The following is a 56,999-nucleotide window of genomic DNA, read 5'->3' on the forward strand; positions in this document are numbered from 1 at the left end:
CCACCGGGCTGGGTCACGATCAGCACACCGGCAAAGCCGATCAGCACGGCGCCCCAGCGATGCCAGCCGGTCGGCTCTTTGAGGATCAGCGCGCCCAGGACCGTGGCGAAGATCGGCACGGTGTAGCCCAGCGTCGTCGCCTCCGCGAGCGGGAGGATCACCACCGCGCCGAGGTTGAACACCATGCCCGTGAGGCCGACCAATGTGCGCGTCAGGTGCAGGCCGAACCGCTCGGTGCGGATCGAGGCGAGACCGGGACCCAGCCCGATCCATGCGACGATGAAGGGAATGGCGAACAACTGCCGGAACAGCAGGATTTCGGCGAGGTTCGCGCCCCCGGCCGCCGCGAGTTTGATGACCGCGCTCATCGTCGAAAGCATCAGGATCGCAAGCAGACGCAGGCCAAGGCCGAGCATGATGCGATCGTTGGGCATGCGGCGGGACTAGGTGGGGGAAGCGCGGGGGGCAAGCGCGTTGCGTAGTGACGGGCCGGGTTTCTCCCGCTAATCGCGCTGGCATGATCAAACGCGCACTCAACGTCACCCGCGAAGCGGACTTCGCCGCCTGGTATCAGGCCGTCATCACCGAAGCCGATCTGGCCGAGGAAAGCGGCGTGCGCGGGTGCATGGTGATCCGGCCGTGGGGTTACGGCATCTGGGAGCGTATCCAGCGGCTGCTCGACGATCGCATCAAGGCGACGGGGCATGAGAATTGCTATTTTCCGCTGTTCATTCCACTCTCGTATTTCGAGAAGGAGGCTGAGCATGTCGACGGCTTCGCCAAGGAAATGGCAGTAGTCACGCACCATCGGCTGAAGCAAGTGGACGGCAAGCTGGTCGTCGATCCCGAGGCGAAGCTGGAGGAGCCGTTGGTCGTTCGCCCGACGTCGGAGACGGTGATCGGCGCAGCGTTCAGCCGGTGGATTCAGTCGTGGCGCGATCTGCCCGTGCTCATCAACCAATGGGCGAATGTGGTGCGGTGGGAAATGCGGACCCGCATGTTCCTGCGGACGTCGGAGTTCCTGTGGCAGGAGGGGCATACTGCACACGCCACGGTGGACGAGGCGCGCGAAGAGACGATGAAGATGCTGGAGGTCTATCGGTCGTTCGCCGAGGATTGTCTGGCGATGCCGGTCGTCGCGGGCGAGAAGCCCGAGAATGAGCGGTTTCCGGGTGCGGTCTCAACCTACAGCATCGAGGCGATGATGCAGGATGGGAAGGCGTTGCAGGCGGGGACGTCGCACTTCCTGGGTACGACTTTTTCATCCGCGCAGGGAATCAAATTCCAGAATGCTGAGGGGCAGCAGGAACTGGCGCAGACGACCAGCTGGGGCGTCTCCACGCGCATGATCGGCGGCGTCATCATGGTGCATGGCGACGATGACGGGGTGCGCGTGCCGCCGCGGGTCGCGCCGTGGCAGATCGTGATCGTGCCGATGCTGCGCGACAATGACGAGGACGCGGCGGTGCTGGATTATTGCAAGGGATTGCAGGCCGATCTGGCGAAGCTATCGGCGCTGGGCGAGCCGGTGCGGGCGTTGCTCGATGCGCGGCCGGCCAAGGCGGCAACCAAGCGCTGGGGCTGGGTCAAGAAGGGCGCACCGATCGTGATCGAGGTCGGTGGACGTGATGTCGCGGGCGGCAATGTGTCGGTGATCCGGCGCGACCGCCTGTACCGCGAGGACGGGAAGATCGACAGTGCGATCATGGCGAAGGGCGATTTCGTCGGGGGTGCGACGGCGACGCTGGAAGATATTCAGGCTGGGTTGCACGCGGACGCGCGGGCGCGGATGGATGCGAATATCGTGCGCGGGGTGGACAGCTTCGAGGCGCTCAAGGCGCATTTCACGGGCTCGGGCAAATATCCCGGCTGGGTCGAAGTCCAATGGTCCAAGCCGACCGGTGCGGCGCTGGACGCGGTGGTCGAGCGGATCAAGGGGTTGAAGCTGACCTTCCGCAACGTGCCGAACGATGCGACGGCGGCGGACGGCGTATGCGTATTCACCGGCGAACCTGCGGTCGAGCGAATTTTAGTCGCTCGTTCCTACTAAAGAAAACGGCCCCCGCTTTTGACGGGGGCCGGTTGGCGGTTATTCGGGCTTTTCGGTGCCGGGTTCGGTCGTTTTCGGCGGCTTGCCGTCCTCGATCCGTCCTTCGTTGCGCAGGTCGCGGCCGTCCTGGGCCTTTTGCTGCGCTTCGGGCGATTTGCCGTGCTCGAACGCTTCTTCCTTCACAAAGCCAGCGGCTTCCTTGATTTTGCCTTCGACGCTCATGCGAATTCTCCTGATTGCCGTTCTGGAGGATTAAGCGCTTGAAATCGCTAAAGGCTCCGCAGCTCGTCGGATCAAATCATCGTTCAGGCGTGGCTACGAGAAATGCGTCGATCGCGGCGGCGTCGGATGAAGGGTGCAGGCCGAGCCTGCTGCGCCGCCACAACACGTCATCGGCGGTGCGTGCCCATTCACGCGCGTGCATCCAGTGCAGTTCGACTTCGGTGAGGCCAGCGCCAAGCTCGCGGCCCATGCCGGTTTCGTCGCTGACCTCCGACAGCATCTCGGTCAGCCGTGTGCCATAGGCATGGGCCATACGCGCCGAGCGTGCGTCGCCGAGAAATGGCCAGCGGTCGCAGATTTGCGCGAGGAAGGCGTCGAAATCGGCAATGCCGCCGCCGGGCAGGATGCGCGCCGGGGTGACGGCATAGGGTTCGATGCCGAGCGATGGTCCCAGCATCTTCAAGGCTTCTTCGGCCAACGCGCGGGCGGTTGTGATCTTGCCGCCGAACACGGACAGGAGCGGCGGGCCGGATGTGTCGAGTTCGAGGTGATAGTCGCGCGTGACGGTCTGTGCCGATGCCTTGCCGTCGTCGTAGAGCGCGCGGATGCCGGACCAGGTGCTGATGATGTCCGCCTGCGCGATTTGTTCCGTGAAGAAGCGGTTCGCGGCGGCGACCAGATATGCGGTTTCGTGCTCGTCGATCCCTGCATCTTCAGGCTTCTCAACGGGCACGTCCGTGGTGCCGATCGCGGTTGCGCCATTATAGGGCACCGCGAACACGACGCGGCGGTCGGGTTGCTGGAGGATATAGGCATGGTCGCCGTCATAAAGCCGGGGGACCACGATATGGCTGCCCTTGACCAGCCGCACCCCGGCGCGGGCGTTGACGCCGAGATGGCCAAGCAGGTCGCGCACCCATGGCCCGGCGGCGTTGACCAGCGCGCGGGCGGTGACGGTGCGGCCATCGGACAGGGTGGCGTGCCACAAGTCGCCTTCGCGGTGCGCGCTGACGAGCGCTGTGCGAGTGGCGATTTCGGCACCGTTGAACGCGGCGTCCTGTGCGTTGGCAAGGGTCAGGCGGGCGTCATCAACTGAGGCATCGTAATAGACGAAGCCCGAATCGCTGGCAGAGAGCGGGGCGGTATAGACGGTGTCCTCGGGCTTCAGGCCACGTGAACGCGGCAGCGAAGTCTTGCCGCCGAGCAGATCGTAGAGCCACAACCCGGCGCGGACCATCCACCATGGCCGCACGCTGTTGGTTTGTGGCAGCACGAACGCCATCGGGCGGATCAAATGCGGCGCGGCGGCGAGCATGCGTTCGCGTTCGTGCAGTGCCTCCCGCACCAGCCGGAACTCATAGGTTTCGAGGTAGCGCAGGCCGCCATGGATCAGCTTGCTGGAGGCGGAGGAGGTATGACTGGCGAGATCGTCCCGCTCGACCAGCAGGACGGACAGCCCCAGCAGCGATGCTTCGCGGGCGATAGCGCAGCCGTTGATGCCGCCGCCCGCGATGAGGAGGTCATAAATCACCAAACCCGAATAGCCGTTGCCGACCTGTCGAGTCGAGCGGCTAGGGTCAGCACCCCTAGGTTCGGGCGGGACGCTGTTTCGCGGCGGGCAACGGCTTCAGGATCGTAGTCACCGCCATCGTGCCGACCTTGCGCCCGATTTCTTCGCCGGCATCGTTGGAGAAACGATAATGGACGCCACCGAGTATTCGCGAGAACGACACTTCGCGCACCCAGTCATCGAGTGTCGGCAGCCATTGCACCGCGCTGTTGGGCACCGAAAGCGAGGCGACACGGACGCCGCCGGGCGGCACATTGCCGGTCTCGCTCTTGAGCACCGTGGCGATGGTTGAGGCATAGGTGCAGTGCCCGCACGGATATTCGGGATGGTTGGGCGTGTTGATCAGCGGGATCCAGTTGGTGTCGGGCGCGGTCGCTGGGTTGCCATCGTCCTCCGCGTTGCGGATCGCGGTGATCGGGCGCCAGAAATTATAGTGGATCTTGGCGGCCGCCATCGCCCGCCCGGCATCTTCCGACGCCATTTCGACGAGTGCGAACATCCGCGCATTCTGGACCAGCGAGCGGCCGGCAGCGTCGGCGACCGCGCGATAGCTGGGCATCATGTTGGGCGTGATGCGGTAACGTGCCATCAGCGTCTGGTGTGCGGTGCGATCCTTGCTGCCGCGGGCGCCAAGCCGCTTCACTTCCTCGAAATCGCGAGTCCAGGTTTCGCTGCCCAAGGCCGGTGGCGGACCCGGGCGGACTGCATCGAGGCTGGGCAGGAACCAGGTGCGAAAGGCGAAGGTATAGGGCTCGAACACCGGTAATTGCGCGCCGATCCACACGCCCGGCGCGGTGCGTGGCCGATAGGGCGACAGCGTGACGGCGGGGTCGATGCCGCCGGCGGTCAACGCCGCCTTTGCCGCGCGCTCACCGATTTCCTTGCCCAGGCGGCGGGCATTCGCGTCGGTGACCGCCTCCATCGCGATGGCATAGCTGTCCTCCAAGCCCATCTTCTGGCCCGGAAAGTGCGCGATCAGGACTTGGTAGGCGGCGGTGGCGGCGGCGGCATTCTGCGACGCGCGCGCATCGCCGAGCGGGAGCTTGAGATAGCTTTCATAGCGCCGGTCGATGGCGTTGGTCGCCTCGAACATCGCCAGCGCCACTTGCGTCACTGCCTGTTCGTGATCGGGCAGGCGCGGTACGCTGGGCGGTGGGGCGGCGGCATCATTGATCCGTTGCGAATACTCCATCCATTCGCAGATCGTGTCGGCGGATGCGGGCATGGCCACGGTGAGCGCGGCGGTCGCGGCGAGAAAGCGGAACGCGTTCATCGATGATCTCCCCCTTGTCGGTGAGAGACTAGGCGAAACGAATTTCGCGGCAATCGTGAATCGTAACGAACGGGGTGGCTTGGCCGCGCTTTCACCTTATCTTGGCGGCAATGACAAAAGCAAAAACAACGTCCGGGCTGCCGTCACGGCAGCAGATCATGGATTTCATCACCTCTTCGGACACGCCCGCTGGAAAGCGGGAGATTGCGCGCGCCTTCGGGTTGCATGCGCAGGACAAGATCGCGCTCAAGGCGCTGCTCAAGGACATGGCGGACGAGGGGCTGATCGACAGCGCACCCGGCCGCGCGTTCCACAAGATGGGCGGGGTACCCAAGGTGACGGTGCTGCGCATCGTCGATGCCGATGGCGACACGGTGTGGGCGGTGCCCGAACGCTGGGAGGCCGAGGGCGTGCCGGTGCCGCGACTGCGCGTGCGCGAGCGCGGCAAGGGCGCGCTGGGGATTGGCGACCGGATTTTGGCGCGGACCGAGGAGGTCGGAAACGGCTGGATTGCGCATCCGATGAAGAAGCTGGCCAAAGGCGAGGAGACGATGCTGGGCGTCGTCCGTGAGGAAGGCGGGCGGCTGTACCTGCACAGCGTCGACAAGCGCGAGCGCAACAATTTCCCGATTTCCGAGCGCAACGGCGCTGAGCCGGGCGATCTGGTGGTGGCCGAGAAATCGGGCAAGCCGCCGCGCATCTTCGCGCATGTGAAGGAAATTCTGGGCGACCCGTTCGCGCCGCGCAGCTTCTCGCTGATCGCGATCCACAAGCATGGCATCCCGAATGTGTTTTCGGAGGAGCTGCTTGTCGAGGCCGAGCGGGTAGCGAAACACGATTTGGGGAAGGGACGCGAAGACCTCCGCCACTTGCCGATCGTGGCGATCGATCCGTCGGACGCGCGCGACCATGACGATGCGATCTGGGCAACGCCGGACGACGATCCCAAGAATGAGGGCGGGTGGAAGGCGATCGTCGCGATTGCGGATGTGAGCTTCTATGTGCGGCCCAATTCGCTGCTGGACAAGGAAGCGCGGAAGCGGGGGAACTCGGTTTACTTCCCGGATCGGGTGGTGCCGATGTTGCCGGAAGTGCTGTCGGCGGATGTGTGTTCGCTGAAGGAAGGCGTCGATCGCGCGGCGCTGGCGTGTCATTTGCAAGTGTCGGCCAAGGGCGAGCTCAAGAGCTGGCGGTTTAGCCGGGCCGTCGTGCGGCTGGCGGCGAACATTGCGTATGAAGATGCGCAAGCGGCGATGGATGCCCACACGTCACCCCAGCGAAAGCTGGGGTCTCCGGCTGCGAGCGATGCGCCTGAGGCGGAAGGTCCCGGCTTTCGCTGGGATGACGGGTTGGTGGAAACGGCGCTAGTCCCTCTCTGGGATTGCTGGAAGGCGCTGTACGCGGCGCGGGCGAAGCGGGAACCGCTGGACCTAGACTTGCCCGAGCGGCGGATCGTGCTTGACGAGAAAGGCCGTATCCTGTCGGTCGCGCCGCGTGAGCGGCTGGACGCGCACAAATTGGTCGAGGATTACATGATCGCGGCGAACGTCGCGGCGGCGAAGGCGCTGGAGGCGAAGAAGGCGCCGGTGATGTATCGCGTGCACGAGCCGCCGAGCCGCGAGAAGTTGGTCGCGCTGAAGGATTATTTGAAAACCTTCGATCTCGAGTTCGCGCTGGGGCAGGTCATCAAGCCGGGGACGTTCAACCACATCCTGAAGAAGCTGGAGGAATCGGACATCCGCGAGGAGGTGATGATCCAGGTGCTGCGGACGCAGACACAGGCTTATTACGGGCCGGGGAATGCCGGGCATTTCGGGCTGTCGCTGGGGTCGTACGCGCATTTCACGTCGCCAATCCGGCGTTATGCCGATCTGGTGGTGCACCGCGCGCTGGTCGAAGCGTATCGTGAGGGGCCGGGCGGGTTGTTGCCCGAGCAGGGCGAGATGGAGCTGGTGGGGACGAGCATCAGCCAGCTGGAGCGTCGTGCGATGGAGGCCGAGCGCGAGACGGTGGATCGCTATGTCGCGGCCTATCTGTCGGCGCATGTCGGTGAGGTGATGGATGCGCGGATTACCGGGGTTCAGTCGTTCGGCTTCTTTGCGACGATCGACGGGATCGGCGGCGACGGGCTGGTCCCCGCACGCGATCTGGGCCGCGAGTATTTCCGCTATGACGAGGCGAGCCAGCGGCTGATCGGCGACGATACCGGCGAGGCCTATGCGCTGGGGCAGCGGTTGAAGCTGAAGCTGGTGGAGGCGAACCCGGTGTCGGGTGCGCTGCGGTTCGAGTTGCCGGATGGCAAAGGCAGCGGGTCGGGTGAGGACCGGCGGCGCGGGGGGCCACCGAAGCGCGATCTCAAGCGGCGCGGACGACCGGCCAATATCAAGCATCAGGGCAAGAAGAAGCGGTAGGCATGGCGGTCGAGGCAGCGGCGATTACGGGGAGCGCGCGGGCACGGCGCAGGGTGGTCAATCATTTCTGTGCCGCGCATGCGATCACGCCGTACGACACGATCCTGTATGTGCCGCCGCCGGAATTGAAGTCCGCATTCGATGGGCTGCTCGCGCGGCAGCTGATCCGCAAGGAGGGGCAGGCCTATTACTGGCTGGATTTGCGGGCTTATGAGGCCGACATCGACGTGCGGCGGCGGAAATTGGTGCCGGTGGTGATTGCGGTGTCGGTTGTGCTGGCTGTGGTGGTGATGCTGTTTTATCGGGGCTGAAATCCTCATCCGTCACCCCGGCCTTATGCCGGAGCCTACGGTGCCAAGTCGGATGCGGTCGAGCCTCTTGTCTGTCTCGTGCCGCGCGGTGGGCCCCGGCACGAGGCCGGGGTGACGGTCAGGGCTTGATCGCGAACTTCACACCCGCATTGGCCTCCAGTCGTACCTTCAACGGCTCGGCCATCAGCGCGCCGGGGGTCCAGACGCCGCCTTCTCCCTTTACGTCGCGGACCAGCGCAATCGCCGCCTCGGCGATCATCTTGCTGGTCGAACCATAGCCGGGGTCGCGGTCGCCGGTGACGGTACAGGTGACGCGTTCCCCCGTCGGCATTTCGGCGATGAAGTCGATTTCGTAGAAACCGGCCTCGCGCTCAGCCTTACCGGGTCCTTCGCCGGGGGCAGGGCCTTTTTCGGCATTCATCGGGTTCATCTTGGCGATGGCGTCGGCGGCAGCCTTGCCGAGGTCGCCGAGGCCGGGCGCGACCATCATTTCGTCATAGCGGAAGTCGGTGCCGTAAGGGTGGCCTGCCAGGAAATTGGTGCGGTGAACATTCTTGGTGTTGATCACCGCCATCATGAACGGCGCGACCCAGCCGCCGACGGCTTCGTCATATTCGGGCATCAGGCCCTTGGGCTGATCCGGGCCGGTGAAGCCGGGGGTGAGGGCAAAGGGGTCGAGCAGCACCTTGAACACGGAAGGGTTCCTGGCCGCTGCGGCCGCGGTCGCCTTGCCGCTGGCAAAGGTGCCGCCAGAGAAGGTGCCCTGCATTTTCCGGACGCGCCCTTTGACGCGGGGGGCGGGGTGGCCGAATTTTTCCGTCGCGGCCTTCTGCGCGAACCACACGCCAAGGTCGAAGGGGATCGAGTCGAAGCCGCACGACAGCACGATACGGGCGCCGCTGGCTTTGGCCGCTGCATCGTGGCGGGCGATGACATCGTGCATCCAGTTGGGCTCGCCGCACAGATCGACATAGGCGGTGCCGGTCTCCACGCACGCGGCAATCAGGTCGTTGCCGTAGAGCTGGTACGGGCCGACGGTGGAGATGACGACTTGCGCCTGAGCGGTCATCGCCCGCAGCGCGGCGGGGTCATCGGCGTTTGCGGTGAGGAGCGGCGTGTTGGCGGGTGCGCCGATCTCGTCGCGGACGGCCTCAAGCTTGGTCAGCGAGCGGCCTGCCATCGCCCAGCTCAGCTCGCTATAGTTGGCGGCGAGATATTCGGCGACGAGGCGGCCGGTGAAGCCGGTGGCCCCGTAAACGACGATATCGAATTCACGGTCCACCTACGCTCTCCCGATGCATTGTTTGCGGAGAGGTTACACGATGGCGGGGCGATGGCGACCCCCTTGAAACCCTTTTGCGGGTCCACGATTTTCATGCGATGCGGAACGGGGCCAGATAAGAATGTCGATCGGATCAATCACGGATTTGTCGCAGCATCGTGTGCAGCGGCATTTCGCCGATCATCGCGCATTGGCGCCGGGTGATGCGATCGAATATGTCCCGTCCGGCCCCGCCGAGCGCAAGGCGTTCGACACGATGATCGAGCGGGGCGTAATCCGTCAGACCAGTCCGGCGACCTACTGGTTCGACCTGGACCGGATGGGACGGACGCGTCGTCAGCCGCGCGACTGGCGTTGGCCCGTCGCGATCGCATTCATCGCCCTGGTCGCCGGGGTCGCGATGTATATCGGTCGTTTCTAGACGCTGACCGCGTCGTTGAACTGCAGGGCGGCGAGACGGGCGTAGAGGCCCCCCTTTGCCACCAGTTCGGCATGCGTGCCGGATTCGACGATCCGGCCCGTGTCCATCACGATGATCCGTTTTGCCGCGCGCACGGTGGCCAGGCGGTGGGCAATTACCAACGTGGTGCGGTTCGCCATCAGCCGGTCGAGCGCGTCCTGAACCAGTCGTTCGCTTTCGGCGTCGAGCGCGCTGGTCGCTTCATCGAGCAGCAGGATCGGGGCGTCGCGGAGCAAGGCGCGAGCGATGGCGAGGCGCTGACGCTGGCCGCCGGACAGGCGCGCCCCGTCTTCGCCCAGGAACGTGTCGAGACCTTGCGGGAGCTCACGCAGGAAGGTGGCGGCGTTGGCGGCCTCCGCGGCTTCCCAGATCTGCTCCTCGGTGGCGTCCCAGCGTCCGTAGCGGAGATTGTCGCGGGCGCTGGCGGCGAAGATCACCGTGTCCTGCGGGACCATCGCCATGCGGGCGCGGACTTCCGCCGGATCGGCGGCGCGGACGGGGACGCCATCGACGCGGACTTCGCCGCTGTCGGGATCGTAGAAGCGCTGGACGAGCTGGAACAAGGTTGATTTGCCCGCGCCGGAGGGTCCGACGACGGCGACGCTCTCGCCCGGCGCGATCGAGAGGGTGAAGTCAGCGAGGGCGGAGACTTCGGGACGGGTGGGATAGCGGAAGGTGACGTTGTCGAAGTCGATCGACCCGCGTGCCGGGGTGGGGAGGGCGACCGGATTGGCGGGCCGAGCGATGTCGGGTTCTTCTGACAGCAACTCGGCCAGACGCGCCGCGGCACCCGATGCACGGAGCAAGTCGCCATAGACTTCGGTCAGCGCGCCGAACGCGCCGGTGACGAGCCCGGCGGTGATGACGAAGGCGGTGATCGAGCCGCCCGAGACGCGCCCTTCCGCCACGCCATAGACGGCGTCCCACATGATGAAGGTGATCGCGGTGAACAGCACGAAGATTACCATCGCGGTCATCACCGCGCGGGTGGCAAAGCGGCGCCGCGCGGTGGCAAACCCGGCATCGACCGCGCCCTGAAAGCGTTCGGCCTCACGGTGTTCCTGACCGAATGCCTGGACGATTCGCATGGCACCCAGCGTTTCGGACGCGATGCTGCCGATATCGGCGACGCGGTCTTGGCTGGAGCGCGACAGGGTACGGACCTTTCCACCCAGCCAGACGATCGGCAGGACAATCAGCGGGATGCCCAGGATGAGATAGGCGGCAATCTTTGGCGCGAGCACGAAGAGATACGCCGTGCCGCCGATCGCGATCAGCAGGTTGCGCAGCGCCACCGATACTGTGGTGCCGACGATCTGTTCGACCACGGCGGTGTCGGCGGTCAGGCGGCTGGCGATCTCCGACGGTCGGTTTTCCTCGAACCATTTGGGCGGCAGGCGCAGCAGGTTGCGATGCACCGCCGCACGCATGTCGGCCACCGTGCGCTCGCCCAGCCACGAGACGAAGTAAAAGCGCATCGCGGTGGCGATCGACAGGACGAGGACGACTAGCAACAGGCCGCGGAAATAGCCGCCAATCTGCGACGGGTCGGCACCCGCGCCAAACCCCTTGTCCACGACTTCCTTGAAGGTGCGCGGGATCCACAAGGTCGCACCCGCCGCGAGGATCAGCGCGAAGATCGCGAGGCTCAGTTGCAGCGGATAGCGGCTGGTATAGCCCCACACGATCCTCAGGCTGGACAGCTTGCGCGGGGTGTCGGGAATCGCGGGCTTGGGATCGGGATCGGCCATGCGCGGCGACTAGCGGGAAGCCCGTAGCAATGGAACCGTAATGAGTGATCGAAAGTTCGGTATGGATGGACGTTGCACCGCAGCATCGCATCGCTATAACCCTGCCACCGTTGTCATGCGGCATAGCGGGGCAGGGAAACTGATTGCCAATGTTGTATAACGCCTATGAACTTCAGCGCTCGATGCTTGCGGGCGCCAGCGCAATGGCCAATTTTGGGGCCGGACTGCTCAATAACCCTGCGAATCCATTCGCTTATTTCGGTGGCGGTCCGATCATCGCGTCCGCGCTGGAAGTGTTCGCGCACGCCTCCGCGCCGCGCGGCAAGCCGGAATTCGGGCTGCATTCGACCACCATCGACGGCAAGCTGGTCGCGGTTCACGAAGAGATCGTGCTGCGCAAGCCGTTCGGGCAGCTCAAGCGATTCGTGCGCGAGGGTGTGGACGGCGGGCCGAAACTGCTGATCGTCGCGCCGATGTCCGGCCATTACGCCACACTGCTGCGCGGGACGGTTGAGCGGATGCTGCCGATGGCGGATATTTACATCACCGACTGGCGCGATGCGAAGCTGGTGCCGCTGTCGGACGGGCGCTTCGACCTCGACGATTATGTCGATTACGTGATCGAGTTTCTGGCAGCGATAGGCGCGGAGGGCGATGCGCGTCCACATGTGCTGGCGGTGTGCCAGCCATCGGTGCCGGTCTATGCCGCCGTCGCGGTGATGAACGCCGACAAGCATCCCAACCGTCCGCGCACATTGACGATGATGGGCGGGCCTATCGACACGCGCGAGGCACCGACGGCGGTCAATACGCTGGCGACCGAGCGGCCGCATAGCTGGTTCGAGCAGAATGTCATTGCGACGATCCCGGCCACTTATGCCGGTGCCGGACGCCGCGTCTATCCGGGCTTCCTGCAACTCGCCGGGTTTATGACGATGAATCTGGGCAGCCACATGAATTCGCATTGGGACATGTTCAAGCATCTGGTGAAGGGCGATGACGAAAGCGCCGATTCGACGATGAAATTCTATGAGGAATATCGCTCGGTTTGCGACATGACCGCCGAATTCTACCTGCAGACGATCGATGTCGTGTTTCAGACGCATGCCCTGCCCGAGGGCAAGATGATGCATCGCGGCAAGCGGGTCGATCCCGCCGCGATCACCGATACCGCAATCTTGGCTGTGGAGGGCGAGAATGACGATATTTCGGGGCTGGGCCAGACCAAGGCGGCGCTGACCATCTCGACCGGCCTGACGCCGGACATGAAGAAATATCACATGGCGCCGGACGTCGGCCATTATGGCATCTTCAACGGCAGCAAATGGCGCACCCGGATTGCGCCGGTGCTGGAAGAATGGATCACGACGCATAGCTGATCGCGCCTATTTGTCGGCGGGTACCCTTGCCTTCATCGTCCGGCCCTGGCCCAGCCACACCTCTTGCCCATAGGTTTTCGGGATCGTTATGCCAATCGGTTGGCAGATCAGGCGCAGCGGGACGGTGGTTGTGCCGGCATCGTCCGTTTTCGCATAGTCGGCCGGCAGGCCGCTTCTCGCAAGAATGCCGTCAAACCAATCGAGAGAACGGCCGAGCCTGGCATTCGAGTATCGCGCGTTGCTGAGCGCCGCGTAGAGTTCACCCTCCGTCGTTGCGTCCAGCGGGCGCCCCGGCCCGACGAACATTGCCAGCGTCTGCCACGCCTGCGCGTCCGAATCGGTCATCCGGTCATAATCATCGATCCAGTTGTAATAGTTGTTGAGCGCCAGAAACTCCTTGGGTGGAAAATGCGTGGCGGTCTGGGCGGATTGGAAACTCTTCCAGGCGACCGAGCTCCATCCGGGTCGGCCAGGACTGTGGATCGCCCCGACAGGCGGGAGACGACGCGTGCGGGACGCTTCGGCGAGGATCGCAGCCAGTTCATCCAGGCGACGATCGACGCAGGACCTTACGGCAGAGCGCTCGCGAGCCAGATTGCGATTGCCCACGATTTCATAGCGTACCGCCTGTCGGGCGCCGCTTACCTCGAACCGCCAGCCGATTTCGGTTGCGATCGCACCGAACCCGAGGGCGATCAACACGCCTAGAACGACGCCGCCGACCTCGCGCGCAAACTTGCCCACGCGCTCGGATCGCAACCCGCGCTGTAATCGCAAGAATACCATTCGCCCCACCCCCGGTTGGCGTGACGATTGCAGCAACCTCGGCCAATCGCAATCGCTTACCCGTTAGTCATAGCCCAGCATCACAAATTCATAGGTCAGCACCGCGATCAGCGCCCACATCGCGACGACGATCAACACGCCCCATTTGCTGACCGGGCGCTCGGCGGCAGCTTCGGCGGTGGCGCGGTGTTCGGAGAGCAGGGCGGCGGGGACGAGGCGGGCGAACAGCCATACGCCCGCCGGTATCAGGATCGCATCGTCGAGCAGGCCGATGACGGGAATGAAATCCGGGATCAGGTCGATCGGCGACAGCGCATAGGCGGCGACGAGTAACCCCAGCGCCTTTGCGTACCAGGGCGTGCGCGGATCGCGGACGGCGAGCCAGACGGCGTGCGCCTCCACACGGATACGGTGGCCCAGGGATTGTTTCGCCATGGCCGAGCGATGTGGCACCACGTCCGCCGCGTCAAGTTGCTCATCCCGGCTGGTGGCAGACGAACTCGATCAGCCGGTCGTCGGGATCGCGCAGATAGCCGGCATAATAATTCGGGTGGATGTGCGGGGCGAGCGCGGGTTCGCGGTCGAGCGTGAAACCGGCCCTGCGCCCGATCGCATAAATCGCGTCGACCGCACGGCGATCGGGCGCGGTGAAGGCAAAATGCACGTTCGCCGAGGCTTCGCCCTCGGTCAGGAAGAAATCGAGCCGCGTGCCGTCGCCAAAGCCCTTGGCCACGCCATCCACCATCTGGCGATAGCCGAGCGGCGCGAGCAAGACCGTGTAGAAGTGCAAATTGCGGGCGAGATCGGGGGTCTTGATTTCGAGATGGTCGAGCATGCTTGTCTCCTTGCGTGGAGACGTGCAGATAATGCCGAAACCGCATGCAGAGCATGCATCATCGACGTAAATTTCGATCGTAATCGATCAGAAAGGCGCAATAATTGAGTGAAATCGATCATGACGGTTGATCTGGACCCGCAGGACCGGCGATTACTGTCGTTGTTGCAAGCCGATAGCGGGGTGGCGATCAACCTTCTGGCCGACGACACCGGCCTGTCACCGGCATCGGTCCAGCGGCGGTTGCGGCGGCTGCGCGAGAGCGGGGCGATCGTGCGCGAAATGGCGGTGCTCGATCCCGGCGTACTGGGTTTCGGCATGACCTTCATCATCATGGTCGAACTGGAACGCGACCGGATCGACCAGCTCGACGCTTTTCGCCGCAAGGCGGTGCGCGAACCCCATGTCCAACAATGCTATTATGTGACGGGCGAGGCGGATTTCGCGCTGGTGTGCGTCGCGCGCGACATGGCGGATTTCGAGGAACTGACCCGGCGATTGTTCTTTGGCGACGAGAATGTGCGGCGTTTCCGCACGTCCGTAGTGATGAGCCGCACCAAGGTTGGGCTGACGCTGCCGATCGATTGATTGCGCGGAGTGTGCGACAATGTATCATATCGTCTTTGAGCAGGCGGCGAGGTGGATATGAAAACGTTGACTGAGCTACTGTTGTTTACCGCCGCGATCTCCGCAGCACCAGCCGTGGCGCAAACGCCGTCGCCGTTGCTGGGTAGCTGGACCGTCGATGTGTCACGGCTTCCGATCCCGCCCGAGGCGCGGCCGACGAGCGTGACGATCACCTATAGCGATGCGGGCGGGGGCAAGTGGAAGACTAATGTCGATGTGGTGCTGAAGGATGGATCGAAGAACGTCGCGGAGAGCGTGCTCACGCTCGACGGCACGCCAGCGCCGGTCACGGGCAATTTCGAGGCGGATACGTCCGCAGCGCGGATGCCGGAACCCAATGTGATGATTATGGCGCTGGCCAAGGGCGGGATCCCAGCCTCGACGCGTATCTATGTGGCAGCACCGGACGGCAAGACGATGATCGAGACGGCGGTCTATTTCGGCAAGGATGGCCAGCCGATCATGCGGACGAATTATTTTACGCGGGTGAAGTAGGCAGCGGACTGACGAGTGAGGTCATTACGCGATTTGACCTGAAATAGTTCATGGCGACCTCGGGTTCAAAATGTGCAGAATGATCGCGGCGGCAGCTAGCCGTCGATCACAAAGGAGGTAACTCGTGTCACTTGCAGACGTGTGCCTCTTGCTTGGCGTGTTGTTCGCCTTCGGCACCTTGGTTCTCAAGGTGATCGAAGTCGCGCGCTCCAAGTAGGGCACAACGGGAGGGGCTCGGGCTGCAACCTGAGCCCCAAACGATTTGGGCCTCGACCGCTGCAACGGTCGAGGCCCATATCACAAGGAGAACCCGTGACACTTGCGCATTTTCTATAGCACCAAATGTCCTAATATTCAAGGATCACGGCAGATCATCGTGGCCCTAACAAGCTCACAACACCTCGAACAACCCGGCCGCGCCCATGCCGCCGCCGACACACATCGTCACGACGACATATTTCGCACCGCGACGCTTGCCCTCGATCAGCGCGTGGCCGGTGCAGCGGGCACCGGTCATGCCGTAAGGGTGGCCGATCGAGATCGAGCCGCCATTGACGTTGAGGAGCTCGTTGGGGATGCCGAGCTTGTCGCGGCAATACAGCACCTGCACGGCGAACGCCTCGTTCAGCTCCCACAGACCGATATCGTCCATCTTGAGGTTGAAGCGCTCCAGCAGGGCAGGGATGGCGAACACCGGGCCGATACCCATCTCGTCCGGCTTGGTGCCCGCGACGGCCATGCCGACATAGCGGCCCAGCGGGGTCAGGCCGCGCTTCTCCGCAAGCTTCTCCTCCATCAGCACGCTCGACGAGCTGCCGTCGGACAGCTGCGATGCGTTACCAGCGGTCACGGTGCCGTCGGGCAGCACGGTGCCCAGCGACTTCAGCCCTTCCAGCGTGGTCTCGGGCCGGTTGCCCTCGTCCTTGGTCAGCGTCACTTCCTTTTGCGTGACTTCCTTCGTCTCCTTGTTGACGATGTTCATCGTCGCGGTGACGGGGACGATCTCGTCGTCGAACTTGCCCGCAGCCTGTGCGGCGGCGGTGCGCTGTTGCGACTGGAAGCCATATTCGTCCTGCACGTCGCGGCTGATGTTATAGCGCTTGGCGACGACCTCGGCGGTCTGGAGCATCGGCATGTACACGTCGCCGTGCATCGCCAGCAGTTCGGGGTCCATCGCGACGCGCATCTGCGGCGTCTGGACCAGCGAAATGCTCTCCACGCCGCCGCCGATGGTGATGTCCATATTGTCGACGATGATCTGCTTGGCGGCGGTGGCGATCGCCATCAGGCCCGACGCGCACTGGCGATCGACCGACATGCCGGAGACGCTGGTCGGGAGGCCCGCACGCAACGCCGCCTGACGCGCGATGTTGCCCGCCTGATGCCCCTGTTGCAGCGCGGCGCCGAAGACGACATCCTGCACTTCACCACCGTCGATCCCGGCGCGCGCGACTGCGGCCTCGATCGAGCGGGCGGCGAGCGTCTGGGCCGGGAGCGCGTTGAACGCACCGCGATAGGCGCGGCCGATGGGAGTGCGGGCGGTGGAAACGATGACGGCAGAGCGCATTTGAAGCTGTCCTTTGCGAAAGTGTCAGACGAAAATCTGCCCGATCCATTCGGCGATCAGCGCGGGCTTGGCCTCGCCCTCGATCTCGATGGTCAGTTCGGTGGTCTGCTGCCACTGGCCGGGGCGTTTCTCGACCAGTTCGAGCGTCTTGAAGCGACCGCGCACGCGCTTGCCGGAGCGGACCGGAGTCAGGAATCGGACTTTGTTGCCGCCATAGTTGACGCCCATCTTCACGCCCTCGATCCGGGGCTGTGGCGTTTTCTGATTTAGCAGCGGCATCAGCGAGAGGGTCAGGAAACCGTGCGCGATGGTGCCACCGAACGGGGTCATCGCGGCCTTTACGGGATCGATGTGGATAAACTGGTGATCGCCGGTCGCGTCGGCGAACTTGTCGATCATGGCCTGCGTCACCTCGACCCAGCCCGACACCCGCTCCTCACCCACACGGGCGGCGAGTTGCTGGATCGTGATCGTCTCGCCTTCGGCCATTGCGGCTCTCCTCGCATTTATCGGCATGTAGGCGCAACCCCCCGCAAACGGCAAGAGGGGGCCTACTGCAAACGCGAAAAACAGGATTTCCGCAGGGTAATGTGAGCGGTCAAATTCCAAACCCGATATTCGAAATATATTTGGAGGCTGGCCTTCGGCGTGACGATCGTCGGTATGTTCCGGAATCGGCCGGGTGACCTGTCAAGGAGGAAGGGGACGCATAGCGTCGGTTTGGCAGCAACACCCGCAGCATTTGCCGATCGGCGCGATCAGCCCAGCGGATAGGGTTTCCCCGCCCGCGCGATGAACGTCAGGAACACGCGCAGCCGCTCGGTCGGGTGGGTGTTCTCCACGCCATGCGCCACTTCCAGCGGGGTGTGGATATGGTCGCCCGCTTTCACCGGCACGATCGCCCCGTCGATCTCCATCTGCCCCCGACCGCTCATGATGTAATAATATTCGTCGAACGCCCCCTCCTTGTTGCGGTCGTCGAGGAAATGGACATGCACCCCCTCGCTCGCGCCGGGTTCCAAGTCATAAATCATGAAATGCGCGGGCCATGGCTCGTTGGCAAAGCGGAACCATTTGATCCGGCCCTTGCCCTTGCCCTGATGGATGCCCGCGACTTCGCGCATCCCTGTGGTTTCACTATCCCTGGTGAAGGTCGCCGTTGGTTTCGACGCGACCGGCGTTCCCGTCGCCAGCGCCCGCTGACTCAGCATTGCGAAACAGGTCCCCGCAGCGGCAATTGCGTTTCGGCGGTTGATCTTCTTGCTCATCACCCATGCACCTTGTGCGCCGTCAGCACGAATGCCGGTTCGGCCTTGCCCGTCCCCAGCACCAGATCGCTGACATAGCGGCCCAGCGCCGGGCCATGTTTAAACCCATGCCCGCTGCCGCCGCCCACAATCCAGGCGTTGCTCCACCCCGGATGGCGGTCGATCAGCAAATGGCCATTGTCGCTATTCTCATATTGGCAGACCCGCGATTCCGCCAACGGCCGCTTGGCCAGGTCGGGAAAGCGTCGCGCCAGATAGGCCCGCACATCGCGCAGTGCCGCATCGGTGATCCGCCGGTCGAATCCGTCGAGGTCGAAACTCGGACCATGTTTGTCGAGCGCGACCTTGAACCCGCGGCTCTCGATATCGGGAAAGCCGTAATGCAGGTCCGGGCTGCTCACATCGACCCATGCCGGAAAATTCGCCGCCTCGAACCGCAGGTCGCCGGCCTCGGGCGCAAAGAAGAACACATCCTGCCGCGTCGGCACGATCCGCCCGCCGACCACGTCCGGAAACAGCTTCGGCAACCACGGCCCGCACGCGAACACGAACCGCCCGGCCGTCAGCGTTTCGCCGCCGGTCCCGGTGATCGACTCCAGCGCCGCATTGTCGGATCGCGGCGCATCCACCGCGAATTGCCGGTATTCACCGCCCGCCTTGACGAACTCGCCCACCAGATTCTGCACGGACCGCCGCGCCATCAGCGCGCCCATCGTCGGCTGCATCACCCCCACCGCGATCCCGTCGAACCGGATCTGCGGCCAGCGCGTCGCCATCGCCGTCACGCCCAGTTTCTCGATCGGAATGCCCAGGCCGCGCTGGATCGCGATGCTCGCATCGATCTTCGCGCTATCCTCAGGGTAAATGTACAGCGCCCCGGTCTCGTGAAAGATCGGGCTCTCATGCCGCTTCGACAGCTGGTGCCATTCCGCCAGCGAGTCCCACGCCCAGCCGGTATAGAGCGCATTGCCCGCATATTCGGTGCGGATCAGCCGCGTCTCTCCGCCCGAAGACGACCGCGAATGCGCCGGTCCCCACGCATCGAGCAGCAGCACCTTCTGCCCCTTGCGCTGCAAATTCCACGCGGTCCATGCGCCGAACACGCCTGCGCCGACCACGATGAAGTCCCACGCCCCGGTCGACTTGCGTGCCCGTCGCGCCGCCGCCGGTGCCGCCGAAACCGTCAACGCGCCCGCCGTCGCCATCCCGCCCAGCAAATGCCGCCTTGAAACAGGTAGCGTGAAATTCTGCTCACGACCCGCATCTGTCATTCGCCACTCCCTCGGTACGCCCGATCAAGCCGGTCACGGCTGCCGCACCGCGCCCATTTACCCATCAACAATAGAAGCGCTTCCCGGCGCTCGTCGCTACGGCGCTGACGGGTAAAATAGTGGATGGCTCGGGTAAGCACCCCGAACGCCAAAGCATGGGTGTCTCCTCTTCCCCAACTCCCGGCCCCCTGCTATCGGCCTCCACGAATCTAAAGCATTCGCAGCACCGGCGCGTCCCCGTGCGGCTTCACGCCGCTCTCCCCAACGCAGCTCCGGCGCGACACAGATTGGGATAAGGGAACCCGCACGCATGACAGCCATCGGTCAGGACAGCCTCGGAACACGCGACACCCTCAATGTCGGCGGCAAGGAATACAGCTTCTACAGCCTGACCAAAGCTGCGGCGAAGCTTGGCGACATCAGCCGCCTGCCGTTCAGCATGAAGGTGCTGCTGGAGAATATGCTCCGTTTCGAGGATGGCTCGACCGTCACCACAGCCGACGCGCAAGCGCTGGTCGACTGGCAGCAGGACGCGCGTTCCGACCGCGAGATCCAGTATCGTCCGGCGCGCGTTCTGATGCAGGATTTCACCGGCGTGCCCTGCGTCGTCGATCTGGCGGCGATGCGCGACGCGATCACCAAGTTGGGCGGCAATCCGGCCAAGATCAATCCGCAGGTTCCCGTCCATCTGGTCATCGACCACTCGGTCATGGTCGACGAATTCGGCACGCCAAAGGCGTTCACCGACAATGTCGATCTGGAGTATCAGCGCAATATCGAGCGTTACGAATTCCTGAAATGGGGATCGAAGGCGCTCGACAATTTCAAGGTCGTGCCGCCCGGCACGGGCATCTGCCATCAGGTAAATCTGGAATATATCGGCGACGCCGTATGGACATCGCAGGCGACGGACGGCGCGACGATCGCCTATCCTGACACATTGGTCGGCACCGACAGCCACACTACGATGATAAACGGCCTGGGCGTGCTCGGCTGGGGCGTCGGCGGGATCGAGGCTGAGGCGGCGATGCTGGGTCAGCCGGTGTCGATGCTGATCCCCGAAGTCGTCGGGTTCAAACTGACCGGCAAGATGCAGGAGGGCATCACCGCCACCGATCTGGTGCTGACGGTCACTCAGATGCTGCGGGCCAAGGGCGTGGTCGGTCGCTTCGTTGAGTTTTACGGCCCCGGTCTCGCCGCGATGACGCTGGCGGATCGCGCGACCATCGCCAACATGGCGCCGGAATATGGTGCGACCTGCGGCTTCTTCCCGATCGACGACCGGACGCTCGAATATATGCGTCTCACCGGCCGCGACGAAGCGACCGTCGAACTGGTCGAAGCCTATTGCCGTGCGCAGGGCATGTGGCGGTTGGACGATGCCGCCGACCCGATCTTCACCGACACGCTCGAACTCGACATGGCGACCGTTACCGCGTCGCTCGCCGGGCCGAAGCGCCCGCAGGATCGCGTCTCGCTGAGCAAGGTCGACGAGGTGTTCAACGGCGACTTGTTCAAGGTCTATAACCGTGAGAACAGCCATCGCGTGGCCGTAGAGGGCGCGGGACACGATATCGGCGATGGCGACGTCGTCATCGCCGCGATCACCAGCTGTACCAACACCTCCAACCCGTCGGTCCTGATCGCGGCGGGTCTTGTCGCCCGCAAAGCCCGCGCCAAGGGTCTGACGCGCAAACCATGGGTCAAAACTTCGCTTGCCCCCGGATCACAGGTCGTCACCGACTATTTGAACAAGGCCGGCCTGTCCGAAGACCTTGATGCGATCGGCTTCAACCTGGTCGGCTATGGCTGCACCACCTGCATCGGCAACTCCGGTCCCTTGGCTCAACCGATCAGCGATGCGATCAACGGCAACGACATCGTCGCCGCCAGCGTCCTGTCGGGCAACCGCAATTTCGAGGGCCGCGTGTCGGCCGACGTCCGCGCCAACTTCCTCGCCTCGCCGCCTCTGGTGGTCGCCTATGCGATCAAGGGCACGGTGACCGAAGACATGATCGAATGTCCGATCGGGGAAGGCACCGATGGCCCGGTTTACCTGAAGGACATCTGGCCGACCAACGACGAGATTGCTTCGGTCATGGCCGCGAACATCGACTCCGGCATGTTCAAGGCGCGCTACGGCAATGTCTATCTGGGCGACACGCATTGGCAGAAGATCGCGATCGAGGGGTCGGACACCTATAGCTGGCCTGCCGCCTCCACCTACATCGCCAACCCGCCCTATTTCGAGGGCATGACGATGGACCCGGTGCCGGTCGCCGACATCATCGAGGCGAAGCCGCTGGCGATCCTGGGTGATTCGATCACCACCGACCACATCTCGCCCGCAGGCTCGATCAAGGCCGACAGCCCCGCCGGCAAGTGGCTGATGGAGCGTCAGGTCAGCAAGTCCGACTTCAACAGCTATGGCGCACGTCGCGGCAACGACAATGTCATGGTGCGCGGCACCTTCGCCAATATCCGCATCAAGAACGAAATGGTCCCCGGAATCGAGGGCGGCATGACATCCTATCAGGGTGAGACCATGCCGATCTACGACGCCGCGATGCGTCACAAGGCCGACGGCACCCCGCTCGTGATCGTCGCGGGCAAGGAATATGGTACCGGCTCGTCGCGCGACTGGGCGGCAAAGGGCACCAATCTGCTCGGCGTGCGCGCGGTCATCACCGAAAGCTTCGAACGGATTCACCGCTCGAACCTCGTCGGCATGGGCGTCATCCCGCTCCAGTTCGCCGACGGTGTGACCCGCCAGACGCTGAAGCTGGACGGCAGCGAGACCTTCACCATCACCGGCGTCGCGCAGATCCGCCCGCGTCAGGATGTCGAGGTCAAGCTGACCCGTGCCGATGGTTCGGTCGAAACGTTCCTGACCCGCTGCCGGATCGATACGGTCAACGAGCTGGAATATTTCCTCAATGGTGGCATCCTTCAGTATGTGCTGCGGAATCTGGCAAAATGATCTGCGCCATGGCGCTCCCGATCCTCGCGGCGGGGCTGTGCCTCGACCGTGAGCCGGGTGCGCCTTGGGTGTGGTTTCAGAAGCCCGGACAGAATCCGGTGTTCATCGACCCGACCAGTCTGCGCGACGAGAACGGCGAGAAGGTCATCCGCTTGCTCGACACGGCGGAGACGTCCGGCACAAGTGACGTATGGATCGACATATCCTTTGCTTGCGCGAAGCAGCGCGCATGGATGATCCGCCTCACCGTGGTGAAAAACGGAAAGGCCGGGAAGGTCACCGAGATCGCCGAGCAGGACCGCATGCCGATGAAGCTCGACGATCCGCTGGCCAAGCGCCTGTTGAACTTTGTCTGCGACGGAAAGCCGCTGACATGATCCGTCTAACCGTCATCGCCGTTGTCCTGCTTACCGCTGCACCCGCGATCGCCGAACGCTGGCGTCAGGTACCGGGCGGGGCCAACGCCTCGCTCTCGATCGACCTCGACAGCGTCAAGCGTGACGGGCCGTGGCGGGTGTTCCGCACCCGCACGACGTCGCTGGGCATGCCCGGCGCGGTGATCGGCGTGGTGGCGATGCACTGTCAGGCCGGGATTACCGAACTCCGCGCGCAACGCGCCTTCGCCAAAGGGAAGATGCAACGCGAACGGGTGTTCCCGCTCGGCAAACGCCCGCGTCAGAAGCTGCCCAACCCGGCGAAAGACCCGGCGTTCAGGATGGTCTGCGGATAACCAGAGTTGGTTTCGTGCTCTCAATGAAGTTGCGCGAGAAAGCTTGTCGGCGTCAGTTCGACATGTCGGGCGAGCGGTGGACGGATCGAAAACGCCTGAGGCTCACGGGCGAAATTCCATAGCCTGACAAGGTGCCAGGTTTCACGGTTTGCTTCGGCAACCGCGACCTCGTTGCGAGTCAGGTGGAACGGCGTGCGCTCCCAGCCATTGGTTGTCTTTACCTCGATCTGACGCGGCGTCCCGTCAGGCTCGAAGCTCGCAATGTCGTATCCCGCACCATCGCCATCCTCTTGCGAAGTCCATCGAACGCGCCGCGCCAGTTCGGTCATTCCTGCTGCTTTCAACACTGCGCACTCGTGTGCAAAAATGCGCTCCTCACCGGCCCGACCAAGTTCCCGATTCCGCGCGTCGCGTTCAGCGACATCGAATTTCTGTGCAATCGCGGTAATCTTGGCGATGTCCAGCAAGGGCGGCTGGTTGCTGAAAGTTGGCGGCGGGCCGACCCACAATGTCCCAGCCTCGTCGCGGACTCGGTTGTCACCTGTCACATGCCGATATGGGCCGAGCGGCACCTCAAAGTGGTTTAGCTTTTGCCAAACCGCATCGACCAGCGCCGCCTGAAAATTGGATGCGGGCTTGTACCCGGTGATCCATGGTTGACCCAGTCCCATCAAGACGGCGCTGATATTCTGATGCTTGAACTCGATCGAACCGTTCGATCGCATAACCCGCTGCATCAGTACTTGGCGGTGTGCGGTCTTGTTATACGGATTACCACGCAAATCGTTGGCGAGCATCACGAAATAATCCGCGACGGTCTCCTCAATCTCCTGAGCGCTCCAGTCTTCACCCGCCATAGCGCCAGATTAGGTTCAGATGCCGGAAAGCAAAGACCCATAACTACCGCCGCGCCATCACCGCGATCCGGTCGGCCAGTTCGTTGCCCCGCACTGTCACCGCATCGCGCGACCAGTTGCCGACGAAGGTCGTGCTTTCCTTGAACCCCGGCGACAGCCACGCCTTGTTGCCTTCGATCACCAGCCCGGCGGAGCTGTGTTTGACCCCCTCTGCCGCCACCGCGATCATCGTCCCGTAATTGTCCTTGTTCGGTCCCTGCTCGAACGAATTGCCCGCGATGCGACCGCTCGCCCCGTTCGACAGGTCGATCGCATAATTGGTGTTGCGCCCCTGACTGTCGTCGAAGCTGGAATCCAGGATTTCAACGCGTGGCGCGCGTACCTTCACATAATGGCCGCCCGTGCCGCGCTCGAACCGCGACTGCACGATCCGCACCGATCCATAGGCACCGATATACATCGCGTGCGCGCCGCTGCCGGTCGGGTCCTTGCCAAGGCCGGCAAAGGTCGATCGCTCGACCATAATCGACCCGCGTGGGTCGCTGGCGGACAGGATACCGCACTGACCGTCGATGAACATCGCGTTGGACACGTGCAGATCGCCCATCTCCAGCCGGATGCCCGCGCCATTGCCATCCTCCACCAAAGTCCGCATGAACACGATGCCATCGACGCGCGCGCTGCGTCCGCGCAGCACCAATGTCGCTTTGCCCTCGCAAATCGCCCGATCGAACACCGCCCTGCCGGGAACCTGTGAGACGAAAGCGATCTCGCCCGCCTCCTGCACCGCGCATTCGCCGTATTTGCCAGGCGCGATGCGGATCGTCCCGCGTCCTTCGCCAATCGCTGATACCGCCTCCTGAAGCGAAGCGAACGACCGGCCGGTTTCTGTTACGGTAAAGGGAGCGCTCTGCCCTTGGGGCAAAGCGGGCGCGGTGGTGAGCAGCAGGGCGGCGAACATCAGGGGAAGGCGCATAAGGAACTCCGGCGATTTGCGGAGGCTTATGCGCGTCCAGATGTCACCGCCGGGTTACTAATCCGCCGTTTCCAGCTCCTTCGTCAGTGCCGCCTTGATCGCTTCAATGAACGCGGGAATATCGTCCGGATTGCGGCTGGTAATCAGATTCTCGTCCACGACGACTTCCTCGTCCACGACAGTCGCGCCGGCATTCTCCAGATCGGTGCGCAGCGATGGCCAGCTCGTCACGCGCTTTCCATCGACGATATCGGCCTCGACCAGCAGCCATGGCGCATGACAGATCGCGGCTATCGTCTTGTCGGCATCGAAGAAATCCTCGACGATCTCCACTGTTCGTTCGTCCATGCGCAGCTTGTCCGGGTTGCCGACACCGCCGGGCAACACCAGCGCGTCGAAATCGTCGGTGTCGACGTCACTGACCAGCATGTCCGGCGTGATCGTCGCGCCCTTTTCGCCGCCGCTCTCGCCCTGGATCGGGTCCAACTTGAGCGATGCCAGCGTCACCGAGGCGCCCGCATCGAGCAGCGCCTGACGCGGCTTCATCAGCTCGGATTCCTCGAAACCGTCGGTGGCGATCATCAGCACACGCGCCGTGGAAAGGTCGGCCATTGTCATTCTCCTGATTGGGGACTTGCCTCTCCTAACCGCCGCCTCACGCGACAGTTCCGGAACGATGCGGCGGGATGCGCATTCATCCCGGCATGACGAGGGCACTCCGTTTTTTCGACGACAGCCAACCCGGCATCACCCGCAAGAAGATGCGGCATGGATGGGGTTATTGGGACGCCAAGGGCGACCGCATCACCGATCGCGAGGAGATCGACCGGCTCAACGCCGTCGGCCTGCCCCCGGCGTATCGCGATGCGTGGTACTCCCCGCACCCCAATGGCCATCTGCAAGCCACCGGCATCGACGATCGCGGGCGCAAGCAATATCGCTATCATCTCGATTTCCGTGCGGCGCAGGAGGCAGCAAAATATGATCGCTGCCCGCTATTCGGCCTTCGCCTCCCGAAATTGCGCGCGCGGATCGAGACAGACTTGCGCAAGCGCTCGCTGTCGAAGGAGCGCGCCGTCGCGGCGGTCGTTCGCCTGCTCGACTTGGGGCATGTCCGTGTCGGTAACGAGCAATATGCCGCGACCAACAAGAGCTACGGCGCAACCACCCTGCGCAAGCGTCACGCCAAGCTGGAAGGCAAGACGCTGAAGCTGCAATACCGCGCCAAATCGGGTCGCGTGCGGGTGCTGACCATCACCGACAACAGCCTTTTGTCGTTCGTGAAGAAGGTGCAGGATCTGCCCGGCCAGCATCTGTTTCGCTGGATGGACGATGCCGGCGAATGCCACCCGGTGACTTCAACAGATGTGAACGACTATATCCGCGAAGCCATGAACGAGGATTTCACCGCCAAGCATTTCCGCACCTGGGGGGCGAGCGCGATTGCATTTGAGGCGTTGGCGACGTCTGATGGCTATGTCGATTTGAAATCGATGCTGGAACCCGTCACCGACGCGCTCGGCAACACGCCGGCCATCGCCCGCAAATCCTACGTCCACCCCGCGTTGATCGATCTTGCCAAGGATCGTGAGGCGCAGGCCGCGTTTCGTGAGGCCGTTCGCCTGCCGCGCACGGCACGCTATCTCTCCCGCGCCGAGCGTGGATTGATCGCATTTCTGGAAGCAAACTGCGCGACCGCCAAAGCTGCCTGAGGAATTTCATGACCGTCACCAACACCGCCGCCGCGAACAAGGCGGCAACCAATTCAGGCAGCGCAATCGAGTTGCAGATGCGCACGTTGGTCAACGACAGCTCGATCTGGCTGCAAAGCCACTGGCTGCAGATCGTCATCGCCGCCGCCGCCGCAGCCGCGATCATCGCCATCCTGCATCTGCTCCGCCGCTGGGGCATGAAATTGTGCGAGAATTCGACCGGCCCGGCCGGGTGGGGCACGATCCTGGGCCGCGCGGTCGCGCGTACCGGGCATTTTTTCATCATCATGGTCGCGGCGAAGCTGGTCGGCGGTTACGCCAACCCGCCGGAGATGCTGACCAAAACGATCGACTTTCTGTTCACGCTGGCGGCGGTGTTTCAGGCGGCGATCTGGGCGCGCGAGGTCATTCTCGGCGCGATCGAGAAGAAGACCGAGAGCGAAAATTATCACGGGGAGGCGCTGTTGTCGGCGCTTGGCCTGATCCGTCTGCTCGTCACCTTTGCGCTGTTTGCCATCGCGCTGGTCGTGGTGCTCGACAATCTGGGCGTCAACGTTACAGGTTTGGTCGCTGGTCTGGGCGTCGGCGGTATCGCCATCGGTCTGGCGGCGCAGGGTATCTTCGCCGACCTGTTCGCCGCGCTGGCGATCATCTTCGACAAGCCTTTCCGACGCGGCGACAAGGTCTTTTACGACCAGACCAAGGGGACGGTCGAGACGATCGGTCTGAAATCCACTCGTATCCGCGCGTTCACCGGCGAGATGCGGATCATCTCGAACAAGCAGTTGCTGGACAAGGAAATCCAGAACATCACCGCGCGCCACCATGTCCGCAACAAGCTGGTGATCGGCGTGGCATATGAGACGCCGCCCGATGTCCTCGAAGCGATTCCCGCAATGCTGAACGAGATCGTCGAGGCGGCGGGTGCGACCCCGTCGCGCGCCAGTTACGAGGCGTTCAACGCCAGCTCGATCGACATCGTTCTGGAGTTCGACATGCCGGGCGACGATGTGCCCGGTAGCAATGCCGCGCGCGACAGGGTCGTGATCGGCATCATGCGCAAATTCGCGGCGGAGGGCATCGTCATCCCGTACCCGACCCAGACCGCCTATACCGCAGCCCCCGACGGCACGATCATCATGCCTTATCCCGATGAGCCACAGCTTGCGGAGAAGGGTGGGCCGGAGGTGGTCAGATAACCCTGATCCGCAGACCCTAAAACCCGAACAGGTCGAAGCTGATTTCGGTGCGGATGCCCAATACCAGTGCGTCGGCGACCGTTGGATCGGCGGACGGGTTCACCACATAATGGATGTTGGGCTGGACCGCGAGCCAAGGGAGAAGCTGGGTGCGGTAGGTTGCCTCGAACGCAACTTCGGACGCGCCTGCTCCGGTGAGCGTGCGATAGGGTTCGGCGGTAAAGGCGGCGGCGACCGCGATGCCGAACTCATCCTCGCCTCGGCCCGGAATCCAGCCAGTGAACTTCAGTCCGGTGCTAGCGAAGAAATCGAACATGTTGAACCGCCCGCTCGCGGTGCCGAGGCGCATGAAGCCATCGATCTTGCCGTCTGGCTGATGCGCGATCGGCAGCTCGGCGCGGATATAGGTGCCGGCATTGCCGGTGTCGGTCCCGGCCCCATCGGTGCGGTCGAAACGCGCGGTGTAGCGCCAGTGACCGGCGATGACGCGGCCCTTGCCCAGCGGTGCCTCGACCTCGCCCACCAGCAATGCGCCGTCGCCATTGCCCAAGCGGATGACGGTGCGGCCGGGGCTGTTGGGATCGTTCGGCACGCCGTCGAGGATCGCGGCGCGGACCGCCCAGCCCTCCGCCGGGGTCACTTGCAGCCGGGCGGCGAGCGATGTGGAGGGGAAGATCGACGGGCCGTTCTGGCCGCTCTGCGCGAATTCGCTGCCGATGCCGTGCGCGCTGCCGACGAACAGACCGGAGGCATCGAGTGCGTCGAGTTCGGAATTGAGGTCGTAGAGGCCGACACGCAGCGAAACTTTGTCGCCGAACTTCTGGTCGATCCATGCTTCATAGAGGCGGGCGGCGCGGACGCCGGTTTCGATGTTGCTGACGCCCTGCGCATCGCCGATCAGGTCGCCGATCGAGTTACCGTTGTTATACAGGCCGTAAACATGGACCTGCGCCCCGGTCCAGCCGACCAGCGGTTCCATATCCGCCTCGAACACGATGTCGAGATTGTCGAGATAGCGGGCGCCGCGGCGCAGGCCACCGGACGCGTTTCCGATCAGTTCGCTGGTGTAAGTCAGCTGAAGCAGGAGCGGGCCGTGGTCCTCGTCGATCTCGCCCGGCGCGTGCGTCTGGCTGTGGGGCTTGTCCTGGGGCGTGGCGGGATCGACGGCTCCTTCGAGCACAGTTGTGCCGGACAAGGCGAGGGCGAGGGCGGGCAGCAGCATCAGAAATTCACCATGAAATTGAGGCGGACGCGGTTGAGCCAGTCGGTCGCGCCACCGGCATAAACCGGGTCGAGCGGGCGATAGTGATAAAGGGCCAGATCGAGCTGAAGGTCCCGGGCCGGTATGTAAGCGACGCCGAGGCCATGGAGGCGGTAGTTGGTGCTGAGGTCGATATTGTCGTGGCTGAACGCGGCGAACACGGCGTCCACCTCAACGTCGGAATAATTATAGGCGACGCGCCAGTCGCCGGGTTGGGCAGTGCGGCCCGCCGCGAGTTCGACGTTGAAGCCGGTGTCGGCGGGGACGGTCGCGCCGAGGTTGCGGACATAGTCGGCGGTCAGGGTGACCGGCCAGTGCGCGGACGGGCCGGACCAGCCGAGCGTCGCCAGCCCCTCGACCAGATGGAAGTCGGAAAGATAGCGGCCCGCCGCGATGCGGTTGCCGCGGAAATCGCCAGCGTCGGCACCCGCGACCGAGCCGAGGCGGTAATGGTAATAGCTGCCCGCGAGGGTGAATTTCAGGTCGGAGCCAAGTGGTGCGGCGGCGGCGATCTGGCCGCCGAGCATGTCGCTGTCACGCGCGGTGGGGGCTTCGTCGATCACGAGATAGAGCGCGCGGGCGTCGAGTTTAACGGCCCCGGCGGGCGCGGTGACGGTTAGTGCCGCCCCCTGCGGCGAGACGTCGCCGTCCCACACCATGTCGGTGCGCTGAAACGGCAGCGGAAACTTGCCCGCCCAGGCGGTGAGGCTGCCGGTGGTGTAGCGCAGCCACGCCTGATCGAGCGACACGTTAAGGTCGTCGACGAAATTGCCGAGCGTGACGTCGGTGGAGTTGGGATCGTCCGGGTCACCGGTTGCGATCTGGGTGCCGATGGTGAGGTTGCCGGTGACGGCGTAGCTGGCGCGGAGACGTGCGCGCAGGACCGAGCGCGAGCGATCGCGCGCGCCGCCGAAATTCCATTCCTGTCGCACGCGCAAATCGCCACTGACGTCCAGGCCCGGGACGCGGGCGGCGGGAGCCGGGACGCTGGCGACGGCGACCGCGCGAGGCGGCGTGGGAGAGGTCGTGGCGGGCGCGCTGACCTGTTTGAGCAACGCGGCCTGTTCGGTCACCATCACCTCAAGCTGGGCGATGCGTTGTTGCTGCGCGGCGAGCTGGCGTTCTAGCGCTTCGAGGCGGGTGTCGTCGGCATGGGCGGCGACCGGGAAAGTGAACGCGGTCACGGCGAGGAACAGGAAGCGCAAACGCATGTCCCTTACCCGGCCCGGCGCGGCTTGCGGCGCTTGAGCCAAAGCAAGGTGCCCGCGACGATCATCGTGACGAGCCACAGCCCGATGGCGATCGATAGCAGGCGACCGATCAATCCGCCCGCTTCGCCGGTGTGGATCGGGAAGAGCGAACTCATGAACGCGCGGGCGGCGGGTGCGTCGGCGATCGGAAAGATGCCGCGAACCTGGCCAGTGTTGGCATCGACCAGCACGCGGCTATCGCCATAGGCGCGGCGGATCTCGCCGGGCGCGCGGACGCGGATGGCGTAGGTTGCGTCGTCGGCCTTTGGCCATGCGACCGAGGTGAGCGTGCTGCCGGGAATGACAGCGGTGGCGGCTGTGGCTGCTGTGGCGAAGCCAACGGGAGCGCCGACCGGCGGGTTGGCAGGCATTGCAACGGGTTCTGCGCCGAGCAGGTTCGCGGTGCCGCCTTCGAACTTCAACAGGGTGCCGGTGCCGACGATGACGAGCGCGGGGATGACCGCCCACAGGCCCATGGCGCGATGCCAGCTATAAAGCCGCGCGGCGGCGGGGCCGCGTGTCGCCGGCTTGAGCGCGAGTTTCCACGTCCCGCGTTTCGGCCAGGCGGCGATCAGGCCGAGCAGAAGGTTGGAGAAGAGCAGGATGCCGCTGATCGACACGATCCAGCTGCCCCATGATCCCAGCAGGTCGTGATGGAAGCCGACGAGGAAGCCCATCAGCGTTTCCTCGTCCGGGCGCGGCGTGTGGAGGATGGTGCCGTCGCCCGCGATGCGGACGGAGCCCGAATTGCCCCCGGCATCTTCGAAATAAAGATTGTAGCGGTCGGGTGCGCCTGCCGTGTTCCATACCGTGTTCATTTTTGCGCCGCTGTCCGAGGGAACGAGGGCGTCGATGCGGCGCTCGATCGCGGCAAAATCGGTCGGGCGATGGACCGACGAGATCGTCGCGTCGGTGAATTCCCAATGGAACACGATGAGGATTCCGGTCAGCGCTTGAAGCAGCCAGAAGATCGCCGCACCCAGGCTGAGCCAGCGATGGACTTGCAACAGGCGACGCCGCAGCGTCGGCCGCGAGGGGGCGGTGGGTGCGCTCATGATCCGGGTGTGTACCGTGCGACAGGACCGCAAAACATCCACTTTTGCGATTGGATTGGGGGCCAAGGCCTATTGCGCGCGTGTCGCAATTTCAGACGGAATCGTGAAGCTGCGACGCAATTGCGAGAAGCGTTACAGGGTGTGTCTGGCCCCGTTGGTAACGGCGCACGTTCACACGTCAGGTCCAAACAAAACGGCCCGGCTGTTTCCAGCCGGGCCGCAAGGGCGCCTGTGAAGTGGGTCTAGAAGTCGGCGGTGAGCGACAGCTTCAGCGTGCGTGGCGCGCCTTGAAGCAGCGAGGCGTCGAAGGTCGGGAAGCTGGTGAATGCCGATGCCCAGTAGCGCTTGTTGAACACGTTATCGACGTTCAAGCGGAAGGTGATCGGGCTGTCACCGACGATCGCGACGAACCGCGCGCCGAGGTCGAAGCGGGTCCAGCTATCGAGTTCCAGCGTGTTGGTCTGGTTCACCATTTGCGGACCGGTGTGGATCACGCGCCCGGTGAGCGTCACCGGGACCACGCCCAGATCCACTTCGACATTGGCGTTGGCAGTGTAATCAGGCACGCCAGGTACCTTGTTACCCTGATTCACGCCACCCGCGGTGCGCTGAAGCGTCGCGTCGTTAATGGCAGCACCCGCAATGATGCGGAAGCCTTTGACGATTTCGCCGTCGATGCTGAACTCTGCACCCTTGTTCCGCTGCAGCCCGTCGATCACATATTCGCGCAGCGGGCCGGTCGTCGGGGCCGGTGCGATATTGCGGCTGAAGCCGTTCGGGCGATCCGACTGGAAGAAGGCGAGCGAGGCATTGATGCCGCCGATCTCGATCTTGCCGCCAAGTTCATACTGAACGGTCTTGAACGGTGCGAACACTTCATTGGCGTTGATCAGCGTCGCGTCGTTCGGTGCGACCTCACCCTGAACCAGACCCTCGATGCGATTTGCGTAGAGCGAGACCATCTCGCTCGGCTTAACCACGACGCCGACCACCGGGGTTGTCGCGCTTTCCTTGTAGTAGGTCTGGCGGTCTCCTGGCTGAAGCGTGCGCACCGGCGTCACGGTGACGTTATAGGCATAGCGTGTCACCTCGATCGCCTGGTGGCGCGCGCCGACCGTGACGAGCAGCTTGTCGTCGAACAGGCCGAGCGTATCGGACACGAATACGCTGCCCAAATTGGTCTCGGCAATTGGGAACGGATCGTTGATGTTACCGCCGCGCACTGTGGTTTCAGCCGGACGCGCGACCGCGACGGGATTGTAGATATTGGTCACATAGGTGCCATAGCGCTGATAAGCGTTGCGGTTGACCTGCCAGATAAACGACGTGCCGACATTGAGTTCGTGGCTGATGCCCCAGGCGCTTGCTGAATAGCGAAACCCGGCCAGCAAGGCTTCGTTATTGTCGGTGCGAGGTGTGTATTGCGCGTTCCCGCTGACCGCGCGGCCCGTGGGAACATCGGCCGCGGCGACGGTGACGGCGTTCAGTGCGACGCTTTCTTCCCAACCATCGCGTGCGCCGAACGAACCGTAAAGCGTGGCATTCTCCGCGACGTCATATTCGATGCTCAGTTGCCCGAAAATGTCGCGCTGGTTGGCATATTGCCATTGCTGCGAATAGTTGACGTCGCTGCGTGGCACGGTCGGAATCACGGTGGTGATCGCGACCTTATGCCGCAGCCCGCGCACATCGAGGCGCTGATAGGCGAGGTCGAGGCCGATGCGCAGATTGTCGGTGGTGTAGTCGAAGCCCGCGCCGAGCACGGTCGCCTTGCGATTTTCATCGTCGATGGCGACGTCGCCGCCGCGCAGCGCGCCGTTGATACGAACGCCGAACTCACCATTGCCGAAACGGCGCGCGACATCGAACGATCCGCCGAAATGCGATGTCCCGGCATAGTTGGCAGTCAGGCGGTTGAGTGATTTCGACCCGGCGCGCTTGGCGATCAGGTTGATGCCGCCGCCGAGACCCGACCCGCCGGGCGCCGCGCCGTTGAGGAACGCGCTGGCACCGTTCAGCACCTGAACCTGCTCGTAAAGTTCCGGCGCGACCAGCTGGCGCGGGGTCAGGCCGTACATGCCGTTGAACGAGATATCGTCAGAGGTGAGTGCAAAGCCGCGCATGACGAACAGTTCGGCAGCGACGCCAAAGCCGTTGGTCGTCCGGATCGACGGATCGTTTTCGAGCACCTGACCCAAAGTCTGCGGCTGCTGGTTGAGGATCAGCGCGGCGTTGTAGCTCTTGATCGCGAAGGGGGTGTCCATCGCGTCCTTTTCACCCAGCGCACCCAGCGATCCCTTGCGCGTGACCTGGCTCTGGTTGTCGCGCTGGGCGGTGATGAGAATGTCTTCGCTTTCCTCAGCCGCATCCTGCGCGAATGCGGGCGTGGTGACGAGAAGCGCGGTGGCGATGGCGGACAGGCCAGTCCCACGAAGCGCGGTGCGGTAAGCTACCATGATAAAAATCCCCCGAAATTGGTCATGAAGACCCCTCCCGATCCGGCCCGGTTTTAGTCCAAGGTCCGGCATCGCAACTGTAACATGATTGCCAAAATTGGGCCGCAAAACATCCAGTTTGCATAGATGCAAGGGACCAATCGGGTAACAATCGAACAATCTTGGGTAAGCCGTTCAACCGAAACGCTGAACGCCACCCACGACCGTCCTTAGCACCTTCGCCTTAATCAGCAAATGCGTATCAATCGCAAAAAGGTCTGAATCCAGAACCACGAAGTCAGCTAGGAGGCCGGGCGCGATCAGGCCGAGCTTCTTGTCGTTGAACCCGGCATAGGCGCCTTCGCGGGTATAGCAGCGCATTGCCTGCGCCAGCGTCACGCGCTGTTCTGGGTGCCAGCCTTCCGGGTGTTTGCCGTCCAGCGTCTCGCGGTTGACGGCGGCGTCGAGGCCGGTGAGCGGGTCGATCGGGGCGACCGGCCAGTCGGATCCCATGCAGACATGACCGCCCGCACGGACGAGCGAGCCGAAGGCGAAGCTGGTCTTGAGCCGATCATCTCCGACGCGGCGCACCGCCCAGCGGCCGTCGTCGATGGCGTGATAGGGCTGGACAGAGGCGATGATGTCCTGCTGTGCGAAGCGCGGCACGGCGTGTGGCTTCATGTGCTGGACATGCTCGACGCGGAAGCGGCGGTCGCGCTTGCCGTTTTCCTTGGCGACGGCGGCCATCGTGTCGAGGACGATGTCGTTGGCCTCGTCGCCGATGGCGTGGGCGGTGACCTGAATGCCGGCCCTGTCCGCGCCGCTAATCCAGCGTTTGAGATCAGCGGGGTCGGTGACGATGATGCCGCGGGTGCCGGGTTCGTCGAGATAGGGTTCGTACAGGCGCGCGGTGCGCGAGCCGAGCGAGCCGTCGAACACCACTTTGCACCCGCCCCACTGGACCCAGTCGTCGCCGCGCCCTTCGCGCGCGATCAGCGCGGCCTGCGCTTCCCAGTCCTTGAGCGGAAGATAGTGGCGAAAACGGATGCCGGTCTCACCCTTGGCCCGCAGGCGGCGCGTGGAATCGAAGCTGATCGTCTCCAGCTCGGTCGGATGGACTTGTGTCACGCCCTTGCTCAGCGCGAGTTGAATGCCACGGGCGACGGCGGCGTCGATCTGTTCGGGCGTCTTGTCACCGATCGCGCGGAGGACGATGTCCTTGGCGGCGTCCTTGACGATGCCGGTGGGCTCGCCGTTCTCGTCCTTTTCGATCACGCCGCCGGGCGGTGACACGGTGTTACGGTCGATCCCCGCCAGCTTCAGCGCCAGCGAGTTGAGGAACAGCATGTGCAAGTCGTAACGGATCACCGCGACCGGCGTGTCGGGCGTCACCGCGTCGATCCATTTGCGGTGCGGCATCTCACCGCCCCAGCGGTCCTGATCCCAGTTACCGCCCTCCAGCCACTGGCCCTTGGGCAAGGCCTTGGCGGCGGCGGCGATCTTCTCGACGAATTGCTTTGGATTGGCGGCATCACGCAGCGACGCCTGTGACAGCATCGTCGACGCTTTCTCGAAATGGACGTGCGGATCGATGAAGCCGGGGGTGACGAACGCGCCCTGGAGGTCGATCACGCGGGTGCGCTTGCCGGTCTTCGCACGGACTGCCGCCGCACCGATCGCGGCGATGCGGTCGCCCTTCACCCCGATCGCGTCGGTGCGCGTGTTCGGGCCGGCACCGGTCCACACTTTTGCATTGATATAGGCGATATCGAGTTCACCGTCGGTGCCGGCAAAGGCAGCGCGGCTGACGGCCGCCGCAGCGGTACCGGCGCCAAGGGCGAGGAGGCTGCGGCGGCCGAGCATCACTTACCTGCCTTCTTCGGCTCGAACGCCTTGCGCGGCGGGTTTTCAGCGCGCCATTTGTCGAGACGGGCAAGCCATTTCCCGGCCGAAAGCGGGCCATAAGTCTTTGAGTCGGTATGTTCGGCGATCAGTTCGCGGATGTTGACGAAATAGGCCGGGCCGCTGGGCATACCCAGTTCCTTGCGTTTGGCGGTCATCGCCGCTTCCTGTGCGGGCGTCGGCTTGTAGCCGGTCACGGGCTTGAAGATGATGACGTCGAAATCCGCGCCGTTTTCGTGAAAGAACAGCTGGATCGGCGGCTGGCCACCGGCGGCGGCAACCTGATCGGCCTGGTCGATGCGGCGGATGAATTCTTCCTGCTTGCCCGGGGCCAGCTTGAAGATTTCAAACCATGCCTCGGGCCAGGCGTCGCTTTCGGCGGCGGGCGCGGGGGCGGGTGTCTGTTGCGCGATGGCGTTCAGCGGCGACAGCGTTGCGAGCAGCGCGAATGCGAAATACTTCATTTTTATTTCCTCCCAGTCAACGCAGCGTCTGCGCATGTCGTGGATCGGAAAACATCCAATTGAACCCGGGTAAACGGGTCCAGTTACCCGATCACCCCGCGGCCTCGCGCAACGCGGCGATGGCGGTGCGTGCTTCATGGCCGTTGAGACTGGCGAACCCGATGCGTAGGCCGCGCTGGGCCGTGTCGCGGGTCATGAACGAACGCGACGAAGCAAAGCGCAGCCCCATCGCGGCGGCGCGCGTCTCCATATGATCCAGATCGGTGTCGAAGCGCAGCCAGAAGGCAAGACCGCCATCGGGCATCTTATAGTCGGCGATATGGCCGAGCGTGCGGTCGACCTCTGCCGCGAAACTTTCGCGGCGCTTGGCATAGACCTGTCGCACTTTGCGCGCGTGGCGGCGCAGCTCGCCATTCTCGATCAGTTCGGCGGCGGCATCCTCGGTCAGGGTGTTGCCCATGCCGTCGGTCAGCGAGACCATATGCGCGATCGCATCAATCACCGGCGGCGGGGCGGCAACATAGCCGATGCGCAGCGCCGGGAGCAGCAGTTTCGACAGCGACCCGACATAGATGACATGGCCGGGGCCGTAACCGGCCATCGGCAGCAGCGGTTGCGACTCGAAGTGGAACTCATGGTCGTAATCGTCCTCGATGATCGCAAAGCCGAATTGGCGGGCAAGATCGAGCAGCCGCAGGCGGCGTTCGGGGCGCAGCGCGACGGTGGTGGGAAACTGGTGGTGCGGGGTCACGAACACCGCGCGGACGGCGTTGCGGCGACAGGCATGCTCGACCGCTTCGATGTCGATTCCGCCCTCATCGACACCCACCGGCAGGATTTTGGCACCACATGCGCGGAAGGCGGCGACGGCGGGCTCATAGGTCAGCTCCTCCACGATCACCGAGTCGCCGGGCTGCACGAGCACCTGCGTCGCGAGAAAGATGCCGTTCTGACTTCCGCGCGTGATGCAGATATTTTCGGCGCTGACGGGCAGGCCACGCTGGCTCTTCAGCATCGTGGCGATGCTTTCGCGCAGCGCCGGGGAGCCGCGTGGATCGCGATACTGAAAGCCATTGTCGCGTGACGCGCGATGCGTGGCGGCGCGATAGGCGCGCGCAAGCAGTTCGGCGGGGAACAGGCGGCCGTCGGGCGCGCCCTCATCCAGCTTCAGGCCGACGCCGGAGGGCAGGGCGAGCGCGCGTTCGGGCGGCGGGGCGAAGCGATAGTCGATCGCGGCATTGCTCATCGTCGCCTCGACCTCACCCTGGTTTTTCTTCACCGGATCGGGGAGCGACGTCGATACCATCGTGCCGCGGGTGCCGGCCGAGGCGAGCCAACCCTGTGCGATCAGATCCTCGTAAGCCAGCACCACGGTCTTGCGATTGACGCCCAGGATCGTTGCCAGCTCGCGGCTGCTGGGGAGGTAGGTGCCCGATGTCAGGCGGCCGCGTTCGATGTCGCGGATCAGCGCCTGAATGATCTGCATATAGATGGGAACATCGCGCGCGGGATCGATGCGATCGCCGAGACTAACCTGCCATGGACGCAGCATTGGACCGATCCCTACCCTCAATATCTGACCCGAAGGGGGCCAAGGCTAACGCGTAAATTGCGCATTGGCAACGCCGTGCTGGTCCCCCGGACTTTTCGGTTTTGGTGCTTGCCGCTGCCCCAAGGCTCGGGAACAAGAGCGCCATCAACATGTGGGCGTCGAGACATATGAACGGAGCTGTAGGGGGCGTCAGCGTGGCGTATGGACGAGATCGGGCGGAGGCACCGCTGTTCGAGCGGTTCGGTCACGCCGATGTGCGCGCGCTGATCGAAGACTATCCGCTGGCATGGGTGTGCGGCGGCGACACGAGCAAGCCGGGGGCGGGCGCGCTGGAGGCAAGCCTGTTGCCGCTGATCGGCGTGTTCGACGATGACGGACGGCTGGTGGAGTTGATCGGGCATCTGATGCGGTCCAATCCGCTCTATCATGCGCTGAGCGCCGAGGGCCGGACGACGATCCTTTTCAACGGGCCACAGGGCTATGTCAGCCCGGAACATGCCAACCGGCGCGACTGGGCGCCGACCTGGAATTACGCGCAGGTGAAGCTGGACGGCGAAATCGCGTTCGATGACACGCTGACCGAAATGTCGCTGCGCATGCTGATCGACGCGATGGAAGCAGGGCGTCCGCAACCATGGGACGTGGACGAGTTGGGCGACCGTTATCGTGCCATGCTGACCCGTATCATCGGGTTCCGCGTGGTGGTGACGGGTCTGTCGGGCAAGTTCAAGCTGGGGCAGGATGAGGACGCCGTGACATTGCACGCGATCCTTGACGCGCTGCCCGACGATGCGATGGCAGAGTGGATGCGGCGGTTTAACGCCGGACGATAACAGGGGTTGGGGTTATGACAGGACTTCGGTTCGGATCGACGGTTGCGGCGCTGGCGCTGCTGGCCGCGCCGCTTCCGGGTGATGCGCAGCAGATGCGCGCTGCGCCGCGGCAGGGCGACCCGTTCCCCAGCACATACCGCATGCCGCAGCCCGACGACATGCTGTTGCGCGGCGCGACGATCCTGGACGGCGTGGGCGGGCGGATCGACGGTGGCGACGTGCTGGTGCGCGGGGGCAAGATCGTTGCCGTCGGCAAGGCGCTGACCAATCCGGGCGTGCGTGAGGTGGATGCGAAGGGCCGCTGGATCACGCCGGGCGTGATTGATGTCCATACGCACAACGGCACGTTCGTCGTGCCGCTGACCGATATCGACCGCAGCGCGAGCGACGTGTCCGAGGTGAGCAGCCCCAACGGCGCGGATACCTGGATCGAAACGGCGGTCAATCCACAGGATATGGGCTTCGATCGCGGCCTGATGAACGGTGTCACTACGATGCAGATCCTGCCGGGATCGACTCCGATCTTTGCGGGCCGCTCGGTGGTGGTGAAGCCGGTACGCGGCGCGACCGTGTGGGACATGAAGGTCACCGGCGGCGCGCAGGGTTTCAAGATGGCGTGCGGCGAGAACCCCAAAAGCTGGGGTGCCGATGACGATAATGAAGGGCCGACCAGCCGACAGGGTGTGGTCGCCTATATGCGGCAAGCGTTTCTCGCCGCGCAGGCCTATGGCCGCGAGCACGCGGCGGGCAAGGTCGGGCGCGACCTGAAAAAGGAGGCGTTGCTCGGCATCCTGGCGGGCGACATTCGGGTGAATCTGCATTGCTATCGCGCGGGCGACATCGCGGCGGCGCTGTCGGTGGCGAAGGAATTCGGGTTTCGCATCGGCGCGATCCATCACGCGACCGACGCGTACAAGATCCCCGGCCTGCTCCGTGCATCCGGCACTTGTGCGGCTGTGTGGGCCGATTGGTGGGGGTTCAAGATGGAGGCGCAGGATTCGGTGCGCGCGGGCGCGCCCATGCTGGAACGCGCGGGCGCATGCGTAATGATGCACTCGGATTCGGCGGCGGACGGCCAGCGGCTCAATATCACGGCGGCCAAGGCGGCGGCGGCGGGGCGGCGCATCGGCATCGAGACCCCGCCCGAGGTGATGATAAAATGGACCACCAGCAATCCGGCGAAATTGCTGGGGCTGGAGAGCAGCGTCGGCCGGATCGCGGCGGGGTATAAGGCCGACGTCGTGCTGTGGTCGGGCGATCCGTTCAGCATCTATAGCAAGGCCGATCTGGTGCTGATCGACGGCGCTGTGGCGTGGGACCGGTCCAAACCGCCGCGCGAACCGGTGTCCGATTTCGAGCTCGGCCGTCCGGGAGTGAAGCCATGAAGATGCTGGCAAGCCTGATCGCGCTGGCGATCGCAGCACCGGTTTCGGCACAGACGCTGGCGGTGACCAATGCCGAGGCGTGGACGATGGAGGGCGATGCGCCGGTGCGCGGCGCGACGATCGTCATCACGGACGGCAAGATCGTATCGGTGACAGCGGGCGGCGCGGTGCCGGAGGGTGCAACGGTGATCGACGCGCGGGGCAAGCCGGTGACACCGGGCCTGATGAACGCGGCGACCCAGATCGGGCTGGTCGAGACCGCCTCCATCGACACGCGCGATCAGGGTTCCGCCGACGAGCGCAATCCCGGTTTTGATCCGGCGCGCGCGCTCAACGGCAATTCGACCTTGGTCGATCTGGCGCGGGCGGACGGCTTGACCCGCGCGCTGATCTATCCGGCACCGTCGCGCACGCCGGTGTTCGCTGGCGAGCCGGTGATCGCGCGCTTTCGTGACGGGGTCGACATATTGGGTGAGCGCGAAGTTGCGGTCTATGCCGTGATTGGCGGCGGCGCGTGGGAACGGATCGGGTCGCGCGCGCAGCAATGGACCGTGCTGCGCAAGGCACTGAGCGATGCCAAACGGACAGCGGACGGGCGCGATGCCGGAGATGACAAGAAAATACGCCGCAAGGGACCGCCACCGGGCAAAGGTCGGCGTGCGGGCGAGGAGCTGATCCGCGGCGTCATCGCGGGCGAGACGCCGCTGGCGATCCAGACCAACCGCGAGTCCGATATTCGTGAGGCGATCAAGCTGGCCAGCGATTTCGGCATCCGCGTGGTGATCGTGGAGGGCGCACAGGCGTGGCGCGTCGCCGAGCGCCTCGCGGCGGCGAAGATTCCCGTTGTGCTCGACCCCTCGGTCAATCTGCCCGGCGGCTTCGACGAACTTGGGGCGCGGCAGGACAATGCCGCGATCCTGACGCGCGCCGGCGTGAAAATCGCCTTCGGTCTCGCCGGGGGCAAGATCCACAGCAATTACAATGCGGGGATGGCGCTGCGTGAAGGCGCGGGGATCGCGGTGGCCAACGGGCTACCCTATGCCGATGCGTTGCGGGCGGTGACGGTCAATCCGCATGCGATCTGGCGCAAGGAAGGCGGCGGCACGCTGACCGCCGGGGGCGAGGCCGATCTGGTGGTGTGGGACGGCGATCCGCTGGAGCCGTCGACCAACGCAACCGCAGTGATCGTCGAGGGGCGGCAAACGTCGATCCGCTCGCGGCAGGATATGCTGGCCGCGCGCTATAAGGATGCGCGCTGATGAACGTGCTGTTGGTCGGCTGCGGACGGATGGGCGGCGCGATGGCGCGCGGCTGGAACGGCGCGCACCGCGTGCTGGTGTTCGATCCAATGGCCGCAACGTTGCCGGATGGGGCGGAGCGGGTGCAGTCGCTGTATGCGGTCGATGTGGACGGTGAACTGGCGGTCGTACTGGCGGTGAAACCGCAGGTGTTCCCCGGAATCGGAGAATCGCTGCGGCCCCTAGCGCGGGCAGATGCGCTGTTCGTTTCGATCATGGCGGGGATCACACTGACCGGGCTGGGGGATGCGTTGGGCAGCGGGCGCGTCGTGCGGACGATGCCGAACACGCCCGCCGCAATTGGGCAGGGGATTACGGCGGCGGTTGCAGGACGCGATGTGCGCCTGAGCGATTTTGCGACGGTCAACGGATTGCTGGAGCCGACGGGCCAAGTCGTATGGCTGGACGATGAGCGTCAGATCGACGCGGTGACGGCGGTGTCCGGCAGCGGTCCGGCCTATTTCTTTCGTTTTACCGAGGCGCTGGCGAAGGCCGGGGCCGAAGAGGGGTTGCCGCCCCAACTGGCGATGCAGCTGGCGCGGGCGACCTTTACCGGCGCGGCGGCGCTGGCGGGGGCGGATGTCGCCGAGCTGGCGGAATTGCGGCGGCAGGTGACGAGTCCGGGCGGGACCACCGCCGCGGGTCTTGCGCAGATGGACGCGGACGATGCGATCGACCGGCTTGCCCGCGCGATCGTCGATGCGGCAGCGGCGCGGTCGCGTGAATTGGCCGGATAATCAGATGACGCCGGGACAACAGATTCCGGCGCACGGGAGAGAGCAATGACCGGGATTCCTGGAATGATCGGCGTGCCCGCCGATGGTGATGCGCCGCTGGATACGCGGCCGATGACGCCGGTGCCGCTGAACCGCAAGACGCGGGCGAAGGCGGCGATTGCCGGGTCGGCCGGCAATTTGATCGAATGGTATGATTTCTACGCCTATGCCTACACCGCGCTGTATTTCGCGTCGGCCTTCTTTCCGGCGGGCGATCGCACGGCGCAGCTGCTGAACGTCGCCGCGATCTATGCCGCCGGGTTCCTGATCCGGCCGCTGGGAGGCTGGTTTTTCGGGCGCTATGCCGACCGCAAGGGGCGGCGCGCGGCGATGATCGCGTCGGTGTTGCTGATGGGTGCGGGGTCGCTGCTGGTGGGCGTGTTGCCGACCTATGCGACGATCGGGGCATGGGCACCCGCGTTGCTGTTGATCGCACGATTGATGCAGGGATTTTCGACCGGCGGCCAATATGGCGCGGCGGCGACGTATCTGAGCGAGATTGCCGAGCCGGGGAAGCGCGGCTTCTATGCCTCGTTTCAGTTCGTCACGCTGATCGGCGGACAGCTGTTCGCACTGCTGACGATATTCCTGTTGCAACAGGCGATGAGCGACGGCGAAATCCGTGAGTGGGGCTGGCGCATCCCGTTCATTCTGGGCGCGGTGCTGGCGGGCGTGTTCCTGCTGTTCCGCGATGCGATGCACGAGACGGCGGAACCGGCGGGCAAGAGCGAGGATGCCGGGTCGCTGAAGGCGCTGTTCAGGCATCCGCGCGCGATGTTCGTGGTGATGGCACTGAGCGCGGCGGGCGCGGTGTCGCTCTATACCTTCACCACCTACATGCAGAAATATCTGGTCAACACGGCACAGATGGACCCGGGCGCGGCGACGCGGACGATGCTGGTCGTCACGCTGGGCTTTCTGCTGCTCCAGCCGATATTGGGGCGGCTGTCCGACAAGATCGGGCGGCGGACGAACCTGATGATCTTCAGCGGGGGCATGACGCTGTTCGCGGTGCCGCTGTTCGGGGCGATCGGACAGGCGCAAACGATGTGGAGCGCGGGCGTCCTGGTGTTCGCGGCGCTGGCGATCATGAGTTTCTACACATCGGTTTCCGGGCTGTTCAAAGCGGAACTGTTTCCGGCGAGCGTGCGCGCGCTGGGCGTGGGACTGGGCCATGCGATCGCGTCGGCGATCTTTGGCGGGACGGCGGAATATATCGCGCTGCTGCTCAAGCAGATGGGCCATGAAGGGGCGTTCGCCTGGTATGTTTCGGCCATCTGTGCGGTGGCGTTCGTCGTTGCATGGCGCATGCGCGAGCCGCGTGCGCATGGGCATTTGCATTGAGTGGAGTGGGTTGCATGAAGCGTGGTGTGGGAGTCGCTCTGGGTCTTGTTTCGACGCTGGCGCTAGCCGTGCCCGCGCTGGCGAAGGACGATCTGCCGCTGAAGGAGCGGCGCACGCTGAGCTATGAGGTGTCGAGCGGCAGCTTCATGTCGCTGGCGGTGTCGCCGGACGGCAAGACGATCCTGTTCGACATGCTGGGCGAGCTCTACGCGATGCCGGCGAAGGGTGGCCGCGCCAAGCCGATCGCACAGGGCATCGCGTTCGAGGTGCAGCCGACCTTCTCCCCCGATGGCAAATGGATTGCCTATGTCAGCGACCGGTCGGGCGGCGACAATGTATGGATTGCGCGCGCGGACGGTAGCGAAGCGCGGCGGATCACGTCCGAGGACGAAGGCGCGGTGCGCACCTCGCCCGAATGGAGCGCGGACGGAAAACATATCTATGTCAGCCGGGTGCGCATCCGGCTGGACCGGTATGAATTGTGGAAGCATCCGGTGGATGGCGGGCCGGGCGAGCTGGTCGTGCCGATACGGAAGGATGCGAAAGTGCCGCGCGGAAGCTGGGAGAGCACGCTCGGCGTCTCACCCTCACGCGATGGCAAATATCTCTATTACGCGCGCCGCGTGGGCGACCTGTCATTCGACGAGCCGGTGGCGTGGACGATCCTGCGGCGCGATCTGACGACGGGCGAGGAACAGCCGGTCATCACCAGTTCCGGTTCACGCGAGGCGGTAAACGAGACGTTCTTCCGCCCGGCGATCTCGCCCGACGGCAGGCTGCTGGCCTATGCCACCCGGCGGCTGGCAGAGACGCGGTTGCGGGTGCGCGACCTGACCACCGGGGTCGACCGCGATCTGGGTGCGGCACCGCTCGACCTGATGAACGGGGCCGCTTGGATGGACCTGATCCCGCGTTACACCTTTACGCCCGATGGAAACGCGATCCTGATCGCGCTGAATGGCAAGATCGAGCGACGTCCGCTGGACGGGTCGGCGACGACGCGCATTCCATTCACCGCAAAGCTGGATCTGGAGGTCGGCGCATCGAACCGCATCGCAGTGCGCGAGCCGACCGGACCGGTGCGCGCGAAACTGCCGATGGGGATCAGCGCGTCGCCGGACGGGACGCGGGTGGCCTATGCCGCGCTGGGCAGCATTTATGTGCAGCCGGTGGCGGGCGGGGCGTCGTTGCGACTGCCGGTCAGTGGCGATCCCGCGTCGCAGCCGAGCTGGAGCCCCGACGGCACGCGCATCGCCTATGTCAGCTGGAGCGAGCGAGAGGGTGGGGCGCTGTGGAGCGTTGCGGCGGACGGCCAGAGCGCGCCGGTCAAGCTGAGCACGATGTCGGCCTTTTATACCTGGCCGGTGTTCACGCCCGACGGGCGGACGGTATTGACGGTGCGCTCGGCAGCGGCAGCGCGGCAGTTGAGCGGCTATATCGTCTCACCGCTCCGCCCGGCTGAACTGATGGCGATGCCGGTGGTGGGCGGGTCCGCACGCGTGGTGGCGAAGGGCAACCTGGGGCGGCGTCCGCATTTCACCACCGCATCACCGGGCGAAGTCCATCTGCTGAGTGACGAGGGGCTGGTCGCAATCAACCTCACCACCGGCGCTAGCCGCCCGGTGGCGAAGGTCCAGACGCAGAATTACTATTTCACCGAAGCGCCCGCCGTGATGGACGACATCCGCATCAGCCCCGACGGCAAATGGCTGGCGGCGCAGGCACGCGAACAGCTGTATCTGTTGCCGGTACCGGCCGATCCGAAGGTGTCGGTCGATCTGGCGGCGGCGGACAATCCGGGACGGCAGGTCACCGATATCGGCGCGAATTACTATGACTGGCGTGCCGATGGCAGCCTGATCTGGTCGGTCGGAAATTTCCTGCAAGTCCTGCCCGATGCCGCTGCACCCGTACCGACAACGCATGTCGAACTGATCGCCGAACTGCCGCGAGCGCGGCCGACGGGCAGTATCCTGCTGCGCGGCGCGCGGGCGCTGACGATGACGCGCGGTGACAAGGTCATCGCCGACGCCGACATCCTGGTGACCGAGGACCGCATTGCCGCGATCGGGCCGCGTGGCAGCTTTGCGGTTCCAGCGGGAACGCCGGAGCGCGAGCTGGGCGGCAAGACCGTCGCGCCCGGCTTCATCGACGACCACGATCATATCGGTTCGATCCGGCGTTATGTCGTGGGCTATGAGGATACCAGCATGCGCGCGCGGCTGGCCTATGGCGTAACCACGTCATTCGACCCCTCGACGCTGACGATCGACCAGATCGCCTATCAGGACATGATCGACGCCGGGCTGATGATCGCGCCGCGATTGCGATCGACCGGGCCGGGCATTTTTGCGCGCGAACGCTTTACCTCGCGCGAACAGGTCCGCGCTGTACTGCGCCGTTACCGCGAGGCGTGGGAGCTGACCAACATCAAGCAGTATCGCGCGGAAAGTCGCACCGTGCGGCAATGGATTGCGATGGAGGCGCGCGAGCAGGGGCTGATTGCGACCACCGAAGGCAGCCACAACCCGAAACTGATCCTGACGCAGTTGCTGGACGGCTATGCGGGCAATGAGCACGCGCTGCCGATCGCGCCGTTGCAGGAAGACGTCATCAAGCTGTTCGCGCTGACCCGCACCAGCTATGTCGCAACGCTGTTGGTCAACACCAGCAGTCCGGCGGCGAAGCATTATTTCGTCGGTAAATATGATCCGGCGCTTGATCCCAAGGTGCGCCGCTTCTGGCCGCCCGCAACGATCGCGGCAAAGCTGGGCCAGCGTGAATGGTCTTCGCTCACGGCCTCACGCGCACCTGCACTGGCAAAGGACACCGCGCGGCTGGCCGAGGCTGGCGCACTGGTCGGCATGGGCGCGCATGGCGACGATCCCGGCATCGGCTATCATTACGAGATGGAGGCGCATGTGCTGGGGGGCATGACCCCGGCGGCGGTGCTGCATGCCGCGACGGCGGGTGCGGCGGAAGTCATCGGGCGGCTGGGCGACATGGGCACGCTGGAGGTTGGCAAATATGCCGATCTGGTGGTGTTCGACGCCGATCCGCTGGTCGATATCCGCAACACGTTGTCGGTCAAGCTGGTGATGCGCGGGGGGCAATTGTTCGACGCAGATACGCTGGATGAACTGTGGCCGACGCAGCGCAAGTTGCCCGCGCCGTGGTTCGCCCGGGGCGAGAAGGAAACGCAGTGGTTGCCGGTGGAGCCAAGCAAGTGATCGATCCCGAGATCCGGTATTTTCTGGACGAGATGAGCAAGCGCTGGGCGGTGCATCCACCATTGGGGTCACTGGATATTCCCGGCCAGCGCGCGGTGTGCGAGGCGGTGCGGTCGCGCTGGACCGAGGGTGGGCCGGAAATGGCGCGCACGCTGGAACGGGTGTTCGATCCGGGGGCGGGGCAATTGCGCGTGCGCGTCTATTTGCCGGAGGGGGTGAGCGAACCGGCGCCCGCTCTGGTCTATCTGCATGGCGGCGGGTTCACGCTGTTTTCGATCGACACGCATGACCGGCTGATGCGCGAATATGCGGCGGCGGGCGGGTTTGCGGTGGTCGGCGTCGATTATCCGCTGTCGCCCGAGCATAAATATCCGGTCGCGCTCGACCGGATCGAGGCGTTGATGCTGTGGTTGCGCGATTCCGGCGGCGAGCTGGGCGTCGACGGGTCACGGCTGGCGATGGGCGGGGATTCGGCCGGGGCCAATTTGTCGTTTGCGACGGCGCTGAAGTTGCGTGATCGGGGCGAGGATGGCCTGGTTCGCGCGATCCTGTCCAATTATGGCTATTTCTCGACCGAGAGCTCGGACGAAGCGGAGGCGACATATGGCGGGCCGACCTCAAACCTCGATCGGGCGGAGGCGCTGACTTATTTCGACAATTATCTGAGCGATGTGGCGCGTGAGTCCAGCGATCCGCTCGCGTGCCCGTTGCTGGCGGAGATGGCAGGAATGCCGCCGGTGATGCTGGTAATTCCCGAATGCGACCTGTTGACCGAACAGTCGCACGCAATGGCAGCGCGGTTGCGGGCGGCCGGGGTGGAGACCGAGGCGAAGGTCTACGCCGGGGCGACGCACAGCTTTCTGGAGGCAATGTCGGTGGCGGCGGTGGCGCGGGCGGCGATTGCCGACGGGGCGGGGTTTTTGCGCGAAAATTTATCCTGACTGTACCCCGTCGCCCCGGCCTTGAGCCGGGGTCCCGCTACCTCAAGCGGTTGAAGAAGCGGGACCCCGGCCCAAGGCTGGGGTAACGGCGGGATCAGACCTGTTTGACCACTCCCGCCTCAATGAGCTTTTCGATCTGCTCCTCGCTGAGGCCGCAATCACGCAACACCGCACGGCTGTCCGCGCCGAGCGAACGCGGCGCAGTGTCGGGCGACGCCGCGATCCCCTCGAACAGTACCGGTTGCGGCAATGTTCGCGCGACCCCCGCGGGATACCCCTCCGGCACGTCGAAGAAGCCGATCTCCGCCAGATGCGGGTCGGTGAGCAAATCCTCCAGCCCGCTGACCTTCGAGCACGGCACGTCGCGTGCCTCCAGCGCTGCAATCCACGCGGCGGTCGTGCGGGCGGGGAGAGATTCCGCCACCAGCGCGTAAAGCTCGTCGATATGCGTCGCGCGCTCGCGCGGATCGGCGAACCAGCCCTGCGCGATGACATCCTCGCGCCCGACCTCGGTCAGAAACGCGCGCCATTGGCGGTCGGTATAGGGCAGCACCGCGATCCAGCCGTCCGCCGTCTGGAATGGGCGGCGGTTGGGCGAGAGTAGGCGTGGGTAACCGAGTGCGCCGCCCGTATCGAAGCTGGCGGCAGCGAGATGTTCGTTGAGCAGGAACGCGGTCATCGCCTCGAACATCGGTACCTCGACCTTGATCGCGCCCTCCCGGCCGTTGGCGCGGGCGACGAGTGCAGCAAGGATGCCATAGACCGCGTGCAGGGCGGCGACCTTGTCGGCAACGATGGTGGGGACGAAGCGCGGATCGCCGCCGCTGGCGGTGGCGAGGCCCGCGATGCCGCTGGCGGCCTGAATGATATCGTCGAACGCCGGACGGTCGCGATATTGCCCACGCTGGCCGAAGCCAATCGCGGCGCAATGGACGATGCCCGGGTTGATCGCGGCGACGGCGTCGAAGCCGAGGCCGAGGCGGTCGGCGGCGTCGATGCGCATGTTGTGGAAGAGGACATCGGCAGTCCCGATCAGCGATGCCAGCGCGGCGCGGCCATCAGGGGATTTCAGGTTGAGCGCGAGCATGCGCTTGTTCCGGTTGTTGTTCACGAACAGCGCGCCGCCGCCTTCACCGCGCGGGTGCGCGTCGCGGGCGATGTCGCCTTCCAGCGGTTCGACCTTGATGACCTCGGCACCCAGGTCAGCGAGGATTTGTCCGGCATAGGGACCGAGCACCACCGCGCCGACCTCGATCACGCGAATGCCCTTGAGCAACGGCAGCATTACCCATCCTCTCCCCAACACGCTTCTTGACTTTCTATTTCCATACAGAGACAAATATGTCCAGAAATAGAAATCAATTGGAGTCGGGATGCTGGACGGTTTTGCCTTCGACAAGCTTTTCATCGGTGGCGAATGGGTGACGCCAATCGACGGGGGCGTGCGGCCCAGCATCGACCCCTCGACCGGTGAGGCGTGGGGCGACGTGGCCTATGGCGGTGCGCAGGATATCGACCGCGCTGTGGCGGCGGCGACGGCTGCGTTCGAGGGGCCGTGGCGCAAGATGCCGCCATGGGAGCGGGCGGCGCTGCTGCGCAAATTCGCCGATCTTTATGCGACGCAAGTGGATACGCTGGCCGAAATCGAGACGCGCGACAATGGCCGGGCGGTGCGGGAGTCGCGCGGCGATATCGGGCTGCATTCGAACTATTATCACTGGTTTGCGTCGCTGGCCGACAAATTGGGCGGGCGGACGATCCCGATGGACGACAGCGTCCATGCCTTTACGACGCGGCACCCGGTGGGCGTGGTGGGCGCGATCACGCCGTGGAACGTGCCGATGATGGCGGCAGCGTGGAAGCTGGGTCCGGCGCTGGCGGCAGGCTGCACCGTGGTGCTGAAACCGGCGGAATCGACGCCGGCATCGTCGCTGGCGCTGGCGAAACTGTTTCAGGAGGCTGGCTTTCCGCCGGGCGTGGTCAATGTGGTGCCGGGCGATGGCACGGTCGCGGGCGCGCGGCTGGTGGAGCATCCCGACGTCGCCAAGATCAGCTTCACCGGTGAGGGTTCGACCGCCAAGACGATCGTGAAGGCGGGGGCGGACACGCTGACGCGCTGTACGTTCGAGCTGGGCGGCAAGGCGCCGCACATCATCTTTGCCGATGCCGATGTCGAAAATGCGCTGAACGCGGCGACGGGTTCGGCCTGGGCGTTGTGCGGGCAAAGCTGTGCGCTGGGCAGCCGCGTGCTGGTCGAGCGGCCGATTTACGACCGGGTGGTCGAGGCGTTCCGCGAGCGCGCCGGGCGGGTTCGCGTCGGGATGCCGCTCGATCCCGCGACGCATATGGGACCACAGGCACACGCGCAGCAGCTTGAGAAGACCCTGTCCTATGTCGGCATCGGGCAGGCCGAGGGTGCCGTGCTGGTGACCGGCGGCAACCGCATCGAGCGCGACGGCTTTGCGGGCGGTTACTTCGTCGAACCGACCGTGTTTGCGGGCGTGTCGGCCAACATGCGGATCGCGCAGGAGGAGATTTTCGGACCGGTTGCGGCGATCATTCCGTTCGACGGTGAGGAAGAGGCGATCAGCATTGCCAACTCCACCCCTTACGGTCTGGCCGCCGGTCTGTGGTCATCCGACACCGGGCGCGCGCATCGCGTGGCGGCGCGGATCGAGGCGGGCATGGTGTGGGTCAACACCTATCGCTACATCCGCTGGTCCACCCCCTATGGCGGCGTGAAGCAGAGCGGCTGGGGCCGCGAGAACGGGATCGAGGGGCTCGATCCGTTCCTGGAGAGCAAGACCACGATCATTTCCACTTCGGGGAAGTTCCCCGATCCATTTGCTTCGTAAGGGATCAACATGCGTTTAGAGGGCAAGCTCGCCATCGTCACCGCCGCCGCGTCGGGCATGGGCCGCGCGGGCGTGGAACGGTTCGTGCGCGAGGGCGCGAAGGTCGCGGCGATCGACATCAGCCGTGCGGCGCTGGACACGCTGGTTGCGGACTTCGGGGCGGACAAGGTCACCGGCATCACCGCCGACCTGCTGACGCCCGAGGGGGCGAAGGACAGTATCGAGCAGGCGGTCGCGTGGCTGGGCGGTGCGGATATCCTTTGGGCGCACGCGGGGATGCCGGGACCGGCATCGGTCGAGAATCTGGACATGGACGCCTATCGCAAGGCGATCGACCTCAACATCACCTCGGCAGCCTTGGGCGCGGGGCAGGTGGCACAGCATATGCGCAAGCGCGGCGGGGGCTCGATCATCTTCACCTCGTCCGTGTCCGGGCTGGTCGGGTCGATGATGAGCCCGATCTACTCCGCCGCGAAATGGGGCGTGGTGGGGCTGACCAAGAGCCTCGCGCTGGCGCTGGCGGGCGACAAAATCCGCGTCAATGTGGTGTGTCCGGGGCTGGCCGATACGCCAATGAAGATCGGCTTTACCGGGCGCAGCGGCGATCCGGCGGAGGCGGCGGCGAACGAGGCGAAGCTGATCGCCAATGTGCCGATGGGGCGGCTGGTGCAGGCGGGCGAGATTGCCGATGCGGCATTATGGCTGGCAAGCGACGAGGCCAGCTTCGTCACCGGCGTTGCGCTGCCGGTCGATGGCGGCTTTACGGCGCGTTGATCGTGATGCGCCCGGACAGCCAGAACGCTTTTCCGGGCGTCTCGCTTCGGCCATATGGGAGCCATGATGACCGTCCGCCAAGCCGACAATGTTCTGGAAATCCTGGAGTATTTCGCGCGGCGGTTGCGGCCGGCGACGGCGGCGGAGATTGCCGACGATCTGGGGTGGCCGCGGTCCTCCACGTTCAAGCTGGTCGGCACGCTGGCGGCGCGCGGGTATCTGTACGAGCCGCGGGCGCGGGGCGGATACTATCCCGGGCCGCGCTGGCTGTTGCTGGCAGAGGCGGTGACGCGGGCGGAGCCGTTGCCCGAGCAATTTCAAACGCTGGCGCGCGACCTGATGGAAGCAACCGGCGAGACAGTGTCGATCGCGGCACCAGCCGGGATTTACGCGACGTTTGTGGACGTGGCGGAGTCGCGCCAGCCGGTGCGGTACTTCGCCAAGGTGGGCGATCGCGTGCCGATTCAGGCGACGTCGGCGGGCCGCGCGTTGCTGGCGCAAATGCCGCTGGACGAGCGCGAGCGGTTGTACCGCAAGATCGAGTTCACGGCCTATTCGGGGAATACGCCGGACAGTCCGGAGGCCGTGGAGGCCCGGCTGGCGGAAGCGGCGGCGATGGGCTGGCACCAGAGCAATACCGAGTACACGCCCGATCTGGCCGGGGTGGCGATGCCGTTGCCCGGCGGCGACCGGCGGCTGTCGGTGGTGGTGGTGGGGCCGGTGTCGCGGTGTTTGACGCGACGGCCGGAAATGGCGGCGGTGGTGTGCGAGTATTTGAAGGGGTTGGGTTCGATCTGATCCTCCCCCGCCAGGGGGAGGTGGCGCCGGAGGCGACGGAGGGGGAGGGCGGCTGCCGGCCCGATCATTCGGATGACAGCGCCGTCCTCCCCCTCCGTCAGCCCTCGTCTGCGCGAGGCCTGCCACCTCCCCCTGGCGGGGGAGGATTCAAGTCCAATAATCAAAAGACAAGGCGCCATCAGACGCGCTCAGGAGAGGCCTGACATGACCAATGACCCTCGCGTGGCGCTTGCTGCTGCGCCGATGCACCGGATGCAAATCGTCGTCGTGGCGCTGTGTATCGCGCTCAACGCCCTCGACGGGTTCGACGTGCTCGCGATCAGCTTTGCGGCACCCGGCATCGCGGCGGAGTGGGGGGTGGACAAGGCAACGTTGGGCATCGTGCTGTCGATGGAGTTGATCGGCATGGCGGCGGGGTCGGTACTAATCGGCAATGTCGCCGACCGCATCGGTAGGCGGCCGACGATCCTGGGCTGCCTGTGCGTGATGGCGGCGGGGATGTTCGCGGCGACGATGGCCAGCGGGGTCGAGATGCTGTCGGCGATCCGCTTCATCACCGGCATCGGCATTGGCGGGATGCTGTCCTCGACCAGCGCGATGGTCGCCGAATTCTCCAACGACAAACGGCGTGGGCTGAACGTCGCGCTGAACATCGCCGGTTATTCGACCGGTGTGATTCTGGGCGGGCTGGTCGCGGCGGCGCTGCTCGCTTCGACCGGAGATTGGCGATCGGTGTTCATGCTGGGCGGGGTGGCGAGTGCGGCAATGATCCCGCTGGCGATCTTCTTCCTGCCTGAATCGATCGAATCGCTGATCGCGCGTCGTCCTTCGCGTGCACTGGAGACGGTGAACCGCACGCTGGGGCGGATCGGGCAAGCCCCGGTCGCGGCACTGCCGCCACCGGGGGACTCGGTGAAGCCATCGATCCTGTCGCTTTTCGCTCGCAATTTCCGCTGGGTCACGATCCTGCTGACAATCGCCTATTTCGCGCAAATTCTGTTCTTCTACTACATCCAGAAATGGGTGCCGACGATCGTCGCCGGCATGGGCTTTGACGCGGCGCAGGCCGGCCGCGTGCTGGTATGGGCTAATGTCGGGAACCTCAGCGGCGCGGTGCTGATCGGGTTGCTCAGCCAGCGGTTCAGGGTTCAGCCTTTGGTCGGCTGTTCCATGCTGGCAGGCGTCGTAGCGATCATCGCATTTGGCATAGCGGGCCCGGATTTGACGCGGCTGTCGTTGACCGCTGCAATCGCTGGCTTCTTTATCAATGCTGGGGTGGTCGGGCTTTATCCTATCCTCGCGCAGACCTATCCGGCGGCGCTGCGCGCCAGCGGTACCGGCTTTGTGATCGGCATCGGGCGCGGTGGATCGGTCGTTGGGCCGGTGGTCGCGGGGGCTTTGTTCGCCAGCGGGACCAGTCTGCTGACGGTATCACTGACGATGGGCATTGGCGGGCTGGTCGCGGCGACAATGGTGTTCCTGTTGCCATGGGCGCAGCGGCGAGCTGCGGCTAGCTAGACGCTGCTAAGGAACAGGCTCGTCTCGCTGTTCAGCACGCCCTCGACCTGACGAACCTCACGCAAAGTGCGGTCGAAATCGGCGATGGTGGCGGTGACGATTTCGGCCACCAGATCCCATCCGCCATTGGTGGTGTGCAGCCCGGTGATTTCGGGAAAGCCGCGCAGCCGCTTGATGACGGCGGTGGTCGACCGCCCCTCGATCTCAATCATCATGACTGCGCGCAAGGCATCGCGGTCATGCGGCGCGCGGATCGTGAAACCCAGCACGGTGCCGCTTTCCAGCAACCGGTCGAGCCGCATCTGTGCAGTGGTGCGCGAGACGCGGAGCACGGCGGCGAGGCGGGTGATCGGCATGCGCGCATCCTCCCGCAGTGCGGCGATGAGTCGGCGGTCCAGAGCGTCGAGATCGTGCATGTCCGGACGATAGACGCATCACGCTGCAATGTGCGCGGTCCAACTGGGTGAATTGTTCGAATCCACGGGTAAATCCGTGCAACCTGCCCCTGTCGATTGCACTGTGCCCAGCCCTAGCATCGCGTCAGCAATTGGGAGGCGCGCATGGTTCAGTATGTCGGAGTGTCGGAAATCCGCCGGATCATTGGCAACGTCGGGATCGAGCCGTTGCTGCGCCGAATGGTCGATTATCTGGACGCGGACTATCGCCGCTGGGACCGGTTCGAGCGCACGCCGCGGCTTGCCAGTCACAGCGAGAAGGGCGTGATCGAGCTGATGCCGACCCAGGACGACGTGCTCTATGCGTTCAAATATGTGAACGGGCATCCGTACAATTATCAGCAGGGTTTGCAGACGGTCGTGGCGATCGGGATGCTGGCCGATGTCGCCACCGGATACCCGGTGTTCCTGTCGGAAATGACGATCCTGACCGCGCTGCGCACGGCGGCGATGTCGGCATTGGCGGCGAAGCATCTGGCACGGCTCGATGCGCGGACGATGGCGATCATCGGGCTGGGCGCGCAGTCGGAGTTTCAGGCGATGGCGTTCCGCGCCGTGATCGGGATCGAAGCGCTTAGGGTTTACGACGTCGATCCTGCGGCGACGGCAAAGTTCATGCGCAACATGGCGGATCGCGGTATCCGCGTCACCGTGTGCGACGATATCGGCAGCGCGGTGATGGGGGCGGACATCATCACCACGGTGACGGCGGACAAGCGCGCTGCGACGATTCTGTCGGACAATATGGTCGGCGGCGGCGTGCATCTGAACGCGGTCGGCGGCGATTGTCCGGGCAAGACCGAGTTGCAGCGCGATATCCTGTCGCGGGCGAGGGTGTTCGTGGAGTTGACCGAACAGACGCGGATCGAGGGCGAAATCCAGCAGATGCCGGCGGACTTTCCCGTCACCGAAATGTGGCAGGTGATCGCGGGCGAAGCGCCGGGCCGCACGCACCGTGACGAGATCACTTTGTTCGATTCGGTCGGGTTCGCGGTCGAGGATTTCGCAGGGCTGCGGCTGTTGCGCGATTTGTCGCTGGAAACGGGTATCCATCAGCAGCTCGATCTGATTACCGCGCCCGAAGACCCCCGCGACCTGTTCGGCCTGATCGCGCCACCGGTGGCCGCGACGGCGCAGGCCGCATGATGACGCGGGCGGAGGCCGACGCGATCGCGCGGCTGGACGGGCATGACCAGGCGGCGCTGGTGCGCGCTGGCGACGTGCCGCCAGAGGCGCTGGTCGAAGCCGCAATCGTTCGGATCGATGCGCTGGACGGCCCACTTAATTCGATTGCGGCGCGGGCGTTCGATCACGCGCGCGCGGCGGTGAGGTATGTGGACCGCGCCGCGCCGATGGCCGGAGTGCCGTATCTGCTGAAGGCGTCGCTCGAATATCCGGATTTCCCATGTGAGGCGGGATCGCGGGTGAAGCGGGGCGAGGTGGCGACGCGCGGATGGCCGCTGGTGCAGACGCTGGACCGCGCGGGCATGGTGCCGGTCGGCATGTCGACCATGCCGGAGTTCGGGCTGAACGCGAGCGGCGAGGCGTTACTCTATGGCCCGACGTCTAACCCGTGGGATGTGGCGCGCAGCTCGGGCGGGTCGAGCAGCGGGGCGGGCGCGGCGGTGTCCGCCGGACTGGTGCCGTTCGTCACGGGCAGCGATGCGGGCGGATCGATCCGCATCCCGGCGTCAAACTGCGGCATCATCGGGTTCAAGCCCAGCCGTGGGTGGAACGTCCGCGCGCGCGCCTATAATCTGATCGACGATATCCTGTGTTCGGACGGGCTGTATGGGCGGTCGATGCGCGACACGATCTGGGCGGCGCGGACGCTGCGTCCGGCGGACAAGCGGACGGCGGTGAAGACGGGGCGGCTGCGCATCGCGCTCGACCTGACAGGCTTGGATGGTACCGCGCCAGAGGCGGAGGTCGCCGATGTAATCCGGCGCGCGGCGGCTTTGTGCGAGGCGGCCGGGCATCATGTCGAAGAGGTTGTACAGCCGATCGACCGCGCTGCGCTGCGCACCGGTTTCACGACTTTATGGGACTATCTGGGCGGCGAGACGGTCGATCATTATGGCGACCGCGCGACCGAGGTTCTGGAGCCGTGGACGTTGGGACTGGGCGAGCGACGGACGCGGGTGACGCCGGAAATGCTGACCGAAGCGCTGGCACAGGTGGACCGGGCATCGACCGCGCTGGCGGGGTTTCACGAGCGCTATGATGTGGTGCTGTCGCCGGTCACCGCGACCGTGCCGCCGCTGCTGGGGCATCTCGCGCCGACGCGGGATGCCGACGCGTTGTTCGACGCCCTGTTCAGCTATGTGAACTACACGCCGCTCCACAATATGACGGGTACACCCAGCATTTCGCTGCCCTTGTCTGCGGGTGTTAGCGGACTGCCGGTGGGGGCGATGTTCTCCGCTGCACAAGGCGGCGACGAACTGCTGCTGGAGTTGGCTACGCAGCTGGAGGAAGCGAGCCCATGGGCAGATCGCTGGCCGCCAATGGCATTTCCGGACTGAAATTTCTTACCCGTTTTGTCCCAACTGTACCCGCTATTATTGATTTGCCACACGACCTGCGCGCCCTAGCCTTTGCGACTGTTATAGCGAGGGAGATCGATGATGAAGCTGTGGACGATCGGCACGGGGATCGCGAGCATCGCCATCGCAGCCCCGCTGGCGGCGCAGGCGCAGACGGTGAAACCCGCCGTGGCCCCCGCCTCGCCGGGCTACACCATGCCCTTCACCGCGATGTGGGATATAAAGGCCAATCACGGCGACATCTATCGCATCTTCGTATCCTATCCCGAGGGTGAACCGCCCGAGGGTGGCTGGCCGGTGCTCTACGTACTCGAC

51 protein-coding genes (2 of these 51 running past the window's edge) are annotated in these 56,999 nt (G+C 64.6%); 26 read left to right on the forward strand and 25 right to left on the reverse strand.

Annotation, left to right across the window (positions count from 1 at the left end; translation table 11 throughout):
* A protein-coding gene (locus U1702_RS01135) for a DMT family transporter (protein ID WP_332721404.1) crosses the window boundary here: on the reverse strand, positions 1-434 show its 5' portion. 520 nt of this gene lie to the left of the window's left edge; only the first 434 of its 954 coding nucleotides appear in the window; its start codon is at positions 432-434; the stop codon falls past the left edge of the window.
* Positions 435-517: 83 nt separating this feature from the next.
* Here U1702_RS01135 and U1702_RS01140 point away from each other — a divergent pair, with 83 nt between their 5' ends.
* Positions 518-2,050 carry an aminoacyl--tRNA ligase-related protein gene (locus tag U1702_RS01140; protein ID WP_332721405.1) on the forward strand — a complete coding sequence of 511 codons (1,533 nt, stop codon included), beginning with the start codon at positions 518-520 and terminating at the stop codon, positions 2,048-2,050.
* Between the two features lie 39 nt (positions 2,051-2,089).
* Here U1702_RS01140 and U1702_RS01145 read toward each other — a convergent pair whose 3' ends face one another.
* The 3 genes from U1702_RS01145 to U1702_RS01155 form a co-directional block, all read right to left on the reverse strand.
* Positions 2,090-2,272 carry a hypothetical protein gene (locus tag U1702_RS01145; RefSeq protein WP_332721406.1) on the reverse strand — a complete coding sequence of 61 codons (183 nt, stop codon included), beginning with the start codon at positions 2,270-2,272 and terminating at the stop codon, positions 2,090-2,092.
* Positions 2,273-2,348: 76 nt separating this feature from the next.
* Positions 2,349-3,803: a glycerol-3-phosphate dehydrogenase gene (glpD, locus tag U1702_RS01150; protein ID WP_332721407.1), complete on the reverse strand. Its 1,455-nt coding sequence runs from the start codon at positions 3,801-3,803 to the stop codon at positions 2,349-2,351.
* Between the two features lie 55 nt (positions 3,804-3,858).
* Entirely contained in the window at positions 3,859-5,115 is a 1,257-nt protein-coding gene (locus U1702_RS01155) for a vanadium-dependent haloperoxidase (protein WP_332721408.1), read from the reverse strand.
* Positions 5,116-5,225: 110 nt separating this feature from the next.
* Between U1702_RS01155 and rnr the strand changes: the two genes are divergently transcribed.
* Both rnr and U1702_RS01165 read left to right on the forward strand, forming a co-directional pair.
* Positions 5,226-7,526 carry a ribonuclease R gene (gene rnr, locus U1702_RS01160; RefSeq protein WP_332721409.1) on the forward strand — a complete coding sequence of 767 codons (2,301 nt, stop codon included), beginning with the start codon at positions 5,226-5,228 and terminating at the stop codon, positions 7,524-7,526.
* A gap of 2 nt (positions 7,527-7,528) precedes the next feature.
* Positions 7,529-7,837: a hypothetical protein gene (locus U1702_RS01165; RefSeq protein ID WP_332721410.1), complete on the forward strand. Its 309-nt coding sequence runs from the start codon at positions 7,529-7,531 to the stop codon at positions 7,835-7,837.
* Between the two features lie 118 nt (positions 7,838-7,955).
* On the opposite strand, the gene U1702_RS01170 is transcribed toward U1702_RS01165, so the two are convergent.
* Positions 7,956-9,119 carry a saccharopine dehydrogenase family protein gene (locus U1702_RS01170; protein ID WP_332721411.1) on the reverse strand — a complete coding sequence of 388 codons (1,164 nt, stop codon included), beginning with the start codon at positions 9,117-9,119 and terminating at the stop codon, positions 7,956-7,958.
* 121 nt (positions 9,120-9,240) lie between these two features.
* On the opposite strand from U1702_RS01170, the gene U1702_RS01175 reads away from it, so the two are divergent.
* The gene (locus tag U1702_RS01175; protein ID WP_332721412.1) at positions 9,241-9,540 is read left to right on the forward strand and encodes a hypothetical protein; all 300 of its coding nucleotides are present in this window, start codon (positions 9,241-9,243) and stop codon (positions 9,538-9,540) included.
* Here U1702_RS01175 and U1702_RS01180 read toward each other — a convergent pair.
* Entirely contained in the window at positions 9,537-11,330 is a 1,794-nt protein-coding gene (locus U1702_RS01180) for an ABC transporter transmembrane domain-containing protein (RefSeq protein WP_332721413.1), read from the reverse strand. The two genes, U1702_RS01175 and U1702_RS01180, sit on opposite strands and share 4 nt — an antisense overlap.
* A 149-nt stretch (positions 11,331-11,479) precedes the next feature.
* Here U1702_RS01180 and U1702_RS01185 point away from each other — a divergent pair, with 149 nt between their 5' ends.
* Entirely contained in the window at positions 11,480-12,709 is a 1,230-nt protein-coding gene (locus tag U1702_RS01185; protein WP_332721414.1) for a polyhydroxyalkanoate depolymerase, read from the forward strand.
* A 6-nt stretch (positions 12,710-12,715) separates the two neighbouring features.
* Here the strand turns inward: U1702_RS01185 and U1702_RS01190 are convergent, their stop codons facing one another.
* From U1702_RS01190 to U1702_RS01200, 3 genes are all read right to left on the reverse strand, one after another.
* Positions 12,716-13,453: a hypothetical protein gene (locus U1702_RS01190; RefSeq protein WP_332721415.1), complete on the reverse strand. Its 738-nt coding sequence runs from the start codon at positions 13,451-13,453 to the stop codon at positions 12,716-12,718.
* A 105-nt stretch (positions 13,454-13,558) separates the two neighbouring features.
* Positions 13,559-13,930, reverse strand: a complete 372-nt coding sequence (locus U1702_RS01195; RefSeq protein WP_332721416.1) for a YkvA family protein — start codon at positions 13,928-13,930, stop codon at positions 13,559-13,561.
* Positions 13,931-13,970: 40 nt separating this feature from the next.
* On the reverse strand, positions 13,971-14,330 hold the full coding sequence (locus U1702_RS01200; protein ID WP_332721417.1) for a VOC family protein: 360 nt from the start codon (positions 14,328-14,330) through the stop codon (positions 13,971-13,973).
* A gap of 108 nt (positions 14,331-14,438) precedes the next feature.
* Here U1702_RS01200 and U1702_RS01205 point away from each other — a divergent pair, with 108 nt between their 5' ends.
* Together U1702_RS01205 and U1702_RS01210 are read left to right on the forward strand one after the other, a co-directional pair.
* Positions 14,439-14,918, forward strand: coding sequence for an Lrp/AsnC family transcriptional regulator (locus U1702_RS01205; protein ID WP_332721418.1), 480 nt, complete (start codon positions 14,439-14,441; stop codon positions 14,916-14,918).
* A gap of 66 nt (positions 14,919-14,984) precedes the next feature.
* Positions 14,985-15,452 (forward strand): hypothetical protein, encoded by a 468-nt coding sequence (locus U1702_RS01210; RefSeq protein ID WP_332721419.1) that lies wholly within the window; start codon positions 14,985-14,987, stop codon positions 15,450-15,452.
* Between the two features lie 391 nt (positions 15,453-15,843).
* Here U1702_RS01210 and U1702_RS01215 read toward each other — a convergent pair whose 3' ends face one another.
* The 4 genes from U1702_RS01215 to U1702_RS01230 all read right to left on the reverse strand — a co-directional run bounded on the left by U1702_RS01215 (position 15,844) and on the right by U1702_RS01230 (position 19,558).
* Positions 15,844-17,019: an acetyl-CoA C-acyltransferase gene (locus tag U1702_RS01215; protein WP_332721420.1), complete on the reverse strand. Its 1,176-nt coding sequence runs from the start codon at positions 17,017-17,019 to the stop codon at positions 15,844-15,846.
* A 24-nt stretch (positions 17,020-17,043) separates the two neighbouring features.
* Entirely contained in the window at positions 17,044-17,508 is a 465-nt protein-coding gene (locus U1702_RS01220; protein ID WP_332721421.1) for a MaoC family dehydratase, read from the reverse strand.
* 269 nt (positions 17,509-17,777) lie between these two features.
* Positions 17,778-18,287 carry a cupin domain-containing protein gene (locus U1702_RS01225; RefSeq protein WP_332721422.1) on the reverse strand — a complete coding sequence of 170 codons (510 nt, stop codon included), beginning with the start codon at positions 18,285-18,287 and terminating at the stop codon, positions 17,778-17,780.
* Entirely contained in the window at positions 18,287-19,558 is a 1,272-nt protein-coding gene (locus U1702_RS01230; protein ID WP_332721423.1) for an FAD-dependent oxidoreductase, read from the reverse strand. The genes U1702_RS01225 and U1702_RS01230 overlap by 1 nt, the downstream gene beginning before the upstream one ends.
* A 310-nt stretch (positions 19,559-19,868) precedes the next feature.
* Between U1702_RS01230 and acnA the strand changes: the two genes are divergently transcribed.
* The 3 genes from acnA to U1702_RS01245 are packed head-to-tail and all read left to right on the forward strand — an operon-like array spanning position 19,869 to position 23,268.
* A complete protein-coding gene (gene acnA / locus U1702_RS01235) occupies positions 19,869-22,538 on the forward strand; it encodes an aconitate hydratase AcnA (RefSeq protein WP_332721424.1) in 2,670 nt (889 codons plus the stop codon).
* Positions 22,539-22,546: 8 nt separating this feature from the next.
* Positions 22,547-22,915, forward strand: coding sequence for a hypothetical protein (locus U1702_RS01240; protein ID WP_332721425.1), 369 nt, complete (start codon positions 22,547-22,549; stop codon positions 22,913-22,915).
* A complete protein-coding gene (locus U1702_RS01245; protein WP_332721426.1) occupies positions 22,912-23,268 on the forward strand; it encodes a hypothetical protein in 357 nt (118 codons plus the stop codon). Before U1702_RS01240 ends, U1702_RS01245 begins: the two co-directional genes overlap by 4 nt.
* 20 nt (positions 23,269-23,288) lie before the next feature.
* On the opposite strand, the gene U1702_RS01250 is transcribed toward U1702_RS01245, so the two are convergent.
* The 3 genes from U1702_RS01250 to U1702_RS01260 are packed head-to-tail and all read right to left on the reverse strand — an operon-like array spanning position 23,289 to position 25,713.
* Positions 23,289-24,125, reverse strand: a complete 837-nt coding sequence (locus U1702_RS01250; protein ID WP_332721427.1) for a protein NO VEIN domain-containing protein — start codon at positions 24,123-24,125, stop codon at positions 23,289-23,291.
* 43 nt (positions 24,126-24,168) lie between these two features.
* Complete coding sequence (locus U1702_RS01255) at positions 24,169-25,101, reverse strand: right-handed parallel beta-helix repeat-containing protein (protein ID WP_332721428.1); 933 nt, start codon at positions 25,099-25,101, stop codon at positions 24,169-24,171.
* Positions 25,102-25,158: 57 nt separating this feature from the next.
* Positions 25,159-25,713, reverse strand: coding sequence for a type 1 glutamine amidotransferase domain-containing protein (locus tag U1702_RS01260; protein ID WP_332721429.1), 555 nt, complete (start codon positions 25,711-25,713; stop codon positions 25,159-25,161).
* Positions 25,714-25,805: 92 nt separating this feature from the next.
* On the opposite strand from U1702_RS01260, the gene U1702_RS01265 reads away from it, so the two are divergent.
* Positions 25,806-26,813 carry a DNA topoisomerase IB gene (locus U1702_RS01265; RefSeq protein ID WP_332721430.1) on the forward strand — a complete coding sequence of 336 codons (1,008 nt, stop codon included), beginning with the start codon at positions 25,806-25,808 and terminating at the stop codon, positions 26,811-26,813.
* Between the two features lie 8 nt (positions 26,814-26,821).
* Complete coding sequence (locus tag U1702_RS01270) at positions 26,822-28,012, forward strand: mechanosensitive ion channel family protein (protein ID WP_332721431.1); 1,191 nt, start codon at positions 26,822-26,824, stop codon at positions 28,010-28,012.
* A gap of 16 nt (positions 28,013-28,028) precedes the next feature.
* Here the strand turns inward: U1702_RS01270 and U1702_RS01275 are convergent, their stop codons facing one another.
* The 7 genes from U1702_RS01275 to pdxR all read right to left on the reverse strand — a co-directional run bounded on the left by U1702_RS01275 (position 28,029) and on the right by pdxR (position 37,931).
* The gene (locus tag U1702_RS01275; protein WP_332721432.1) at positions 28,029-29,234 is read right to left on the reverse strand and encodes a carbohydrate porin; all 1,206 of its coding nucleotides are present in this window, start codon (positions 29,232-29,234) and stop codon (positions 28,029-28,031) included.
* A complete protein-coding gene (locus tag U1702_RS01280) occupies positions 29,234-30,484 on the reverse strand; it encodes a putative porin (RefSeq protein ID WP_332721433.1) in 1,251 nt (416 codons plus the stop codon). The genes U1702_RS01275 and U1702_RS01280 overlap by 1 nt, the downstream gene beginning before the upstream one ends.
* Before the next feature lie 5 nt (positions 30,485-30,489).
* The gene (locus U1702_RS01285) at positions 30,490-31,578 is read right to left on the reverse strand and encodes a PepSY-associated TM helix domain-containing protein (protein WP_332721434.1); all 1,089 of its coding nucleotides are present in this window, start codon (positions 31,576-31,578) and stop codon (positions 30,490-30,492) included.
* A gap of 242 nt (positions 31,579-31,820) precedes the next feature.
* Positions 31,821-34,034 carry a TonB-dependent receptor gene (locus U1702_RS01290; RefSeq protein ID WP_332721435.1) on the reverse strand — a complete coding sequence of 738 codons (2,214 nt, stop codon included), beginning with the start codon at positions 34,032-34,034 and terminating at the stop codon, positions 31,821-31,823.
* Between the two features lie 174 nt (positions 34,035-34,208).
* Positions 34,209-35,876 carry an amidohydrolase gene (locus U1702_RS01295; protein ID WP_332724531.1) on the reverse strand — a complete coding sequence of 556 codons (1,668 nt, stop codon included), beginning with the start codon at positions 35,874-35,876 and terminating at the stop codon, positions 34,209-34,211.
* Positions 35,876-36,379, reverse strand: coding sequence for a hypothetical protein (locus U1702_RS01300; RefSeq protein ID WP_332721436.1), 504 nt, complete (start codon positions 36,377-36,379; stop codon positions 35,876-35,878). The genes U1702_RS01295 and U1702_RS01300 overlap by 1 nt, the downstream gene beginning before the upstream one ends.
* A 91-nt stretch (positions 36,380-36,470) precedes the next feature.
* On the reverse strand, positions 36,471-37,931 hold the full coding sequence (pdxR, locus tag U1702_RS01305) for a MocR-like pyridoxine biosynthesis transcription factor PdxR (RefSeq protein WP_332721437.1): 1,461 nt from the start codon (positions 37,929-37,931) through the stop codon (positions 36,471-36,473).
* A 194-nt stretch (positions 37,932-38,125) separates the two neighbouring features.
* Between pdxR and U1702_RS01310 the strand changes: the two genes are divergently transcribed.
* The 7 genes from U1702_RS01310 to U1702_RS01340 are packed head-to-tail and all read left to right on the forward strand — an operon-like array spanning position 38,126 to position 47,738.
* Positions 38,126-38,764, forward strand: coding sequence for an FMN-binding negative transcriptional regulator (locus U1702_RS01310; RefSeq protein ID WP_332721438.1), 639 nt, complete (start codon positions 38,126-38,128; stop codon positions 38,762-38,764).
* 14 nt (positions 38,765-38,778) lie between these two features.
* The gene (locus tag U1702_RS01315) at positions 38,779-40,149 is read left to right on the forward strand and encodes an amidohydrolase family protein (RefSeq protein WP_332721439.1); all 1,371 of its coding nucleotides are present in this window, start codon (positions 38,779-38,781) and stop codon (positions 40,147-40,149) included.
* A complete protein-coding gene (locus tag U1702_RS01320) occupies positions 40,146-41,408 on the forward strand; it encodes an amidohydrolase family protein (protein ID WP_332721440.1) in 1,263 nt (420 codons plus the stop codon). The genes U1702_RS01315 and U1702_RS01320 overlap by 4 nt, the downstream gene beginning before the upstream one ends.
* A complete protein-coding gene (gene proC, locus U1702_RS01325) occupies positions 41,408-42,184 on the forward strand; it encodes a pyrroline-5-carboxylate reductase (RefSeq protein WP_332721441.1) in 777 nt (258 codons plus the stop codon). The genes U1702_RS01320 and proC overlap by 1 nt, the downstream gene beginning before the upstream one ends.
* Before the next feature lie 45 nt (positions 42,185-42,229).
* Positions 42,230-43,567: an MFS transporter gene (locus tag U1702_RS01330; RefSeq protein ID WP_332721442.1), complete on the forward strand. Its 1,338-nt coding sequence runs from the start codon at positions 42,230-42,232 to the stop codon at positions 43,565-43,567.
* A 14-nt stretch (positions 43,568-43,581) separates the two neighbouring features.
* Positions 43,582-46,797, forward strand: a complete 3,216-nt coding sequence (locus U1702_RS01335; protein WP_332721443.1) for an amidohydrolase family protein — start codon at positions 43,582-43,584, stop codon at positions 46,795-46,797.
* Positions 46,794-47,738: an alpha/beta hydrolase gene (locus U1702_RS01340; protein ID WP_332721444.1), complete on the forward strand. Its 945-nt coding sequence runs from the start codon at positions 46,794-46,796 to the stop codon at positions 47,736-47,738. Before U1702_RS01335 ends, U1702_RS01340 begins: the two co-directional genes overlap by 4 nt.
* A 94-nt stretch (positions 47,739-47,832) precedes the next feature.
* Here U1702_RS01340 and U1702_RS01345 read toward each other — a convergent pair whose 3' ends face one another.
* Entirely contained in the window at positions 47,833-49,023 is a 1,191-nt protein-coding gene (locus tag U1702_RS01345) for a CaiB/BaiF CoA transferase family protein (protein ID WP_332721445.1), read from the reverse strand.
* Between the two features lie 88 nt (positions 49,024-49,111).
* Between U1702_RS01345 and U1702_RS01350 the strand changes: the two genes are divergently transcribed.
* The 4 genes from U1702_RS01350 (at position 49,112) to U1702_RS01365 (ending at position 53,683) form a co-directional block, all read left to right on the forward strand.
* Positions 49,112-50,593 (forward strand): aldehyde dehydrogenase, encoded by a 1,482-nt coding sequence (locus U1702_RS01350; protein ID WP_332721446.1) that lies wholly within the window; start codon positions 49,112-49,114, stop codon positions 50,591-50,593.
* A gap of 9 nt (positions 50,594-50,602) precedes the next feature.
* Positions 50,603-51,367: an SDR family NAD(P)-dependent oxidoreductase gene (locus U1702_RS01355; RefSeq protein ID WP_332721447.1), complete on the forward strand. Its 765-nt coding sequence runs from the start codon at positions 50,603-50,605 to the stop codon at positions 51,365-51,367.
* 63 nt (positions 51,368-51,430) lie between these two features.
* Positions 51,431-52,165: an IclR family transcriptional regulator gene (locus tag U1702_RS01360; protein WP_332721448.1), complete on the forward strand. Its 735-nt coding sequence runs from the start codon at positions 51,431-51,433 to the stop codon at positions 52,163-52,165.
* Positions 52,166-52,369: 204 nt separating this feature from the next.
* The gene (locus U1702_RS01365; protein ID WP_332721449.1) at positions 52,370-53,683 is read left to right on the forward strand and encodes an MFS transporter; all 1,314 of its coding nucleotides are present in this window, start codon (positions 52,370-52,372) and stop codon (positions 53,681-53,683) included.
* Here U1702_RS01365 and U1702_RS01370 read toward each other — a convergent pair.
* Positions 53,680-54,099 carry an Lrp/AsnC family transcriptional regulator gene (locus tag U1702_RS01370; RefSeq protein WP_332721450.1) on the reverse strand — a complete coding sequence of 140 codons (420 nt, stop codon included), beginning with the start codon at positions 54,097-54,099 and terminating at the stop codon, positions 53,680-53,682. The two genes, U1702_RS01365 and U1702_RS01370, sit on opposite strands and share 4 nt — an antisense overlap.
* A 144-nt stretch (positions 54,100-54,243) precedes the next feature.
* On the opposite strand from U1702_RS01370, the gene ocd reads away from it, so the two are divergent.
* The 3 genes from ocd to U1702_RS01385 form a co-directional block, all read left to right on the forward strand.
* Positions 54,244-55,284, forward strand: coding sequence for an ornithine cyclodeaminase (gene ocd, locus U1702_RS01375; RefSeq protein ID WP_332721451.1), 1,041 nt, complete (start codon positions 54,244-54,246; stop codon positions 55,282-55,284).
* The gene (locus U1702_RS01380; RefSeq protein ID WP_332721452.1) at positions 55,281-56,663 is read left to right on the forward strand and encodes an amidase family protein; all 1,383 of its coding nucleotides are present in this window, start codon (positions 55,281-55,283) and stop codon (positions 56,661-56,663) included. Before ocd ends, U1702_RS01380 begins: the two co-directional genes overlap by 4 nt.
* A gap of 99 nt (positions 56,664-56,762) precedes the next feature.
* Positions 56,763-56,999: the 5' portion of an alpha/beta hydrolase gene (locus tag U1702_RS01385; protein WP_332721453.1), read on the forward strand. It continues 651 nt past the right edge of the window; the window shows 237 of its 888 coding nt (coding positions 1-237); its start codon is at positions 56,763-56,765; the stop codon falls past the right edge of the window.

Origin of the sequence: Sphingomonas sp. LT1P40, assembly GCF_036663835.1 — a bacterium.
Taxonomy (GTDB): Bacteria; Pseudomonadota; Alphaproteobacteria; order Sphingomonadales; family Sphingomonadaceae; genus Sphingomonas.

What these genes read in the sequence shown, in the direction of transcription:
- U1702_RS01140 (WP_332721405.1), top strand. Translation starts at nt 518, where the DNA reads ATGATCAAACGCGCACTCAACGTCACCCGCGAAGCGGACTTCGCCGCC.
- U1702_RS01145 (WP_332721406.1), bottom strand. Translation starts at nt 2,272, where the DNA reads ATGAGCGTCGAAGGCAAAATCAAGGAAGCCGCTGGCTTTGTGAAGGAA.
- U1702_RS01155 (WP_332721408.1), bottom strand. Translation starts at nt 5,115, where the DNA reads ATGAACGCGTTCCGCTTTCTCGCCGCGACCGCCGCGCTCACCGTGGCC.
- rnr (WP_332721409.1), top strand. Translation starts at nt 5,226, where the DNA reads ATGACAAAAGCAAAAACAACGTCCGGGCTGCCGTCACGGCAGCAGATC.
- U1702_RS01165 (WP_332721410.1), top strand. Translation starts at nt 7,529, where the DNA reads ATGGCGGTCGAGGCAGCGGCGATTACGGGGAGCGCGCGGGCACGGCGC.
- U1702_RS01175 (WP_332721412.1), top strand. Translation starts at nt 9,241, where the DNA reads ATGTCGATCGGATCAATCACGGATTTGTCGCAGCATCGTGTGCAGCGG.
- U1702_RS01180 (WP_332721413.1), bottom strand. Translation starts at nt 11,330, where the DNA reads ATGGCCGATCCCGATCCCAAGCCCGCGATTCCCGACACCCCGCGCAAG.
- U1702_RS01185 (WP_332721414.1), top strand. Translation starts at nt 11,480, where the DNA reads ATGTTGTATAACGCCTATGAACTTCAGCGCTCGATGCTTGCGGGCGCC.
- U1702_RS01195 (WP_332721416.1), bottom strand. Translation starts at nt 13,930, where the DNA reads ATGGCGAAACAATCCCTGGGCCACCGTATCCGTGTGGAGGCGCACGCC.
- U1702_RS01200 (WP_332721417.1), bottom strand. Translation starts at nt 14,330, where the DNA reads ATGCTCGACCATCTCGAAATCAAGACCCCCGATCTCGCCCGCAATTTG.
- U1702_RS01215 (WP_332721420.1), bottom strand. Translation starts at nt 17,019, where the DNA reads ATGCGCTCTGCCGTCATCGTTTCCACCGCCCGCACTCCCATCGGCCGC.
- U1702_RS01220 (WP_332721421.1), bottom strand. Translation starts at nt 17,508, where the DNA reads ATGGCCGAAGGCGAGACGATCACGATCCAGCAACTCGCCGCCCGTGTG.
- U1702_RS01225 (WP_332721422.1), bottom strand. Translation starts at nt 18,287, where the DNA reads ATGAGCAAGAAGATCAACCGCCGAAACGCAATTGCCGCTGCGGGGACC.
- U1702_RS01230 (WP_332721423.1), bottom strand. Translation starts at nt 19,558, where the DNA reads ATGACAGATGCGGGTCGTGAGCAGAATTTCACGCTACCTGTTTCAAGG.
- acnA (WP_332721424.1), top strand. Translation starts at nt 19,869, where the DNA reads ATGACAGCCATCGGTCAGGACAGCCTCGGAACACGCGACACCCTCAAT.
- U1702_RS01240 (WP_332721425.1), top strand. Translation starts at nt 22,547, where the DNA reads ATGGCGCTCCCGATCCTCGCGGCGGGGCTGTGCCTCGACCGTGAGCCG.
- U1702_RS01245 (WP_332721426.1), top strand. Translation starts at nt 22,912, where the DNA reads ATGATCCGTCTAACCGTCATCGCCGTTGTCCTGCTTACCGCTGCACCC.
- U1702_RS01250 (WP_332721427.1), bottom strand. Translation starts at nt 24,125, where the DNA reads ATGGCGGGTGAAGACTGGAGCGCTCAGGAGATTGAGGAGACCGTCGCG.
- U1702_RS01255 (WP_332721428.1), bottom strand. Translation starts at nt 25,101, where the DNA reads ATGCGCCTTCCCCTGATGTTCGCCGCCCTGCTGCTCACCACCGCGCCC.
- U1702_RS01260 (WP_332721429.1), bottom strand. Translation starts at nt 25,713, where the DNA reads ATGGCCGACCTTTCCACGGCGCGTGTGCTGATGATCGCCACCGACGGT.
- U1702_RS01265 (WP_332721430.1), top strand. Translation starts at nt 25,806, where the DNA reads ATGACGAGGGCACTCCGTTTTTTCGACGACAGCCAACCCGGCATCACC.
- U1702_RS01270 (WP_332721431.1), top strand. Translation starts at nt 26,822, where the DNA reads ATGACCGTCACCAACACCGCCGCCGCGAACAAGGCGGCAACCAATTCA.
- U1702_RS01275 (WP_332721432.1), bottom strand. Translation starts at nt 29,234, where the DNA reads ATGCTGCTGCCCGCCCTCGCCCTCGCCTTGTCCGGCACAACTGTGCTC.
- U1702_RS01280 (WP_332721433.1), bottom strand. Translation starts at nt 30,484, where the DNA reads ATGCGTTTGCGCTTCCTGTTCCTCGCCGTGACCGCGTTCACTTTCCCG.
- U1702_RS01285 (WP_332721434.1), bottom strand. Translation starts at nt 31,578, where the DNA reads ATGAGCGCACCCACCGCCCCCTCGCGGCCGACGCTGCGGCGTCGCCTG.
- U1702_RS01290 (WP_332721435.1), bottom strand. Translation starts at nt 34,034, where the DNA reads ATGGTAGCTTACCGCACCGCGCTTCGTGGGACTGGCCTGTCCGCCATC.
- U1702_RS01295 (WP_332724531.1), bottom strand. Translation starts at nt 35,876, where the DNA reads ATGCTCGGCCGCCGCAGCCTCCTCGCCCTTGGCGCCGGTACCGCTGCG.
- U1702_RS01300 (WP_332721436.1), bottom strand. Translation starts at nt 36,379, where the DNA reads ATGAAGTATTTCGCATTCGCGCTGCTCGCAACGCTGTCGCCGCTGAAC.
- pdxR (WP_332721437.1), bottom strand. Translation starts at nt 37,931, where the DNA reads ATGCTGCGTCCATGGCAGGTTAGTCTCGGCGATCGCATCGATCCCGCG.
- U1702_RS01315 (WP_332721439.1), top strand. Translation starts at nt 38,779, where the DNA reads ATGACAGGACTTCGGTTCGGATCGACGGTTGCGGCGCTGGCGCTGCTG.
- U1702_RS01320 (WP_332721440.1), top strand. Translation starts at nt 40,146, where the DNA reads ATGAAGATGCTGGCAAGCCTGATCGCGCTGGCGATCGCAGCACCGGTT.
- proC (WP_332721441.1), top strand. Translation starts at nt 41,408, where the DNA reads ATGAACGTGCTGTTGGTCGGCTGCGGACGGATGGGCGGCGCGATGGCG.
- U1702_RS01330 (WP_332721442.1), top strand. Translation starts at nt 42,230, where the DNA reads ATGACCGGGATTCCTGGAATGATCGGCGTGCCCGCCGATGGTGATGCG.
- U1702_RS01335 (WP_332721443.1), top strand. Translation starts at nt 43,582, where the DNA reads ATGAAGCGTGGTGTGGGAGTCGCTCTGGGTCTTGTTTCGACGCTGGCG.
- U1702_RS01345 (WP_332721445.1), bottom strand. Translation starts at nt 49,023, where the DNA reads ATGCTGCCGTTGCTCAAGGGCATTCGCGTGATCGAGGTCGGCGCGGTG.
- U1702_RS01350 (WP_332721446.1), top strand. Translation starts at nt 49,112, where the DNA reads ATGCTGGACGGTTTTGCCTTCGACAAGCTTTTCATCGGTGGCGAATGG.
- U1702_RS01355 (WP_332721447.1), top strand. Translation starts at nt 50,603, where the DNA reads ATGCGTTTAGAGGGCAAGCTCGCCATCGTCACCGCCGCCGCGTCGGGC.
- U1702_RS01360 (WP_332721448.1), top strand. Translation starts at nt 51,431, where the DNA reads ATGATGACCGTCCGCCAAGCCGACAATGTTCTGGAAATCCTGGAGTAT.
- U1702_RS01365 (WP_332721449.1), top strand. Translation starts at nt 52,370, where the DNA reads ATGACCAATGACCCTCGCGTGGCGCTTGCTGCTGCGCCGATGCACCGG.
- U1702_RS01370 (WP_332721450.1), bottom strand. Translation starts at nt 54,099, where the DNA reads ATGCACGATCTCGACGCTCTGGACCGCCGACTCATCGCCGCACTGCGG.
- ocd (WP_332721451.1), top strand. Translation starts at nt 54,244, where the DNA reads ATGGTTCAGTATGTCGGAGTGTCGGAAATCCGCCGGATCATTGGCAAC.
- U1702_RS01380 (WP_332721452.1), top strand. Translation starts at nt 55,281, where the DNA reads ATGATGACGCGGGCGGAGGCCGACGCGATCGCGCGGCTGGACGGGCAT.